Annotated in this window: 52 protein-coding genes (2 of these 52 only partly in view); 12 read left to right on the top strand and 40 right to left on the bottom strand. The window is 67.4% G+C overall.

What is annotated here, in order from left to right; all coding sequences use genetic code 11:
* The 11 genes in view from yjfF to chvE are tightly spaced (at most 58 nt apart) and all read right to left on the bottom strand, a layout consistent with a single transcriptional unit that may run on beyond the window.
* Positions 1-545 carry the 5' portion of a galactofuranose ABC transporter, permease protein YjfF gene (gene yjfF, locus OU682_RS01380; protein WP_268940261.1) on the bottom strand. Its footprint begins 427 nt before the window's first position, so the window shows 545 of its 972 coding nt (coding positions 1-545); the start codon lies at positions 543-545; its stop codon lies beyond the left edge, outside the window.
* Positions 542-1,555 carry an ABC transporter permease gene (locus OU682_RS01375; protein ID WP_268940387.1) on the bottom strand — a complete coding sequence of 338 codons (1,014 nt, stop codon included), beginning with the start codon at positions 1,553-1,555 and terminating at the stop codon, positions 542-544. The genes yjfF and OU682_RS01375 overlap by 4 nt, the downstream gene beginning before the upstream one ends.
* Positions 1,555-3,048, bottom strand: a complete 1,494-nt coding sequence (locus OU682_RS01370; protein ID WP_268940260.1) for a sugar ABC transporter ATP-binding protein — start codon at positions 3,046-3,048, stop codon at positions 1,555-1,557. Before OU682_RS01370 ends, OU682_RS01375 begins: the two co-directional genes overlap by 1 nt.
* A 58-nt stretch (positions 3,049-3,106) precedes the next feature.
* Positions 3,107-4,066: a galactofuranose ABC transporter, galactofuranose-binding protein YtfQ gene (ytfQ, locus tag OU682_RS01365; protein ID WP_268940259.1), complete on the bottom strand. Its 960-nt coding sequence runs from the start codon at positions 4,064-4,066 to the stop codon at positions 3,107-3,109.
* 57 nt (positions 4,067-4,123) lie between these two features.
* Positions 4,124-5,638: an aldehyde dehydrogenase (NADP(+)) gene (locus tag OU682_RS01360; protein WP_268940258.1), complete on the bottom strand. Its 1,515-nt coding sequence runs from the start codon at positions 5,636-5,638 to the stop codon at positions 4,124-4,126.
* Positions 5,639-5,648: 10 nt separating this feature from the next.
* Positions 5,649-6,560: a Gfo/Idh/MocA family protein gene (locus tag OU682_RS01355; protein ID WP_268940257.1), complete on the bottom strand. Its 912-nt coding sequence runs from the start codon at positions 6,558-6,560 to the stop codon at positions 5,649-5,651.
* On the bottom strand, positions 6,560-8,302 hold the full coding sequence (araD, locus tag OU682_RS01350) for an L-arabinonate dehydratase (RefSeq protein WP_268940256.1): 1,743 nt from the start codon (positions 8,300-8,302) through the stop codon (positions 6,560-6,562). Before araD ends, OU682_RS01355 begins: the two co-directional genes overlap by 1 nt.
* 7 nt (positions 8,303-8,309) lie before the next feature.
* On the bottom strand, positions 8,310-9,299 hold the full coding sequence (gene araD1, locus OU682_RS01345) for an AraD1 family protein (protein WP_268940255.1): 990 nt from the start codon (positions 9,297-9,299) through the stop codon (positions 8,310-8,312).
* Between the two features lie 4 nt (positions 9,300-9,303).
* Positions 9,304-10,506 (bottom strand): multiple monosaccharide ABC transporter permease, encoded by a 1,203-nt coding sequence (gene mmsB / locus OU682_RS01340; protein WP_268940254.1) that lies wholly within the window; start codon positions 10,504-10,506, stop codon positions 9,304-9,306.
* Complete coding sequence (gene mmsA / locus OU682_RS01335) at positions 10,503-12,035, bottom strand: multiple monosaccharide ABC transporter ATP-binding protein (protein ID WP_268940253.1); 1,533 nt, start codon at positions 12,033-12,035, stop codon at positions 10,503-10,505. The genes mmsB and mmsA overlap by 4 nt, the downstream gene beginning before the upstream one ends.
* Positions 12,036-12,087: 52 nt before the next feature.
* Positions 12,088-13,143: a multiple monosaccharide ABC transporter substrate-binding protein gene (gene chvE, locus OU682_RS01330; RefSeq protein ID WP_329609764.1), complete on the bottom strand. Its 1,056-nt coding sequence runs from the start codon at positions 13,141-13,143 to the stop codon at positions 12,088-12,090.
* 135 nt (positions 13,144-13,278) lie between these two features.
* Between chvE and OU682_RS01325 the strand changes: the two genes are divergently transcribed.
* The gene (locus tag OU682_RS01325) at positions 13,279-14,208 is read left to right on the top strand and encodes a LysR family transcriptional regulator (RefSeq protein WP_268940252.1); all 930 of its coding nucleotides are present in this window, start codon (positions 13,279-13,281) and stop codon (positions 14,206-14,208) included.
* Here OU682_RS01325 and OU682_RS01320 read toward each other — a convergent pair.
* The 10 genes from OU682_RS01320 to fliF form a co-directional block, all read right to left on the bottom strand.
* Entirely contained in the window at positions 14,186-14,989 is an 804-nt protein-coding gene (locus OU682_RS01320; RefSeq protein WP_268940251.1) for an ABC transporter permease, read from the bottom strand. The genes OU682_RS01325 and OU682_RS01320 overlap by 23 nt on opposite strands.
* Positions 14,986-15,867, bottom strand: a complete 882-nt coding sequence (locus OU682_RS01315) for an ABC transporter permease (protein WP_268940250.1) — start codon at positions 15,865-15,867, stop codon at positions 14,986-14,988. Before OU682_RS01315 ends, OU682_RS01320 begins: the two co-directional genes overlap by 4 nt.
* Positions 15,860-16,924, bottom strand: a complete 1,065-nt coding sequence (locus OU682_RS01310; protein WP_268940249.1) for an ABC transporter ATP-binding protein — start codon at positions 16,922-16,924, stop codon at positions 15,860-15,862. The genes OU682_RS01315 and OU682_RS01310 overlap by 8 nt, the downstream gene beginning before the upstream one ends.
* A 52-nt stretch (positions 16,925-16,976) precedes the next feature.
* A complete protein-coding gene (locus tag OU682_RS01305; RefSeq protein WP_268940248.1) occupies positions 16,977-18,101 on the bottom strand; it encodes an extracellular solute-binding protein in 1,125 nt (374 codons plus the stop codon).
* 158 nt (positions 18,102-18,259) lie between these two features.
* Positions 18,260-18,805: a biotin transporter BioY gene (locus OU682_RS01300; protein WP_268940247.1), complete on the bottom strand. Its 546-nt coding sequence runs from the start codon at positions 18,803-18,805 to the stop codon at positions 18,260-18,262.
* A 3-nt stretch (positions 18,806-18,808) separates the two neighbouring features.
* Complete coding sequence (locus OU682_RS01295) at positions 18,809-19,432, bottom strand: CbiQ family ECF transporter T component (RefSeq protein WP_268940246.1); 624 nt, start codon at positions 19,430-19,432, stop codon at positions 18,809-18,811.
* Positions 19,407-20,123, bottom strand: a complete 717-nt coding sequence (locus tag OU682_RS01290) for an energy-coupling factor ABC transporter ATP-binding protein (RefSeq protein ID WP_268940245.1) — start codon at positions 20,121-20,123, stop codon at positions 19,407-19,409. Before OU682_RS01290 ends, OU682_RS01295 begins: the two co-directional genes overlap by 26 nt.
* Before the next feature lie 114 nt (positions 20,124-20,237).
* Complete coding sequence (fliP, locus tag OU682_RS01285) at positions 20,238-20,969, bottom strand: flagellar type III secretion system pore protein FliP (RefSeq protein WP_268940244.1); 732 nt, start codon at positions 20,967-20,969, stop codon at positions 20,238-20,240.
* On the bottom strand, positions 20,966-21,802 hold the full coding sequence (locus OU682_RS01280; RefSeq protein ID WP_268940243.1) for a FliM/FliN family flagellar motor switch protein: 837 nt from the start codon (positions 21,800-21,802) through the stop codon (positions 20,966-20,968). Before OU682_RS01280 ends, fliP begins: the two co-directional genes overlap by 4 nt.
* The gene (fliF, locus tag OU682_RS01275; RefSeq protein WP_268940385.1) at positions 21,799-23,358 is read right to left on the bottom strand and encodes a flagellar basal-body MS-ring/collar protein FliF; all 1,560 of its coding nucleotides are present in this window, start codon (positions 23,356-23,358) and stop codon (positions 21,799-21,801) included. Before fliF ends, OU682_RS01280 begins: the two co-directional genes overlap by 4 nt.
* 127 nt (positions 23,359-23,485) lie before the next feature.
* Between fliF and OU682_RS01270 the strand changes: the two genes are divergently transcribed.
* From OU682_RS01270 to OU682_RS01230, 9 genes are read left to right on the top strand one after another with little or no spacing between them, the layout of a single operon-like run.
* Positions 23,486-23,950, top strand: a complete 465-nt coding sequence (locus OU682_RS01270; protein ID WP_268940242.1) for a flagellar basal body-associated FliL family protein — start codon at positions 23,486-23,488, stop codon at positions 23,948-23,950.
* Complete coding sequence (locus OU682_RS01265; RefSeq protein ID WP_268940241.1) at positions 23,947-24,306, top strand: hypothetical protein; 360 nt, start codon at positions 23,947-23,949, stop codon at positions 24,304-24,306. The genes OU682_RS01270 and OU682_RS01265 overlap by 4 nt, the downstream gene beginning before the upstream one ends.
* On the top strand, positions 24,299-24,841 hold the full coding sequence (locus tag OU682_RS01260) for a MotE family protein (RefSeq protein WP_268940240.1): 543 nt from the start codon (positions 24,299-24,301) through the stop codon (positions 24,839-24,841). The genes OU682_RS01265 and OU682_RS01260 overlap by 8 nt, the downstream gene beginning before the upstream one ends.
* A gap of 12 nt (positions 24,842-24,853) precedes the next feature.
* Positions 24,854-25,720: a flagellar motor stator protein MotA gene (gene motA, locus OU682_RS01255; RefSeq protein ID WP_268940239.1), complete on the top strand. Its 867-nt coding sequence runs from the start codon at positions 24,854-24,856 to the stop codon at positions 25,718-25,720.
* Positions 25,720-25,998, top strand: a complete 279-nt coding sequence (locus OU682_RS01250) for a hypothetical protein (RefSeq protein ID WP_268940238.1) — start codon at positions 25,720-25,722, stop codon at positions 25,996-25,998. Before motA ends, OU682_RS01250 begins: the two co-directional genes overlap by 1 nt.
* Positions 25,995-28,082: a flagellar biosynthesis protein FlhA gene (locus OU682_RS01245; protein WP_268940237.1), complete on the top strand. Its 2,088-nt coding sequence runs from the start codon at positions 25,995-25,997 to the stop codon at positions 28,080-28,082. The genes OU682_RS01250 and OU682_RS01245 overlap by 4 nt, the downstream gene beginning before the upstream one ends.
* Positions 28,082-28,837 carry a flagellar biosynthetic protein FliR gene (locus OU682_RS01240; RefSeq protein ID WP_268940236.1) on the top strand — a complete coding sequence of 252 codons (756 nt, stop codon included), beginning with the start codon at positions 28,082-28,084 and terminating at the stop codon, positions 28,835-28,837. Before OU682_RS01245 ends, OU682_RS01240 begins: the two co-directional genes overlap by 1 nt.
* Positions 28,834-29,895, top strand: a complete 1,062-nt coding sequence (gene flhB, locus OU682_RS01235; RefSeq protein ID WP_268940235.1) for a flagellar type III secretion system protein FlhB — start codon at positions 28,834-28,836, stop codon at positions 29,893-29,895. The genes OU682_RS01240 and flhB overlap by 4 nt, the downstream gene beginning before the upstream one ends.
* Positions 29,896-29,916: 21 nt before the next feature.
* A complete protein-coding gene (locus OU682_RS01230) occupies positions 29,917-30,285 on the top strand; it encodes a hypothetical protein (protein ID WP_268940234.1) in 369 nt (122 codons plus the stop codon).
* 309 nt (positions 30,286-30,594) lie between these two features.
* On the opposite strand, the gene OU682_RS01225 is transcribed toward OU682_RS01230, so the two are convergent.
* Positions 30,595-31,749, bottom strand: a complete 1,155-nt coding sequence (locus OU682_RS01225) for an endonuclease/exonuclease/phosphatase family protein (RefSeq protein ID WP_329609763.1) — start codon at positions 31,747-31,749, stop codon at positions 30,595-30,597.
* Between the two features lie 133 nt (positions 31,750-31,882).
* Here OU682_RS01225 and OU682_RS01220 point away from each other — a divergent pair, with 133 nt between their 5' ends.
* On the top strand, positions 31,883-33,469 hold the full coding sequence (locus OU682_RS01220) for an OpgD/OpgG family glucan biosynthesis protein (RefSeq protein ID WP_268940233.1): 1,587 nt from the start codon (positions 31,883-31,885) through the stop codon (positions 33,467-33,469).
* An 86-nt stretch (positions 33,470-33,555) separates the two neighbouring features.
* On the opposite strand, the gene OU682_RS01215 is transcribed toward OU682_RS01220, so the two are convergent.
* The 4 genes from OU682_RS01215 to OU682_RS01200 all read right to left on the bottom strand — a co-directional run bounded on the left by OU682_RS01215 (position 33,556) and on the right by OU682_RS01200 (position 38,650).
* Positions 33,556-34,212 carry a metal-binding protein ZinT gene (locus OU682_RS01215; RefSeq protein WP_371832191.1) on the bottom strand — a complete coding sequence of 219 codons (657 nt, stop codon included), beginning with the start codon at positions 34,210-34,212 and terminating at the stop codon, positions 33,556-33,558.
* 139 nt (positions 34,213-34,351) lie between these two features.
* Positions 34,352-35,863 carry a malonate--CoA ligase gene (locus OU682_RS01210; protein ID WP_268940232.1) on the bottom strand — a complete coding sequence of 504 codons (1,512 nt, stop codon included), beginning with the start codon at positions 35,861-35,863 and terminating at the stop codon, positions 34,352-34,354.
* The gene (locus OU682_RS01205) at positions 35,860-37,239 is read right to left on the bottom strand and encodes a malonyl-CoA decarboxylase (protein WP_268940231.1); all 1,380 of its coding nucleotides are present in this window, start codon (positions 37,237-37,239) and stop codon (positions 35,860-35,862) included. The genes OU682_RS01210 and OU682_RS01205 overlap by 4 nt, the downstream gene beginning before the upstream one ends.
* A gap of 31 nt (positions 37,240-37,270) precedes the next feature.
* A complete protein-coding gene (locus OU682_RS01200; protein ID WP_268940230.1) occupies positions 37,271-38,650 on the bottom strand; it encodes an SLC13 family permease in 1,380 nt (459 codons plus the stop codon).
* Between the two features lie 159 nt (positions 38,651-38,809).
* Here OU682_RS01200 and OU682_RS01195 point away from each other — a divergent pair, with 159 nt between their 5' ends.
* Positions 38,810-39,478: a GntR family transcriptional regulator gene (locus OU682_RS01195; protein ID WP_268940229.1), complete on the top strand. Its 669-nt coding sequence runs from the start codon at positions 38,810-38,812 to the stop codon at positions 39,476-39,478.
* On the opposite strand, the gene OU682_RS01190 is transcribed toward OU682_RS01195, so the two are convergent.
* The 14 genes from OU682_RS01190 to OU682_RS01125 form a co-directional block, all read right to left on the bottom strand.
* Positions 39,466-40,524: an AbrB family transcriptional regulator gene (locus tag OU682_RS01190; protein ID WP_268940228.1), complete on the bottom strand. Its 1,059-nt coding sequence runs from the start codon at positions 40,522-40,524 to the stop codon at positions 39,466-39,468. The two genes, OU682_RS01195 and OU682_RS01190, sit on opposite strands and share 13 nt — an antisense overlap.
* Positions 40,525-40,557: 33 nt before the next feature.
* On the bottom strand, positions 40,558-41,856 hold the full coding sequence (locus OU682_RS01185; RefSeq protein ID WP_268940227.1) for an MFS transporter: 1,299 nt from the start codon (positions 41,854-41,856) through the stop codon (positions 40,558-40,560).
* Between the two features lie 173 nt (positions 41,857-42,029).
* The gene (locus OU682_RS01180) at positions 42,030-44,597 is read right to left on the bottom strand and encodes an HWE histidine kinase domain-containing protein (protein WP_268940226.1); all 2,568 of its coding nucleotides are present in this window, start codon (positions 44,595-44,597) and stop codon (positions 42,030-42,032) included.
* Positions 44,594-45,124, bottom strand: coding sequence for a biliverdin-producing heme oxygenase (locus OU682_RS01175; protein ID WP_268940225.1), 531 nt, complete (start codon positions 45,122-45,124; stop codon positions 44,594-44,596). The genes OU682_RS01180 and OU682_RS01175 overlap by 4 nt, the downstream gene beginning before the upstream one ends.
* Before the next feature lie 107 nt (positions 45,125-45,231).
* Positions 45,232-46,158: a 2-hydroxyacid dehydrogenase gene (locus OU682_RS01170; RefSeq protein WP_268940224.1), complete on the bottom strand. Its 927-nt coding sequence runs from the start codon at positions 46,156-46,158 to the stop codon at positions 45,232-45,234.
* Positions 46,155-47,294: a rod shape-determining protein RodA gene (rodA, locus tag OU682_RS01165; protein ID WP_268940223.1), complete on the bottom strand. Its 1,140-nt coding sequence runs from the start codon at positions 47,292-47,294 to the stop codon at positions 46,155-46,157. Before rodA ends, OU682_RS01170 begins: the two co-directional genes overlap by 4 nt.
* Before the next feature lie 4 nt (positions 47,295-47,298).
* The gene (gene mrdA, locus OU682_RS01160) at positions 47,299-49,230 is read right to left on the bottom strand and encodes a penicillin-binding protein 2 (protein WP_371832185.1); all 1,932 of its coding nucleotides are present in this window, start codon (positions 49,228-49,230) and stop codon (positions 47,299-47,301) included.
* A complete protein-coding gene (locus OU682_RS01155) occupies positions 49,227-49,754 on the bottom strand; it encodes a rod shape-determining protein MreD (RefSeq protein WP_268940222.1) in 528 nt (175 codons plus the stop codon). Before OU682_RS01155 ends, mrdA begins: the two co-directional genes overlap by 4 nt.
* Positions 49,754-50,692 carry a rod shape-determining protein MreC gene (gene mreC, locus OU682_RS01150; RefSeq protein ID WP_268940221.1) on the bottom strand — a complete coding sequence of 313 codons (939 nt, stop codon included), beginning with the start codon at positions 50,690-50,692 and terminating at the stop codon, positions 49,754-49,756. The genes OU682_RS01155 and mreC overlap by 1 nt, the downstream gene beginning before the upstream one ends.
* A gap of 39 nt (positions 50,693-50,731) precedes the next feature.
* Entirely contained in the window at positions 50,732-51,766 is a 1,035-nt protein-coding gene (locus tag OU682_RS01145; protein WP_207469703.1) for a rod shape-determining protein, read from the bottom strand.
* A 240-nt stretch (positions 51,767-52,006) separates the two neighbouring features.
* The gene (locus tag OU682_RS01140) at positions 52,007-52,564 is read right to left on the bottom strand and encodes a VPLPA-CTERM sorting domain-containing protein (RefSeq protein WP_268940220.1); all 558 of its coding nucleotides are present in this window, start codon (positions 52,562-52,564) and stop codon (positions 52,007-52,009) included.
* A gap of 282 nt (positions 52,565-52,846) precedes the next feature.
* Positions 52,847-54,403, bottom strand: a complete 1,557-nt coding sequence (locus OU682_RS01135) for a 2-isopropylmalate synthase (protein WP_268940219.1) — start codon at positions 54,401-54,403, stop codon at positions 52,847-52,849.
* A gap of 238 nt (positions 54,404-54,641) precedes the next feature.
* On the bottom strand, positions 54,642-55,910 hold the full coding sequence (locus OU682_RS01130; protein ID WP_268940218.1) for a DUF2254 domain-containing protein: 1,269 nt from the start codon (positions 55,908-55,910) through the stop codon (positions 54,642-54,644).
* Positions 55,911-55,913: 3 nt separating this feature from the next.
* On the bottom strand, positions 55,914-56,974 hold the 3' portion of the coding sequence (locus OU682_RS01125; RefSeq protein WP_268940217.1) for an ABC transporter substrate-binding protein. It continues 406 nt past the right edge of the window; the window shows 1,061 of its 1,467 coding nt (coding positions 407-1,467); the start codon falls outside the window, past its right edge; it ends in the stop codon at positions 55,914-55,916.

The following is a 56,974-nucleotide window of genomic DNA, read 5'->3' as shown; positions in this document are numbered from 1 at the left end:
TTGTGGGCGATGATCATGCCCCCAACGAAGGTCAGGACCATCAGCACGCCGATCAGCGTCAGCCGCCCCTTGCCGGGCATCAGCCAATAGGCCTTCTGCAAGGTGTCGTAGAAGGGGTGCTGGATCGGGACGGAATCGATCGACAGGATATAGGCCGCGCCCCGTGCCAGGAACATGCCCGCCAGCGTGACGATGAAGGCGGGCATCGCCAGCCGGTCTATCAGAAAGCCCATGCCCGCGCCGAAGGCGGTGGTCAGTGCCAGCAGCATGGCGAAGACCAGCAGCGGATGCAGCGAGGTGTCGCGCAACAGGATCGCGATGAAGACGCCGGAAAAGGCGATGACCGACCCCACCGACAGGTCGATGCCGCCCGACAGGATCACCAGCGTCATGCCGACCGCGACAATGCCCAGATAGGCGTTGTCGGTCAGCAGGTTGCCGACGACGCGCGTGGACAGGATGTTCGGGAATTGCAGCCAGAAGACCAGATAGGCCAGCAGGAAGATCCCGATGGTGACGTAAAGGGGCAGCGCGCGGGTGTTCATGCCTGCCTCCGCTGCGTGGCTTCGCGGCTTGCGCGGTGGCTGTCGCGCCACAGCCGCCATTCGGCGCTGATGCGCGGCGATTGCAGGACCAGGATCACCAGCACCAGCCCGGCCTTGATGATCAGGTTGTATTCCGACGGAAAGCCGATCAGGCGGATGCCGATGCTGATGGTGGTAATGATCAGCGCCCCGATCACCGATGCGGCGATGGAGAAACGCCCGCCCAGCAGCGAATTGCCCCCGATCACCACGGCCAGGATCGCGTCCAGCTCCAGCCACAGCCCGGCGTTGTTGGCGTCCGCCCCGCGAATGTCGGCGGTGACGATCAGCCCGGCCAGAGCGGCGCACAATCCGGATGCCACATAGACCGCGATCAGCAGCACGGTGGCGTTGACGCCGGCCAGCGCGCTGGCGCGGCGGTTGATGCCGATGGCCTCGACCAGAAGGCCAAGCGCGGTGCGGCGCATCAGAAGCGCCGTGGCGATGGCGGTGGCGATCCAGATCCAGGTGGGCACCGGCAGGCCCAGCACCACCCCCGAACCGATCCAGCCGAAGCCGGGATCGGTGAAGGTCAGGATCCGCCCCTCGGTGATCAGTTGCGCGACGCCCCGGCCCATGGTCATCAGGATCAGCGTGGCGACAAAGGGCTGGATGCCGACAATGGCGACCAGCGTGCCGTTCCACAGCCCCGCCAGGGCGCCCGCGCCAAGCGCAAGGACCAGCGCGGCGGGCAGCCCCCAGCCGGCGGCGACAGTGGATGCCGCGACCGCGCCACAGATCGCCATGATCGTGCCGACCGACAGGTCGATGCCGCGCGTGGCGATGACCAGCGTCATGCCGACCGCCAGCAGGGCCACGGGCGCCGCGCGCTTCAGCACGTCGATGACCGGCCCGACCAGCCGCCCGTCGTTCATCTGGACGTCGAGAAAGGCCGGATACAGGGCCGTCACCACGGCGACCAGGGCGGCCAGGGCGATCAGCTGGGGGGCAAGGCGCTTGAGCATCTCCATCACGCGGCGCTTCCGGTGGCGGCGATGGCCTGCATGATGCGGTGGGGCGCGATCTCCTCGCCCGTCAGTTCCGCGACATGGCGGCGGTCGCGCAGCACGATCACCCGGTCGGACACGGCGATCAGTTCGTCGATTTCGGAACTGATGACCAGCAGCGACATGCCCGTTTCGGTCAACTGGTGGATCAGCCGGACGATCTCGGCATGCGCGCCCACGTCGATGCCGCGCGTGGGTTCGTCCAGGATCAGGAAGCGCGGGTTCATCGCCAGCCAGCGGGCCAGCACCACCTTCTGCTGGTTGCCGCCGGACAGCTCGCCGATGCGCTTTTCCCGGCCCGAGGTGCGGATGTCCAGCCGCCCGATATAGTCGTCGGCCAGCCGGTTCTGTTCCGCGCGCGGAATGGGCCGCGCCCAGCCGGCCTTGGCCTGCAGGCCCAGGATGATGTTCTCGCGGATCGACAGGTCGGCGATGATGCCGTCGGTCTTGCGCTCCTCGGGGACGAAGCCGAAGCCTGCCGCGATGGCCGCGCGGGGGCTGCGCAGGTCCAGCGGACCCTTCCGGTCGCGCGCCTCGCCGGAATGGGCATTGCGCAGGCCGAACAGCAGTTCCGCGCTTTCGGTGCGGCCCGACCCCAACAGGCCGGCGAGGCCCACGACCTCTCCCTGTCCCACGGCCAGGTCGAAAGGCTCGACGGTGCCGCGCCGGCCCATGCCCCGAAACTCCAGCATCGGCGGGCGCGATCCCCGGGCCACCGGCTGGTGGCTGGTGGCGGCCTCCAGCTCGCGGCCCAGCATGTGCTCGATCAGGCGGACGCGGTCCAGGCTGGCGGTCTCGGTGGTCACGATCTTGCGGCCGTTCCTCAGCACCGTCACCCGGTCAGTCAGATCGAAGACCTGGTCCAGGAAATGCGACACGAAGACGATGCCGAGGCCGCGTTCCCGCAGGCCCCGCACCACGTCGAAGACCATGCGCACCTCGGCCGCGTCCAGCGATGCGGTCGGCTCGTCCAGGATCAGCACCTTGCCCGACAGGGCGACCGCGCGGGCGATCGCGATGATCTGCTGGATGGCCACGGAACAGGTGCAAAGGTCGCGGTCCACGTCCAGATCCAGCCCGTATTCGGCCAGTGTCGCGCGGGCCTGCGCGCGCATGGCGCGGGTCTGGATCAGGCCCCACCGGCGCGGTTCGCGCCCGAACATCAGGTTCTGCGCGACGGTCAGGTTCGGCAGCAGGTTCACCTCCTGATAGACCGTGCCGATGCCAAGGTCCTGCGCCTCGACCGTGGAATGGGGGTCGATAGGGGCGCCATCAAGGGTCATGGTGCCGCCGTCGCGGCGATAGGCGCCGGTCAGGCACTTGATCAGCGTGGACTTGCCCGCGCCGTTTTCGCCCAGAAGCGCATGGACTTCGCCGGCACGCAGGTCGAAATCGACGCTGTCCAGCGCGCGCGTGCCCGGAAATGTCTTGGTCAGCGACCGGATGGACAGCAGCATGACGCCTTCCCCTTGGTCATGGATGCCGGGCCGCGCGGCGGCGGCCCGGCAAGGGCGATCAATAGCCCAAGCCCTTGCGGCGCTCGTATTCGCCCGCCGGATCGTCGGCCTGCGTGTAAAGCTTGGATTCCGTCTGGATGAACTTCGGCGGCATCGTGCCGTCCTTCCAGTATGCCGCCAGCGCATCGAAGGCGGGTCCGGCCATGTTGGGCGTCAGTTCCACCGTGGCATTCGCCTCTCCGTCCGCCATGGCCTTGAAGATGTCCGGCACGGCGTCGATGGAGACGACCAGGATGTCGCTGCCAGGCTTCAGCCCGGCCTCCTTGATGGCCTGGATGGCGCCCACGGCCATGTCGTCGTTATGGGCGTAAAGCGCGCAGATGTCCTTGCCGCCGTTTTCCGCCTGGAGGAAGCTTTCCATCACTTCCTTGCCCAGGGCGCGGGTGAAATCGCCGGTCTGGCTGCGCACAATGGTCAGGTTCGGGTGATCCTTGATGGCGTTCTCGAAGCCGGTCTTGCGGTCGATGGCGGGGCTCGATCCGGTCGTGCCCTGCAATTCGACGATGCGGCATTCCTTGTCGCCGACCTCCTTGGCCAGCCATTCGCCCGCGACCTCGCCCTCATGGACCAGGTTCGACCCCACGGCGGTCAGGTACAGGTCTTCGCTGCTGTCCACCTGCCGGTCCAGCAGGACGACCGGGATCTCGGCCTCTTTCGCTTCCTGCAGCACCGAATCCCAGCCGGTTGCCACGACCGGGGCCAGCAGGATGGCGTCCACGCCCTGGGCGACGAAGGATCGGATCGCGGCGATCTGGTTCTCCTGCTTCTGCTGCGCGTCCGAGAATTGCAGCTGGATGCCGCGTTCCTCGGCCTGCTGCTTGGTCAGCGTGGTTTCCGCCGCGCGCCAGCCGGACTCGGATCCGATCTGCGAAAAGCCGACGGTCTCGCCCTCGGCAAGCGCGCCTCCGGCAGTGACGGCCAGAAGCGCGGCAGTGCCGAGCAGGGTCTTGATGGTCATGGTGTCCTCCCTCGTGAAAAACGCGCCGGTCCTCCACCGGCAGTTTGCTGCGGGGCTTCAGAAGCCCCGCAAATCCTCGGGCAACAGCGCCTCGGGAATGTTCTGGTAGCTGACCGGGCGCAGGAAGCGGCGGATCGCCATGGTTCCCACGCTGGTCGCGCCGAAATTCGTGGATGCCGGATAAGGGCCGCCATGGACCATGGCGTCGGCCACCTCGACGCCGGTGGGCCAGCCGTTGGCCAGGATCCGGCCCGCCTTCTGTTCCAGCACCGGCATCAAGCGCCGCGCCAGTTCCATGTCGCCGTCGTCCAGATGCAGCGTGGCGGTCAACTGGCCCTCCATCGCCTCGGCCACGTCCAGCATCTGATCCTCGCTCGAGACGGTGACGATCAGGCCCAGCGGGCCGAACACCTCCTCAGCCAGGCTGTGGTCGCGCAGGAACTCATCGGCCGTGGTCTTGTAGACCGAGGGAAGCGCATTGCGGCCCTCGCTGACGCCCTCGAAGATCGGGGTGGCGATGCCCGCCGCGCGGGTGGCGCCCGCGCGATAGGCCTCGGCGATGCCGTCGGTCAGCATGACCTGCGGCGCGACCTTGGCCAGCATGTCGCCCGCGGTCTTGGCAAAGGCATCGGCAAGGACCCCCTTGGGCATCACGACCAGGCCCGGATTGGTGCAGAACTGGCCCGCCCCCATGGTCAGGCTGCCCGCCCAGCCTTCGGCGATCCTGGCTCCGCGCGCCGCAAGCGCCTGCGGCAGGACGAAGCCGGGGTTGATGCTGCCAAGCTCGCCAAAGAAGGGGATCGGCTCGGGCCGCGCGGCGCAAAGGTCGAACAGCGCCCGCCCCCCGCGCAGGCTGCCCGTGAAGCCCACCGCCTTGATCAGCGGATGCTGGACCAAGGCCGCGCCGACCGCATGGCTGTCGCCATGGATGAAGCCGAAGACGCCCGCGGGCATTCCGGTGTCCCGGATCGCGGCATGGATCGCCTCGGCCACGATCTCTCCGGTGCCGGGATGGGCGGGGTGGCCCTTGACGACGACCGGGCAACCCGCCGCCAGCGCCGAGGCCGTGTCACCCCCGGCGGTCGAGAAGGCGAGGGGGAAGTTCGACGCGCCGAAGACCGCGACCGGGCCGATGGGCCGCTGCATCAGCCGCAGGTTGGGGCGCGGCAGGGGCTGGCGGTCGGGCAGCGCGACATCAACGCGGCGGTCCAGGTAATCGCCCTTGCGGATATGGTCGGCGAACAGCCGCAACTGGCCGGTGGTGCGGCCGCGCTCGCCCTGCAGCCGCGCCTCGGGCAGGCCGGTTTCCGCCGTGCCGATGGTAGTGATCGCCTCGGCCCGCGCCTCGATCTGGTCGGCGATGGCCTCCAGGAAGCGGGCGCGGTCCTCGCGGCTGGTGGCGGCATAGGCCGCAAAGGCGTCCTCGGCGGCTTCGCAGGCGCGGTTGACCAGATCCACGGTCCCGGCGCTGAACTCATGCGGCGTGCCATGGGCGGGGGCGGATCGGAACGTCCCTTCGCCTGCCAGCCATTCGCCTGCGATCAGATGTTTGCCATGGGGGGTGAAGGTCATTGCTTTGTCCTCAGAATTGGAAGTCCGCGACGGTGTTGCGCCGCCCGAGGGTGAAGGCATCGGCCACAAGCACCATGGGCGCAAGGTCCGTTTCCGATTGCCCGCCGCGGACAAGCTCGGCCATGCGGGCATAGAGCGCCGGGTATTCGCCCATGATGTCGTCGGCGCCCTGGACGTGGCGGCCGTCGATTTCCAGCCGGTTGCCGCCCATGCGCAGCGCCATCGGGCCGGCGTCGGTCTGGAATTCCATGTCCCAGGTCTGCGGGCCTTCCTGGCGGAAGTCGAAATCGGCGCTGATCCGCTGGCTGAACTGCAGCCGCGCGGCAATCGGCGCCTGGCGGTTCGCCGGAAAATCCAGGTCCGCGGACAGAAGGCGCAAGGGTTCTGGCAGGAGTTCGGTCAGAATCGACAGGGCATTGATGCCCGGATCGAAGACGCCCATGCCGCCGGCCTCGAAGATCCAGTCCTGGCCGGGATGCCATTTGCGCACGTCCTCGCGCCAGGTGATGCGGCCTTCATGGATGGTCTTGCCGGCCAGCCAGTCGCGCGCGGCACCCACCGCCATCGCCATGCGCGAATGCCAGGTGGCATAGATCGTGACGCCCTGCCGTTCCGCCAGGTCCGCCAGCGCATGAACTTCGGCCAGGGTCGCACCGGGGGGCTTTTCCAGCATCAGGTGCCGGCCCGCGCGCAGCACGGCTTCGGCGGCGGCGTAACGCGGCACCGGCGGCAGGCAAAGGCTGACCGTGCCAATATCGGGCCGCGCGTCCAGCATGGCGTTGATGTCGGTGAAGGGCTCGACGCCTTCCACCGCGCCGTGGCGGCTGACGGTCGCGGCCAGTTCCCAGTCCGGGCTGGCTTCCAGCGCAGGCACATGCTGGTCAAGCGCGATCTTCCCGATGCCGGCTAACGCGATCTTCATCAATGGCTGTCCCTTCCGACGGCATTGCCCCGGCAGCCCTTCAGGAAGTCCAGGTCGGCGCCGGTATCCGCCCCTTCCACATGCGCCTGGTGCAGCCAGGCATAGCCACTGGCCGGAACCTCGTGCGTGGGGCGCCATTCGGCCAGGCGCAGGGCCAGTTCCGCCTCGGGGATGTCCAGGTGCAGGCGGCGGTTCGGCACGTCCAGTTCGATCATGTCGCCGTCGCGGACCACGGCCAGCGGCCCGCCTGCCGCCGCTTCGGGGCTGGTATGCAGGACCACCGTGCCATAGGCGGTGCCCGACATGCGCGCGTCGGAAATCCGCACCATGTCGGTGATGCCCTTGCGCAGGACCTTGGGCGGCAGGCCCATGTTGCCCACCTCGGCCATGCCGGGATAGCCCTTGGGGCCGCAGTTCTTCATCACCATCACGCAGGTCTCGTCGATATCCAGCGCCTCGTCGTTGATGCGCGCCTTGTAGTCATCGATATCGTCGAACACGACCGCGCGGCCGCGATGAACCAGCAGGTGCGGGCTGGCGGCCGAGGGCTTCAGCACTGCCCCCTTGGGGGCAAGGTTGCCGCGCAGCACCGCGATGCCGCCCTGGGCCATCAGCGGGCGGTCGGCGGGCAGGATCACGTCCTCGTTCCAGTTGACGACATCCTTGACCTCGCCCCAGATCGTGCTGCCGCTGACGGTCAGCGCGTCCTTGTGCAGCAACCCGGCCTCGCCCAGGCGTTTCAGCACCACGGGCAGGCCGCCTGCATAGAAGAACTCCTCCATCAGGTATTGCCCCGACGGCATCAGGTTCACGATGGTCGCCACGTCGCGGCCGCAGCGGTCCCAGTCATCCAGCGTGACATCGACGCCCACCCGGCCCGCGATGGCCAGCAGGTGGATGACGGCGTTGGTGGACCCGCCGATGGCGCCATTGGTGCGGATGGCGTTCTCAAACGCAGCCCGTGTCATGATGTCGCTTGGCTTCAGGTCGTCCTTGACCATCTGCACGATCCGGCGGCCCGACAGTTGCGCCATCACCCGGCGGCGGCTGTCGACAGCCGGGATCGCGGCATTACCCGACAGCGCCATGCCAAGCGCCTCGGCCATCGATGCCATGGTTGAGGCCGTGCCCATGGTGTTGCAGGTGCCCGAGGACCGGGACATGCTGGCCTCGGCCTCCAGGAATTCCTCCTGCGTCATCTCGCCGGCCTTCACGGCTTCCGAGAACTTCCACAAATGCGTGCCGGACCCGACACGCTCGCCCCGGAAATAGCCGTTCAGCATCGGCCCGCCGGTCACGACGATGGACGGGATGTCGCAGGACGCGGCCCCCATCAGCAGGGACGGCGTGGTCTTGTCGCAGCCGACCAGCAGCACCGCGCCGTCCATCGGCTGGCCGCGGATGGTTTCCTCGACCGCAAGTGCCGCGAGGTTGCGGAACATCATCGCGGTCGGGCGGAAGGTGTTTTCCGATGCGGAAAAGACCGGCACCTCGACGGGGAAACCGCCCGCCTCCCAGACGCCCGCCTTCACCTTTTCGGCCAATTCGCGCAGATGGCCGTTGCAGGGCGTCAGGTCGGCCCAGGTGTTCAGGATGCCGATCACCGGGCGGCCGTCGAACAGGTCGTGGGGCCAGCCCTGGTTCTTCATCCAGCCGCGATGATAGATCGTGTCGCGCGAGGTGCCGCCATACCAGTGCTGGGAACGAAGCTGGCGCGGCCAAGGGGCGGGTTTGAACGTCATGATAGCCTCAGAGAGTGGCAACGGCGACAGGGGCTTCGCCGTTTTGCTGCTGGTCCAGCGGGTTCGAGAGCGGAAGCCCGAAGGCAGGCGATTCGATCTGGAAGACATCGCCGCCACGCGCCTTGATGCCGTCGGCAAAGGACAGGGTGGCGGTGCCGAAGAAATGCACATGCACATCGCCCGGCTGGCGGAACAGCGCGTATTTGAAGTGGTGGTGTTCCAGGTTCGCCAGCGAATGCGACATGTTGGATTCGCCCGACAGGAAGGGCTTTTCCCAGATCACCCGGCCATTGCGCAGGATGCGGCTGGTGCCCTCGACATGATCGGGCAGGTTGCCCACCAGCATCTCGGGGCCATAGCTCGCCGGCCGCAGCTTGGAATGGGCAAGCCACAGATAGTTGCCGCGCTCGGTCACGTGATCGGAAAACTCGTTGGCCAGGGCAAAGCCCAGGCGGAAGGGCGTGCCGTCCGGACCGATCAGGTAAAGGCCCGCGACCTCGGGCTCCTCGCCCGCGTCCAGCGCGAAGCCGGGCGAAACCAGCGCCGCGCCGGGGGCGACCGCATTGACGCCGTTGCCCTTGTAGAACCATTCGGGCTGCACGCCGACAGCATGGCCCTGGGGCTTGCCGCCTTCCAGGCCCATGCGGAACATCTTCATGCTGTCGGTCAGCGCCTCGGCGTCCGCCTTGGCGTGCATAGAATTGCGCGTGGCCGCGCTGCCCAGATGGGTCAGGCCGGTGCCGGTCAGATGCAGATGCGCCGGGTCGTCGTGATCCAGCGGCAGCAGCACCCGGCCCTCGGCCAGGGCGGCGGCCAGATCGACGGGTTCGCCCTGCCCGCGCGCCGTGACCTCGGCCTCCAGCCCATGTCCGGCAGCGATGGCCGCCAGCGCCAGATCGCGGGTGGACCCCGCACCGGGCACGATCCAGGCCTTGTCATCGACCCGTGCGGCGACAACCCGGTCGCCGCCGGGGCTTTTCAGTTGCGACAGAAACATGGCTCTAGCCTTGCTTGTTCTTGTTGTAGACGTCGAAGATCACGGCGGCGAGCAGCACCAGGCCCTTGATGACCTGCTGGTAGTCGATGCCGATGCCCATGATCGACATGCCGTTGTTCATCACCCCCATGATGAGGGCGCCGACCACGACCCCGATGATCCGTCCCGATCCCCCCGTCATCGAGGCGCCGCCGATGAACACGGCCGCGATCACGTCCAGCTCGAACCCCACCCCCGCCTTGGGCGTGGCGCTGTTCAGGCGCGCCGTGACGATCATCCCCGCCAGGGACGCCAGAACCCCCATGTTGACGAAGGTGAAGAAGACCAGCCGCTCGGTCTTGATGCCCGAAAGCTTTGCCGCCTTCTCGTTCCCGCCAAGGGCATAGATGCGCCGCCCGGTGGTCGTGGACTCGGTGAAGAAGGCATAAAGGACGATCAGCACCGACATGACCAGCAGCACGTTCGGCAAGCCCCGGAAGCTGGCCAGCTTCCAGCCGACGAACAGCAGCGCGATCACGACCACGGCGTTGCGCGCCCAGAAGAAGCCCGCGGGCTCGGGGGCGATGCCGAACTCGGCCTCGCGCGCGCGGCCCCGGATGCCCGCCCAGACGATGGCGGCGGCGGCCAGGGCGACCAGCAGCATGGCGGTCACGTTGGGCTTGTCCGGGCCGAACAGGTCGGGGATGAAGCCGGTGGACAGCGCCTGGAACGACCGCTCGAACGGGCCGATGTTCTGCCCGCCCAGCAGCCACAGGGTGAGGCCCCGGAAGACCAGCATCCCCGCCAGCGTCACGATGAAGGACGGGATGCGCCAATAGGCGATCCAGTATCCCTGCGCAGCCCCGATCAGCCCGCCCACGACCAGCACCATGGGGATCACCAGCAGCACCGGCAGATCCATCCTGACCAGCAGCATGGATGCCACTGCCCCGGTGAAGGCCGCGACGGATCCGACCGACAGGTCGATATGCCCGGCGACGATCACCAGCAGCATCCCCAGTGCCATGATGATGACATAACTGTTTTGCAGGAACAGGTTGGTGATGTTCTGCGCCGACAGGAAGTCCACGCCCTGGACGGCGCGCACGATGATGAAGAAGAACAGGACGATGGCGATCAACGCCAGCATCATCCCGTTCTCGCGCAGGTGGCTGCCCAGATGGGCGCCGATGCCCGTGGCAGGCTTGTTGGTCTCGGCGGTGCTCATGCGGCGTCCCCCTTCATTCCGTCTTGCAGGATCAGGGCCATGATCCGTTCCTGGCTGGCCTCTTCGCGGGTCAGCTCACCGGCGATCCGGCCCTCGTTCATGACATAGATGCGGTCGCACATGCCCAGAAGCTCGGGCATTTCCGAGCTGATCATGATGACGCCGTGGCCCTGGGCCGCCAGGTCGTTCATGATGTTGTAGATCTCGAACTTGGCGCCCACGTCGATGCCGCGCGTCGGTTCGTCCAGGATCAGCACCTGCGGATCGGTGAACAGCCACTTGGACAGGACCACCTTCTGCTGGTTGCCGCCCGACAGGTTCATCACCCGCTGGAACACGCTTGGCGTGCGGATGTTCATGGCGCTGCGGTATTTCTCGGCCACCTGCTGTTCGCGGCCCCGCGACAGGACGAAGCCCTTGGCGATGCCTTCCAGGTTCGCCAGCGAGACATTGCGCAGGATCGGCTCTTCCAGGATCAGGCCCAGGGCCTTGCGATCCTCGGTGACATAGGCCAGCCCGGCGTCGATCGCCCTGGACACGGTGGAGAGATCCGGCTTCGCCCCACCCAGCGTCACCTCGCCCTGGATGTCGCGGCCATAGCTGCGGCCGAACAGGCTCATGGCGAATTCGGTGCGCCCCGACCCCATCAGGCCCGCGATGCCGACGATCTCGCCCTTGCGGACATCGATGGACACGTCTCGGATCACCTGGCGGGGCTGGTCGGGGTGCATGACCGACCAGTTCCTGACCTCCATCAGCATCTCGCCGATCCTGGGCGTGCGCTCGGGGTAGCGGTGGGCCATGTCGCGGCCGACCATGTCGCGGATGATCCGGTCCTCGGTGATCTCGGCCCGCGTCAGCGTGGACACGGTGGATCCGTCGCGGATCACGGTCACACGGTCGGCGACGCGGCGGATCTCGTTCAGCTTGTGGCTGATGATGATCTGGGTGACGCCCTGGCCCTTCAGCTCCAGCATGAGGTCCAGCAGCTTCTGGCTGTCGTTTTCCTGCAGCGCGGCGGTCGGCTCGTCCAGGATCAGCAGCCGCACGTTCTTGGCCAGCGCCTTGGCGATTTCCACCAGCTGCTGCTTGCCGACGCCCAGCTTTTCGACCTTGGTGGTCGGCGCCTCGGTCAGGCCGACCTTTTTCAGCAGCGCCTCGGTCTTCTGGTAGGCAAGCGGCCAGTTGATGATGCCGCCGGTCGCGACCTCATTGCCCAGGAACAGGTTCTCGGCCACCGACAGCAGCGGCACCAGCGCCAGTTCCTGGTGGATGATGACGATGCCGGCATGTTCGCTGTCGCGGATGTCACGAAAGCGGGCGGGCTTGCCGTCATACAGGATTTCGCCCTCGTAGCTGCCATGGGGATAGACGCCCGACAGCACCTTCATCAGCGTGGACTTGCCGGCGCCGTTCTCGCCGCAGATGGCGTGGATCTCGCCCGGCTCGACCGACAGGTTGACGTTGCTCAGCGCCTTGACGCCGGGAAAGGTCTTGGTGATGCCCTGCATCTCAAGGATGGCCGTCATCGCGTTCCTCCCTTCGGGATGCGGCCCCGATCCGGCCGGGGCCGCGGGATCGTCACTTCAGCTGGTCTTCGGTGTAATAGCCCGAGTCGACCAGAACCTCTTTCCAGTTCGCCTTGGTCACCGGCACCGGCTCCAGCAGATAGGAGGGCACGACCTTGACGCCGTTGTCATAGGTCTCGGTGTCGTTGATCTGCGGCTCGCTCCCCTTCAGGACGGCGTCCACCATGCCCACGGTGACCTTGGCCAGTTCGCGGGTGTCCTTGAAGATGGTCGAATACTGCTCGTCCGCCTCGATCGACTTGACCGACTGCACCTCGGCGTCCTGGCCCGTCACGATCGGCATCTTCATGTCGCCCGAGCCGTAGCCGACGCCCTTCAGCGACGACAGGATCCCGATCGACAGCCCGTCATAGGGCGACAGGACGCCATGGACCTGCTTGTCGCCGTAGTTCGAGGACAGCAGGTTGTCCATCCGCGCCTGCGCGACCGCCGGATCCCAGCGCAGCGTGCCCACCGTTTCCATGCCGGTCTGGCCCGAGCCGATCACGATCGTGCCGTCGTCGATCAGCGGCTGCAGGACCGACATTGCCCCGTCATAGAAGAAGAAGGCATTGTTGTCGTCGGGGCTGCCGCCGAACAGTTCCACGTTCCAGGGCTTCACGTCCGGAAAGCGTTCCTTCAGCCCCTCGACCAAGGTGGTGGCCTGCTGGACGCCGACCTTGAAGTTGTCGAAGGTCGCGTAATAGTCCACATGCTCGGACCCGCGGATCAGGCGGTCATAGGCGATCACCTTGATGTCGGCGGCGGCCGCGTTTTCCAGCGCGTTCGACAGGGTGGTGCCGTCAATGGCGGCGATCACCAGAACGTCCACGCCCTTGGTGATCATGTTCTCGACCTGGGCCAGCTGGTTCGGGATGTCATCCTCGGCATATTGCAGGTCGGTCTCGTACCCGGCTTCCTGCAACTGCTTGACCATGTTGTTGCCGTCGTCGATCCAGCGGGCCGACGATTTCGTCGGCATGGCGATGCCGATGGTTTCGGCCATGGCGCCGGTAGCCAGCCACGAGACACCGATCGCCAGCGCGACTGCGGCGGTTCTGAACTTCATGTGTATCCTCCCCTGGCGCGGCCAAGGGCCACGCATCCTCCAAACAGGTGAGAAAGGTGTAGCGCAGGCTTTTCATGCCGGTAAAATGATAAAATAGACAATCTGCATACCGAGTTTGTTATGTTGCTTCATGCCTTGAAACCGGCCCAGCTTCGGCTGATCCACGAAGTCGCTCTGCACGGACAGTTGCAGCTTGCGGCCGAGTCGCTTGCGATGACCCAACCCGCCGCATCGCGCATGCTGGCCGAGGCGGAACGCCAGATCGGCGCGCCGCTGTTCATCCGCCAGCCCAAGGGAATGGAGCCGACTGAGATCGGCACCACGGTGCTGCGCCGCGCCCGCGTCATCTTGCGCGAAATGGCCAGCATCGAGGCCGATGTGCGCGCCCTGCGCGGCGGCTATGCGGGATCGGTCCGCGTGGGGGCGGTGACCGGCCCGGCGATCAGCTATCTTGTCAGCGCGATCCGCCAGATCAAGGAGGAAAGCCCCCAGGCCGACATCACCGTGGACGTGATGCCCTCGCGCGATCTGCTGATGCAGCTTGCCGCCGGAGAGATGGATTTCGTCCTGGGCCGGATCCTGCCGGAATTCGACAGCGACAGCTTCAACATCCTGCCGATGTCGGATGAAAAGGTGGCGCTGATGGCGCGGGCCGACCATCCGCTGGCCCGCGCCCGGCTGGTCACGCTGACGGAACTGGTGGGGCAGGAATGGATCATGCAGCAGCGCGGATCCCCTATCCGGGAAGCGACGCTGGCCGCCTTTGCCAGCGTCGGCCTGTCGGAACCCGACAATATCCTCAACAGTCCCTCGCTGCTTCTGACCATCGCCTATCTGGCCCAGTCGAATGCCATCACGCCGGTGTCCCGCGAGGTGGCAGAACTGCTGATCCAGCCCCCCGTCAGGGCCGCCTTCACCATCGTCCCGACCCCGCAGCCGATCCGCGTGTCGCCCTATTTCCTGCTGGATTTGAAGCGCCGCCCGCTGTCGCCGCTGGCGAAGCGCCTGCGGGACGCGGTGGCGCAGATGTCGGGCAGCCCGATCAGGAACGCGGCTGCCTTGTGAGTTGCCTGCGCCGCGCGACCTCATAGGCGACGGCGCCGATGACGGTCGCCGCGATGATGACCAGCGCCAGCGCGTTGACGGCGGGGGTCAGGCCGGTGCGGACCTTGGTGGCGATGAAGACGGTCAGCGGCGTTTCAAAGCCGCGCACGAACAGCGTGGTGTTGTAGTTTTCCACCGATTGCAGGATCGCGAGCCCGCCCGATGCCAGCAGCGCGGGCCGCAGGAAGGGCAGCAGCACCCGGCGAAACACCATCAGCTTCGACGCGCCCAGACCAAGGGCCGCTTCCTCTTGCGTGCGGTCGAAGCGTTGCAGCCGCGCCATGACCATCAGCATGACATAGCAGATGATGAAGGTCGTCTGCGCCACCACGATCAGCGCGATGCCTCCGCCCACCCCCACCTGGCGCCACAGGATCAGCGTTGAAATGCCGATCACCACCCCGGGCGTCAGCAGGGGGGACACCATCACGGCATAGGCAAAGCTGCGCGCCCGCGCGTGCAGCGTGGTCAGAACCAGGGCCGCCGCCGTTCCCACCGGCAGCGCCACCAGCACCACCAGCACCGCGACGATGGCCGAGGTTCCCAGCGCCTTCCACATCGCCGCATCGGCCCACATGGCGGAAAACCATTGCAGCGTCGTGCCCTGCCAGGGGATCACCGTGGGAAAGCGGCTTTCGTTGAAAGCCGCCACCGACATGATCAGCAGGGGCGCGAACAGATAGGCCACGAAGGCCAGCAGATACAGGACGAACAGCCCGCGAAAGATCCGGTCGGGGGTCATTTTGCCACATCCGTCAGGTTGACCCGCGCGATGCGCAGCGTGGCCAGAACGACCGCCAGGCACAGGACCAGCAGCGTCAGCGCATAGGCCGCGCCGCGATTCCAGTCGCCGCCCTCGAAGAACCAGTTGTAGATGATCTCGGTGAACCAGCGGCTTCCGGGGCTGCCCAGCAGAGCGGGCGCGACATAGGAGCCGGCGGCCAGCATGAAGGTGAAGACGCAGCCCGTGGCGATGCCCGCCTTGGCATGCGGAATGACCACCCGCCGGTGGATGCGCACGGTCGAGGCGCCAAGATCCCGCGCCGCCTCGACCTGGGATTTGTCCAGGCTCTCGATGGCGTTGTAGATCGGCAGCAGCATGAACAGGATATAGGCATAGACCATCCCCGCCAGCACGCCGCCATTGCCTTGCCAGCGGATCGGCGTGTCGATCAGCTCGATGCCCTGCAGGACCGCGTTCAGCGGCCCACGATAGGCCAGCAGGATGAACCAGGCCAGCGTCCGCAACACCTCGTTGATGAAGAAGGGGATGATGACCAGCATCAGGGCGACGGCAAGCTGGCCGGGCGTGGCGCGTTGTGCCATCCAGAAGGCGATCGGATAGCAGACGACCAGCGTCAGGGCCGCCACAAGCGCACTGGCCCAGATGGTCTTGAGGAAGATCGCCCGGTGCACGCCCTCGTTGGCAAGATAAAGGAAATTGTCCAGCGACCGGACATCCTGCGGCCCGCCGATCTGCGCGGGGGGCAGGTTCGGGCGCAGGGCATAGTCGATCATCATCAGGTTCGGCGCCAGCACCATCGCCGCCAGCCAGACCAGCACCAGCGACAGGAAGATCGTCGCCAGCCCCCCGCCGAAACGCCCGTAAAGATCACGCATCGGCCAGCACCACGGCATGATCCGGCGCAAAGGAAAAGCGGGCATCCGTGCCCGGCGCGGGCGCATCGGCCAGCCGGGTCGAGGGGACCGAGGCCGCCAGCGCCGCCCCATCGGCAAATCGGCCGTGGACCAGGGCAAAGGCACCCTCGAAATCCACGCGCTCGACCGTGGCGGGCAGGGTGTTGGCGCCTGCGCCGGGGATCAGCGCCTCGGGCCGGATATAGACGGTCGCGGCCTGGCCCGGGGCGACGCCATGGCGCGCGCGGCCCTGCAGGGCGCCCATCTGCGTCTCAACGGTGGCCATCGCACCGTCCACGGCGCTGACCCGGCCCGTGATCGCATTGGTCTCGCCCACAAAGCGCGCGACGAACGGGGTCGCGGGATTGTCGTAAAGCTCGCGCGGGGTGGCGACCTGTTGCAGCAGGCCCGCCGACATGACCGCGACGCGGTCGGACATGGCCAGCGCCTCGGACTGGTCATGCGTGATGTAGATGAAGGTGACGCCCGTACGTTTCTGAAGCGCCCGCAGTTCCGCCCGCATGTGCTGGCGCAGCTTCAGATCCAGCGCCGACAGCGGCTCGTCCAGCAGCAGCACGCCAGGTTCCACCGCCAGGGCGCGCGCGATGGCGACACGCTGGCGCTGCCCGCCCGAAAGCTCGCCCGGCATCCGGTCGCCGTATCCTTCCAGCGCGATCAGGCGCAGCAACTCGTCCGCCCGCTTGCGGCGTTCGGCCTTGCCCATGCCGCGCGCCTCCAGCCCGAAGGCGATGTTTTCCCAGACCGGCATCAGCGGAAACAGCGCCAGCGACTGGAAGATCATCGCGGTCGGCCGCTGGTTCGGACCAAGCCCGCGCATGTCGCGCCCGCCGATCAGAACCCGCCCTTCGGTCGGTTCCAGAAAGCCCGCGACCATGCGCAGGATGGTGGTCTTGCCGCAGCCCGAGGGCCCCAGGATCGAGAAGAACTCGCCCGCCTGGACCGTGAAGGACACGTCGCTGACCGCGCGCGTCGTCCCGAAGGTCATCCCGATCCCGTCAAGCTCTACCGAATGCGACATCCGTCCCCCGTTTCTTGGTGGGGACAGGGGCGGTCCCCTGTCCCATGCGTCATCAGGCCGACAGGAAGCGGTCCTGGTATTCGTTGCGCTTGGTCACATACCAGCTTTCCTGGATCGGCCACCACCACAGCTTGTCCAGGGCATCGCCCGGATAGGCGGCGGCGAAGAAGGCCTTGGCCTCGTCCGACAGCAGGTCGGCCGAGCCGACGGCGGTCGAGTTGATCGAGGTGGCGTTCGTGTACATCGCCCCCGCTTCCGGCGTCAGGAACCAGTTGATGAAGGCATAGGCCGCATCCAGGTTCTCGGCCCCCGACGGGATCGACAGCCCCTCCATCCAGGCCAGCGCGCCTTCCTTGGGCGCGATGAAACCCACCGGCAGCCCTTCCTTGGATAAGGCGGCGGCGGTCGAATCCCAGGTCTGGCCGATGGCCGCGCCATTGACGCGGAAAGCGCCCTGGGCCTCGTTCTCGTTGTTCCAGAACTGGATGATGTTGCCCTTGCGGGCGACGGCCTCGGCCAGGATCACGTCGAAGATCTCGACCTGCGCCTCGGGCGTCTTGAAGGCATCCAGCAGCGGGCGGGGCAGCTTGCCCTCGGCCTCCAGCCACAGGCCGAGGCCCACCAGGGCGGAATGGGCGCGCACGGTGGCCTTGCCCGCGGCTGCTTCACCCCAGATGTCGCCATAAGAGGCCTTGCCGTATTCCAGCGGCATCTGCTCCTTGTCGAAGGCCACCGCCTCGGTGCCCCAGTCGGTCGGCACTTGGTAGCGCTTGCCATCAACCACCGCGCCGAGGTTGGTCGAGTTTTCCCAGGCCGAGGGCAGCACCTTCGCCACCTCGATCTTCGCTTCGTCCAGGGGCTGGACCAGGCCGAATTCGACATAGTTCGGCACCCGGTCCACGGTCGGCCAGATCAGGTCGAAGCCTGCGCCGTTGTTGGCGCGCAACTGGTTCAGCAGTTCGTCATTGGTGCCATAGGGCGTATAGTTCGGCGTGATCCCCGTCGCTTCCTTGAAGGCGCCCAGGATCTCGTCGTTCAGATAGCCCGCCCAGGCAAAGATGTTCAGCGTGCCGGAGCCCTGCGCGAATCCCGGCCGCGCGACAAGCGGTGCGGCCAGCGCCAGGCCAGCGGCCGCGCCCGCGCCCTTCAGAAGTCCGCGGCGATGAAGTCTGCTCATGTGTCGTCCCCCGATGGGCCGCCCCGCCGGGTCCTGCCCGCGGAACGGCATGGTCCATGGCGACCGCCCGGAAGGGCGGCGGCCAATCGGAAAGAGCATATCCGCGCCCTGTGACAGGTCAAAGACTCTTTGATCTTCCACCCAAAAAGCTGTTTTACCTATTGTCGCGACAGGATGCTGGCCGGACGCGACCGCGCCAGCGCCTGGGTGATCAGCCCCGTCAGGACGGCCTTGATGATGTCGCCGGGGATGAAGGCCGCCATCAGCAGCGTGCATTCCACCAGGGTCTTGTCCAGCACGATCGACATGCCGACGATGCCAAAGCCATACATGACGGCGATGCCGCCGATGATCGAGGCCAGCGTCACCGAAACCGCCAGCGGTCCCGTGCGCAGGCGCTCGACGATCAAGCCCGTGACAAAGGCCGCGACAGGCCAGCCCACCAGGAAGCCCGAGGTCGGGCCGACAAAGGCGCCCAGTCCGCCGCGCCCGCCGGCCAGCAGCGGCAGGCCCAGCGCCACCAGCGCCAGGAACAGCAGAACCGCCAGCGCGCCGCGCCGCGCGCCAAGGATCGCCCCCGCCAGCATGATGCCCATGCTTTGCGCCGTAATCGGCACGCCAAAGGCCAGCGTCAGGCTGGGGATCAGCCCCAGGGCTGCGATCAGCGCCGCGAACAGCGCGATCTGGGTCATGTTGCGTTCCATCGTCTAGTCCTTCCTGTCATGGGTTTCGGTCATGATGCCGCCCCGCGCGCGCAGGGCTTCGGCCACGTGGTCGGCGTCGTCAAGCGCCAGCGCCGCCATCGGCATGACGATCCGCCAGCCGGGCCGCCGGGGCGAACGCGCCCGCCAGGACATGGCCAGCCTCCGGCCGTTGTCCACCAGCATCGGGGTAAAGCGCAGGACCATGGCGATGGCAAGCTCGACCGCGCGGGTGGGCAGGCCGATGCGGCGCAGGGGCGCCAGCAGCCTTGTCAACACCGCGATCATGTCGGTCAGCCGGGTGGTCATGGTCACGAAGTTCGCCAAGGCCAGCGCGGCCAGCAGGCGCAGGGCAATGGCCAGGCCCGCCTGCGCCTGGCCGGTCAGCCCGTGCCACAGCGCGATCAGCAGAAGAAAGGGCCAGAGCATCCGCAGATGCGCGGCCCCCTGCCGCAGGAAGGTCGCGCCCGCCGACAGATACAGCGCCAGAACCGCCAGCAGGGCTGCGGCCAAGACCTCGGGACGGTCGGTCAGGAACAGCGCAACGGTCAGAAGCGACAGCGCCAGCAGCTTGGCGCCGGCCGGCAGCCGATGCGCCCAGGTTTCAACCGGCGAGGTGAGCGAGATCATCGAGGCCCCCCCAGTCGTGCATCTGCGTCTCGAAATCGGGCAGCACCCTGTCCGCCGGGCCGTCGGCAATCAGCCGGCCCCCTTCCAGCCACAGGATCCGGTCGAAACCGCAAAGCTGGTGCGGATCATGGGTGACCATCACCACCTGCGCGGCGATCCCGTCCAGATAGCGCATCAGCTGCAGCCGCGTCGGGATGTCGAGACCCGAGAACGGTTCATCCATGACGATCACCCCGGGCTGCATCGCCAGCACCGCCATGAGGCAGAGAAGCTGCTTCTGCCCTTGTGACAGGCTGTGGGTGGCCGCCATCGCCCAATGCGCCTTGCCAAAGCGGTCCAGCATGGCCCGCGCCTCGGCTTCGGCATCCTTCGCGCGCCGGCCCTGCTGGGCCAGACCAAAGGCGATTTCCTCGAGAACAGTGGGAAAGATGATCTGGTGGTCGGGGTTCTGGAAAATGATTCCCACATTATGCAGGGCCGCGCGGCGGTCCCCGGCCATGTCGGTCCCCCCGATCCGCGCCTGCCCCGCGTCCGGCGTGATCAGGCCGGCGATCACCCGCGCCAAGGTCGTCTTGCCCGAGCCGTTGCGCCCGACAATGCCCACCCGCGGCTCCGTCAACCGGGCCGAGACGCCCGCCAGCACCGCCCGCCCGCCCAGCGTCACGCCGATGTCGCGCAGATCGACGCTCATCGCCCGCGGGTCCAAACCGGTTGTTTCTGGAGTCGTGATGCCATCCTCGGGCTTCCGCTGCATGTGCAGCACGCATCTGCGCCGGAATGGCCTCGCGGCGCAAGCCCGGCCCGCTTACTGATAGCTGCGCACCAAGGCCCCCGCGATCATCGACCAGCCATCCACCGCGACAAAGAAGGCCAGCTTGAAGGGCAACGAGACAACCACCGGCGGCACCATCATCATGCCCATTGCCATCAGCACGGCCGAAACCACCAGGTCGATGATCAGGAAGGGAAGCGCCACCAGAAAGCCGATCTCGAAGGCCCGCTGGATTTCGGACAGCATGAAGGACGGGATCAGGACCGAAAGCTGCCCGCTGCGGTCGCCGCTGCCGGGCGCGATTTCGGCCAGGCCCGCCAGGGTGTCGGGATCGGTGCGCGCCGCCATGAAGTCCTGGAAGGGCACGATGCCGCGGCGGATCGCCTCGCCCAGGGTGATGGTTCCGTCCTGCAGGGGGGCCCCGGCCATGGCCCAGGCCTCGCGCAGGACAGGGTCCATGATGAACCAGGTCAGGAACATCGCCAGCGCGACGATCAGCATGTTCGGGGGCGAGGATTGCAGCCCGATCGACTGGCGCAGGATCGACAGCACGGTGACGATGAAGGGAAAGCAGGTGATGGTGATGGCAATGCCGGGCGCCAGAGACAGCGCCGTCAGCGCCGCCACCAGCAGCACCGCGTTCTGGCCCAGGCCCTGACCAAGCCCCTGGCCCACCTGCCCCGCGATTTGGCCCAGACCATCCTGTGCCAGGACCGCGGCGGGCAGGACCGCCAGCGCCGCCGCCAGGGCGATGCTGCGGATCATGCCGCGCCGGGGGCGGGCAGGATGCGCACGCAAAGCCGATCCTCGGCCGAGCCGTCCGAGGTCAGCTCGCCCCGCGCAATGACCTTGTCGCCCACGCAGATCTCGACCCCCTCGTCGATGGACTGGTCCAGCAGAAGGATGTCGTCGGGCCGCAGCGCCGACAGCTGCGCGACGGTCTGGCGGGTGCGGCCAAGCCGCACGGTCACCTCGACCTGGATGGCGTCGGTGTCGATCAGGTGGCTCAATGCGTCCATGATGTCTCGTCCCCGTTTCGGTTTGGGCCCGCTGATCTCGGCAATCAGCGCGCGGATGGTGTCGGCCACGCGGGCCGGTTCAAGCTCGATCCGCCCGCCTGCCAGCGACAGCGCGATGCGATCGCAGTCCGATTCGGTCACCTCGATGCCCTCCAGACCGCAATCGGCCAGGCAGCGGTCCACCATGTCGCGCAGCGAGGGGCCGCAGGTGACGCGGGCCCGCAGGGACGGGGCCGCGCGCGAAAGGCGCAGCAGTTCGGCGGTCAGTGCCTCCTCCAGCCGGCGCGACTGGGCGGCGGGCGCCAGGCAGTCGAGGATCTGCGCCAGGACCGGGGCCAAGCCCTCGACCGCCTCGCGGCGCAACTCGGCCCGGCGCGCCTCGTCATCGGCCAGGGCGCGGGCCAGGCGTTCCAGCCCGGCATTCAGAGTGCGGGCCTGTTCGTCCTGCTGGCGGGCGATCCCTTCGGCCAGCCCGTCGGCATAGGCCTGGTCCAGCGCCTCGCGGCCGAAGGTCGGCTGTGCCCCCTGCGCCGCCGCTGCCGCGCTGAAGGATTCAAGCTTGAAGACGGCAAGGGTCACAGCGCGTTCTCCTTGTTGTCGATCCAGCCTGTCAGGATCTTGGCGCTTTCGTCATGGCGTTCCTTCATCATGTTGCGCAGCCGGGCCACCGGATCGCCGGGCGGAAGGGCCAGCTGTTCGGGCGCGCGGGGGCCGGGCTGCGGGACCACGGGCTCGGCCACGACCTCGGTTGCCGGGATGACGGTGCCGGTCAGCGCCGGCGCATCGGCAGGCGGGCGGCTGTCGTCCAGCGCGGGCCGGGGCGCGCGGCCCTTCAGGACCGGGCGCAGGACCAGGAAGACCAGCGCCAGCGCGAACAGGCCGATCATCAGGATCCGCGCCAGGCCGTTCAGCTCCAGCCGGTCCATCCAGCCGGGGGCGGCGGCGGTCCCCTGCTGGCCCAGGCCAGCGAAGGGCAGCGATTTCACGGTGATCTGGTCGCCCCGCGTCTCGTCATAGCCGACGGCGGACGCAACCAGCTCTCGCAGCACGTCCAGTTCCGCCTGCTGGCGCGGGACCATCTGCGTCTCGCCCTGGGCGTTCTCCTCGGGGACGCCATTGACCAGCACCGCGACCGTCAGCCGCCGGGTCGATCCGGGCTGGCGAGACACCTCGCGGGTCAGGCGCGTCACCTCGTAATTGGCCTGCTGGCGGGTTTCCTGGCGGTTCGCCTCGGACCGGTCGCCCTGCGCCTCCTCGGCATCGGGCAGGTTCGAGGCCGCCGTCACCGCGCCGGACCCGGTGCTGTTGCTCTGGTCCGTCGTTTCCTCGGTGACTTGGGAGATCATCGCCCGCTGCTCGGGATCGAAGCGCTGTTCGGTCAGCATCTCGGTCTCGGTCACCAGATCCAGGTTCAGCTCGACAATGGCATTGCCGATGCCGACATGGGGTTCCAGGATGCGCTCGACATTGCGCTTCATCTCGGCCGCGCGGTCGGCGCCGGCCTCGTCCTCTCCGGCGGCGATGATGCCGTTCCTGGTGTCGATCACCGTCACCGCGTCGGGGGCCATGCCCGGCACACCCGAGGAAATCAGGTATTTCAGCGCCGCTGCCTGCTCGCGGCTGATCGCCTGGCCGTTCGTGCCGATGGTGACCGAGGCAGTGCCCTGACTGTCCCGGCGGTATCCGCGCCCGGTTTCGATCGCCAGGTGCACGCGCGCGGTCCTGACATTGGGCAGGGCCAGGATGGTGCGGGCGAGTTCCCCTTCCTTCGCGCGCCAGTAGGCGGCGTCGAACATCTGCGAGGTCGTTCCAAACCCCGACATGCCGTCCAGCAGCTCGTAACCGGCCCCGCCTGCCGCCGGCAGCCCTTGGGCCGCCAGATCCATCCGCAGCTTGTCGCGGCTGGCGGCATCGACCCAGATCGAATCGCCGCGCACCTCATGGGCCACGCCCGCGCGCTCGATGCCGGCGACGACCTCGCCCGCCTGCGCCGGGTCCAGCCCGCCGTAAAGCAGGCTCATCGAGGGCCGGTTCGCCAGCCAGGCAAAGCCCGCGACGGCCAGAAATGTTGTCAGAAAGGCCGCCACAAGGACGGCTTTCTGTTGTGAGCTTCGCTCGTTCCAATAGTCCTGCAATTTTTGCAAAACCGGCCCCTCTCGAATCAGCGTCGGGTTCCTTGTCCCGCTGTTGATGCCATGGGCGGCGTTAAGATTTGGTTAGTCGCGGGGTGCTAAATCCGTCTTGTCACGACGGAGAATCACCATGACCGATGCGACCCTGGATCCGCCCTCGCAACCATCCGGCAAGAAGAAGCTGATGCCCCTGCTGGCCGCCGTGCTGCTGGCCGGAGGAGGCTTTGCCTCCACCTACCTGGGGCTGTGGTCGCCCGCCGCGATGCTGGCCCCGAAGGAGGACGCGCCGGCCGCCCCCGCCGTGATCTTCGTGGAGGTCCCCACCATCGAGTTGATCATTCCCGGCGGGTCGGGCCGCAGCCTGGTCCTGTCGGCCAGCATCGAAACCGACAGCGCCCATCAGGCCGACGTGACCCACCTGATGCCGCGCGTTCTGGACACCTTCACCGGCTTCCTGTCCGGCATCGACCCGGCGGCTTACGACAAGCGCGGCGTGCTGGAAATCATCCGGGCCGAGCTGGTCACGCGGAGCCGCTATGTGCTGGGCAACGAGGCCATCAAGGATTTGCTGATCACGGAGTTTCGCTTCAAATGATACTGGACCACGCCTTCCAGGCCGCGCTTCTCGCGGCATCGCTGGGCCTTGGCGCCTTCTGCCTGATCCTGTCGCGCAGGCTGCGGCGGCTGAACAACCTGGAAACCGGCCTTGGCGGCGCCATTGCCGTCATGGCGGCCGAGGTCGATCGCCTGGACCACGCCATCCGCAACGCCAGGGCCGAGGCGACCGAGGCCGGCGAGGCGCTGTCGCGCGAGATCGCCGCCGCCCGCAAGGAACGCGCCCTGTGGGATCTGCGCCAGAAGATCACCCAGGCCCAGGCGACCGCTGCTCCGCCTGCCCCCGTGGCGCCGATGCGGCGGCTGCGCAAGCGCGTGGTGGCCGCCGATGCGTAGATCGGCGCTGATGATGCTGACGCTGGCCTTCGGCCTGCCGGCGGGCGCCGCGATCTGGCAGGGCGCGGATCTGTCGCGCTTCTTCGCGGCCTCCGCCAGTTCCGGCGACCTGCTGTCCGGCTGCAGCGATGTCCCCGAGGCGGTGGCGCTTGCGACCGAACTGCGGGACCGCGCCCTGCGCATCGAGCGCTACATGGAGGTGCTCGACACCCGCAAGGCCGAGATCGCCAAGGCCGAGGCGGCCTTGAGGGCGCGGGCCACCGAGTTGAGCCAGCAGAAATCCGGCATCCAGTCGCGCCGCACCGGCGCATCCCAGGCCGTGCGCGAGGATATCGACCGCCTGGTCGCCGTCTATGACCAGATGAAGCCCGCGGAGGCCGCAGCCGTCCTGACCAACCTGCCCCCCGATTTCGCCGCCGAGATCCTGATGCGGGTCCAGCCCGAAACCGGCGCGCGCATCATCGCCTCGGTCGAGCCGCGCCAGGCCGCGCTGCTGACCGCCCAGATGGGCGCGCGCAGCGTCCGCAAAGACTAGGAGAGAACGCCCATGTTCGGCATCGTTGGCATCGTCGTCACCTTCGCGATGGTCTTTGGCGGCTACATTCTGGCAGGAGGCAAGATGGGGGTGATCACCCATTCGCTGCCCTTCGAGATGATGATGATCGGCGGCGCGGCCGTCGGATCCTATCTGCTGACCAATGACAGCCACACGCTGAAACAGACGCCGAAGGGGATCATCCAGGCCTTCAAGGGACCGAAATGGAAGGAATCCGACCATCAGGACGTGCTGTGCCTGATGTTCCAGTTGCTGAAGATCGCGCGCGAGAACCCCGTGGCGCTGGAACAGCATATCGAGAACCCCGGGGAATCTGCGATCTTCGCCGCCTATCCCCGGCTTCTGGCCGATCACGAGGTCGTCTCGCTGACCGCGGACACGCTGCGGTCGGCCAGCCTGAACTATGACGATCCCTACCAGGTCGAGGACATGCTGTCCCGCCGCCTGGCCGGCCTGCGGGAGGACGCGATGCACGTCCCCCATGCGCTGCAAAGCATGGCCGACGCGCTTCCCGCGCTTGGCATCGTCGCCGCCGTCCTGGGCGTCATCAAGACCATGAGCGCCATCGACCAGCCCCCCGCCGTCCTGGGCGGCATGATCGGCGGCGCCCTGGTCGGCACCTTCCTGGGGGTGTTCCTGGCCTACGGCTTCGTGGCGCCCCTGGCGGGCAGGCTGGGCGGCGTCATCAAGCAGGACCTGGCCTTCTTCGACGTGATCAAGTCGGTGCTGATCGCGGGCCTGCACCAGCACGCCACGAACCTGTGCGTCGAGGTCGGCCGCCAGGCCGTGCCCGACCATGTCCGCCCCAGCTTCGACACGCTGGAAGCCGCGCTGCGCGACCTGAAGAAGGCGGCGTGATGATCGGGGCGCTGGTGATGGTGATCGGGCTTGCGGGCACGGCCGCGGCCGATCCTGCCCTGCTGCCCGATGCCGCGGCCCTGGCCGATGACGCGACGGGCTGGCTGCTGGAGGGTGAGTCCCTGCCCCCGGACTATCGCGCCCGGCTGATGCGGATGCCGCCCGAGGCACGCCTGCAGGCCCTTGTCTTCCTGCGCCGGGCGGGGCTGCTGACGGCGGATTCCTGGGCGCTGTCCGACATCTTGGCCCCGGCGCCAACCAGGGCAGGTGACAAATGAGCGCCTCGGCCGCCACCCGGTTGAAATCGCTCGACGCCTCGGTTCTGGTGACCGGCGGGCTGGTGCTGATCGTCATCTCGATGGTGATCCCGCTGCCGCCCGCGATCCTCGATTTCGGCTTTGCGCTGTCGATCGCGGCGGCGACGCTGATCCTGGTCATGGCCTCGCTGGTGGAACGCCCCACCGATTTCCAGGCCTTTCCGATGCTGCTCCTGGTGACGCTGGTGATCCGGCTGTCGCTGAACGTGTCCTCGACCCGGCTGATCCTGACCCAGGGCCATACCGGCACCGATGCGGCGGGCCATATCATCAACGGTTTCGCCAGCTTCGTTGCCGGCGGCTCGCTGATGGTCGGCCTGACGGTCTTTGCCGTCATCTCCATCGTCAACTTCGTCGTCATCACCAAGGGCTCGGGCCGCATGGCCGAGGTCGCGGCCCGCTTCGCGCTCGATTCGCTGCCGGGCAAGCAGCTGGCCATCGACGCGGATCTCAATGCCGGCGCCATCGACCACCAGGAGGCCAAGAACCGCCGCCTGCGCGACCAGCAGGAGATCAACTTCTTCGGCTCCCTGGACGGGGCGTCGAAGTTCGTCAAGGGCGACGCGGTGGCGGGCATCGTCATCACCCTGGTCAACCTGCTGGTGGGCCTGGGGATCGGCATCGTGGCCCACGGCATGCCGGTGGGCGAGGCGATGGCCACCTATTCCCACCTGACCATCGGCGACGGGCTGGTGGGCCAGATCCCCGCCGTCATCACCTCGATGGCGGCGGCGCTGCTGCTGTCGCGCGGCGGGGCGACGGACACGACCGCGCGGCTTCTCTCCAGCCAGCTGATCCGCGGCTGGCAGCCTGCCGCGGTCGTCGCGGCGGCGATGCTGCTGATGTCCTTCGTCCCCGGCATGCCGCGGCTGCTGTTCCTGGGCATCGCCGGCGCCCTGGCCTTCGGCGCCTGGCAGCTTTACCGGCGCGGCGCGACCGCCCCCGCCCTGCCCGAACCCAAGGCCGAGGCTGCGTCACCCCGCCCCGCCGCCCGCATCGGCGACGTGCTGGACACCGACGAGATCAGCGTCGAGATCGGCACGGACCTGGTGCTGATCGCGCTGGACCAGGCGCGGGGCCTGGGCAGCCGGATCACCAACCTGCGCATCCACATCGCCCGCGCCTATGGCCTGATCCTGCCCGACGTGCGCATCACCGACACGGACGAGCTGCATCCCGGCGACTACCAGATCCGCGTCCATGGTGTCGTGCGCGGCCGCGGCAGCCTGCGTCCGGGCGGGATCCTGGCGCTTGGTCCCGACCATGTGCTGCAGGGCCTTTCGGGCGATGCCGTGCGCGAACCCGTCTATCTCAGCCCCGCGCGCTGGATCGACCGCAACGCCCAGGAGGACGCCGCGACCCGGGGCGCGACGGTTGTCACCCCGATGGAGGTGCTGTCCACCCATCTGATGGAGGTCGTGAAGGCGAATCTCTCGGCGCTTTTGACCCTTGGCGCCATGCAGCGCCAGATCGAGGAGCTGAAGACCCTGTCCGACGGCGCGCGGGCCGAACGCAACCGGCGTTATTTCGACGGCATGATCCCCGACAAGGTCTCGCCCGAGATGCTTCTGGCGCTGCTGCGTGCGCTGCTGGACGAAAAGGTCTCGATCCGCAACCTGCCCCTGATCGTCGACGCGATGGCCGAATTCCGCGGCATCGATCAGATCGAAACGGTCTATGAACTGGTGCGCAAGCGCCTGCGCGGCCAGATCACCCAGCAATACAGCGATCCCGCGGGCGGCATCTCGGCCCTGCAGCTGCACCCGGCATGGGAGGCCGAATTCGTCCGCGCCGATGCTGAAACAGGCCGGGCGGGCGGCGGGGCAATGACGCCTGCCCTGTCGCGCAAGCTGCTGGAGGCCGCACGGCGCGCGATGGCGGCTGTCGAGCCCGCCCTGCAGACCGTCCTGGTCGCGCCGGATCACCGGCGGCGGATGCTGCGCGCAGTGCTTGGCTCGAACGGGATCGCGATCCCGGTGCTTGGGCTGGAAGAAATCGACCCAGCCGCCGACTTGCGGCTGGTCGGCACCATCGAGGTCGGCTGATGTGGGACGGGCTTGCCCAGCTGCTGCCGGGGCTTAGTTGGACCTGGGTGCTGGTCTATCTGCGCGTCCAGGCGCTGGTCCTGGTCCTGCCGGGCCTCGGCGAACGCGTCGTCTCGGTCCGTGTGCGCGCGGCCGCCGCGCTGGCCGTCACGCCGATGCTGGCGGGACTGGTGCCGCCCGCGGCAGCGCCCGGTGACGTGCTGGCGACGCTGGGTCAGGCCGCGGGGGAAACGCTGATCGGGCTTGCCGCCGGCATGGGTCTGCGGCTGCTGGCGCTTTCGCTGGATATCGCGACCTCGGCCATCGCGGCCACCACCTCGCTGTCCCAACTGGTCGGCGGCCAGAACGAGGCCGCGCCCCATCCCATCGGCAACCTGTTCCACCTGGCGGGGCTTGCCGCGCTGATGGCGCTTGGCCTGCCGGTAATGATCGTGCAGCTGATGGCCGACAGCCTCGCGATCTGGCCCCCGGGCGGTTGGCCCGATGCGGATGGCCTTGCGACCGAGGCGATCCGCCTTGTCGCCCGCAGCTTCTGGGTCGCCATGCTGCTGGCCGCGCCCTTCACGCTTGGCGGCTTCATGTTCCAGGCGCTGACGGGCGTCATCAACCGCGTCATGCCCGCGCTGCCGGTGATCTTCATCGGCTCGCCCGCCGCGATCATGCTGGCCCTGGCGGCGCTGGCGCTGCTGGCGCCGGTGCTGATCGGGCTCTGGGCCGATGCGATCCTTGGCCATGTCCTGCCGGGGGCGCCATGAGCGAGGAAAACGACGACAAGCCCTTCGAGGCCTCGGACCAGAAGCTGCGCAAGGCCCGCGAGGAAGGGGACATCCCCCGCTCGGCCGAACTGAACGCCGCGGCGGTGTACCTGGGTGCCTTTCTGGCCCTTGCGGTCGGCGCGGGCTTTGCGGTCAAGGCCTGGCTGTCGATGGCGACGCGCGCGCTCGGAGCCGAGGGCTGGGCGCCCGGCACCACGGGCGCCATCGCTGTCGCGCTTGGGCGATATGCGGGCTGGGCGGTGCTGGGGCTGGCGGCTGTGCCCGCGTTGGCGATCGTTGTCGCGCTGATCGCGGGGCGCGGGCTGGTCTTTGCGCCGCAGAAGCTGGGCTTCGACGTGAACCGGATCAACCCGATGAAGACGGCGGCGCAGAAATTCGGCAAGTCGGGGCTGGTCAATTTCGGCATATCGCTGGCCAAGGTGGCGCTGGTCTGCGCGGGCGGCTGGTTCATGTTTCAAGGCTTGCTGGGCCATCTGGCCGCAAGCGCGCTGGCCGGCGACCGCTGGATCCCGGATCTGGGCGTCCTGCTGCGGTGGGTGCTGGCCCTGGCTTTGGCGGTCTCGATCCTGTTCGCGGGGCTGGACATGGGCTGGCAGTGGTTCGACCACCGCCGCAGGAACCGCATGAGCCGGAAGGAGATGGAGGACGAATACAAGGATTCCGAGGGCGATCCGCATTTCAAGGCCGCCCGCCGCCAGCGCGCCGTTGACATCGCCACGAAGCAGATGCTGGCCGATGTCGCCAAAGCCGACGTGGTGATCGTGAACCCGACCCATTACGCCGTGGCGCTGGAATGGAAGCGCGGCAGCGGGCGCGCGCCCGTCTGCCTGGCCAAGGGTACGGACGAGGTCGCGGCCCGGATCCGCGAGCGCGCCCGGGAAAGCCGGGTGCCGATCTTCTCGGACCCGCCAAGCGCCCGCGCGATCCATGCCACGGTCGAGATCGGCCAGGAAATCCGCCGCGAACAATTCGCCGCGGTCGCCGCCGCGATCCGGCTTGCCGAAAAGATGCGGGAAAAGGCGCGCGCCGGATGGTAAGGACCCGATGGTGAGGGCCAAATGAAGAACAGCGACAAGCTGGCGCAACTGGAGCGCATCGCCCGGATCAAGGCCGAACGGGAACTCAAGCGTTTCGCGGCCTTCAGCCTGCACATGGCGCAGGCCCAGAACAATGCCGCCGCAATGCGCACGGCGCTGGATCAAAGCTATCGCAGCACCGCGCCCCTGACGGTGGCCGAGGCGCGCATCGCCAATGCCCAGGCAGGCCGCAGCGCGCGCGACTTGCGCCAGGCCGAGGCCGAGGTCGCGCGGATGCAGCCGCGCTTTGACGCCGCACGCCGCGATGCCGCCCGCGAATTCGGCCGGGCCGAGGTGCTGCTGAACCTGTCGGCCGCCAGCCGCGACAAGGAAAAGACGCCGCGATATTGAAAAGCCGCCCCTTGCAAGCAGCCTGCTGCCTGGGTTTCAGCCCCGCTGTTCCGGGCACACGATCTCCTTCGCACTTCGCAAGAAGGCCTGATCCATGAGCAATCCGATTTGGCTGAGCGGCTCAGCGAGCGCCTGCAGCCCTCCTTGCCAATGGCCACGGCAAGCCTCGCGTCGATGAGCCGCGCAGGCAAGCATGTTTCCCCGGACCTCTTCAACGGCCTGTCAGCGGAACCCTGCCCTGCGGATGGCGCAAGGGCAGCGTGGCGGGGTCAACGGCAATGCGTGGCGAAAGCGAAGACGCCACCACGATCATCGATCCCCCTGACCAGCCTCCAAAGAGCCCAGGTCGATGTCTACCCAGACCAGCCGGTGATCGGAGGCGGCCTCGACCGCAGCGGCCAGCGGATCGCCCGGCGCGGGCCAGATCACGCCGCTGCCGGTGATGCGCAATCCCTTGGCGGGCAGCAGGTAATCGACGCGCAGGTTTCCCGGCCCGGCGGGATCGAAGGCACCCGTGTCCAGCGCCGGATCGCCGCGATGCCCGGCGTTGGCGCCCGCTTGCTCCGGCTGGAACGCCCCCTTGGGCTGCGGGTCCTGCGCGTGCTCCAGCAGCGCCGCCATCGCCTGCGGCCTCCCCTCGCCATCCGCCAGGTCGAGGTTCGGATTGCCCGCCAGCACAAAGGGCGCGGGGGGCAGATGATGCAGCCAGAAGGCGGCCTCGTCATGGTTGCGGCGGCCGTTCCGGTCCTCGGGGCCGTCGAAAACGGGTGGCGTCGCCGACCAGGCCAGCAGATGCAGCCGTCCGGCGTCGGTCAGCACCGGCACGTCCCAATGCGCGGTCGATGACAGGCGCTGGACCTCGGCCGCCTCGGGCGGCAGGGGCGGCATCAGGTTGCCCGGCAGGTCGCGCCACAGCACCGCCGAATGATCAATGACCACCCCCAGGGGCAGCCGCGACAGGATCGCCATGCCGTTCTGGCCGGAAAACTGTCCGAAACCCTGCGCGTCATCGGCCCCGCCGGCCCGCCCATCGCCATCCAGATCCAGCCCGGTCGGCATGCCGCTGTTCGGTCGCCGGGAAAAATGGTGCGGCATGGCGTGGCCCGCCTGTTCCAGCACCCCCGCGAAAGCCGCCAGCGCCTGGCCATCGCCATCCCAGTCCAGGCCCGTCAGTACGATCACGTCGGGCGCGGCAGCCGCGATCACCCGGGCCGCCGCCAGCACCTGCGGGTCAGAGCGGCGGATGTCGCGCAGCAGCAGCCCCGGCCCCTTGCGCGTCAGGCCGGGGTCATAGGTCGCCACCCGCAGATCCTGCGCCGTGGCGGCCGTGGCAAGAAGGGCCGATATGATCCAGACAAAAATCCGCATCCGGCAGGTGTCGCACGGGCCGCGCATCCTGCCAAGCATCGTGGCAAGCGGGCGTCGGGATGACCGATCCGGCCCCAAGGTCGCGGTTTCGGCCATTTCCTTGGCAATTCTGCGTCGGAAAGGCACCATCAGACGGCAAGACACCGCCGAGACACGCGCACGGCCTTGCATTTGCGCCCGATGCCTACATCTGATGGCGCGCAATTCCCGTGCCATCACCAGAGCCTCCATGTCCACCGACCATCTGTCCCGCCGCCACATCCTGCAAGCCGCCCTGGGCAGCGGTGCGTTCTTCCTGTTGCCGCATCTGGCGCGGGCGCAGGGGCCGGCTGCCGGAGAAAGCCAGCCCTTTTCCCTTGATTGGCTGCGCGGCGTGGCCCGCGACCTGGCCGCAAGACCCTATGTCGCCCCCGAGATCGCCGATCCCGAGATCCTCGACCAGGTGGATTACGACCGCCACAACCAAGTCCGCTTCCGGCCCGAACGCAGCCTGTGGCATGGCCAAGGCGATGTCTCGCCCGTGCAGGGCTTCTTCCCCGGCATGTATTTCCGCAACCCCGTGCGGATCCACACGGTCGAGAACGGAATGGCGACCGAAGTCCCGTTTTCGCTGGATCTGTTCGACATCCCCGAGGGCAACCCCGCCCGCAAGCTGACCCGGACCAAGGGCTTTGCGGGCTTTCGCGTCCAGGACGCGCGCACGAATATCGACTGGATGGCGTTCCTGGGGGCGTCCTACTGGCGGACCTCGGGATACAGTGGTCAGTTCGGCCTGTCGGCACGCGGCCTTGCCATCAATACCGCGATCCCGGACGGCCCCGAGGAGTTTCCCCTGTTCACCCAGTTTTGGCTGGAACCGGCCGCGAATGGCGACCTGACCGCCTATGCGCTGCTGGACAGCCCGCGCGCGACCGGCGCCTATCGCATCGAATCGCGGCGCGGCAACGGGGTGGCGCAGGACATCACCGCCACGGTCTTTCTGCGCGATGCGGTGGAACGGCTGGGGATCGCGCCGCTGACCTCGATGTTCTGGTTCGGCAAGAACACGCCCCATGTCTCGCCCGACTGGCGGCCCGAGGTGCATGATTCCGACGGGCTGGAGATCCTTGCCGGCAACGGCGAACGCATCTGGCGGCCGCTGAACAACCCGCCGGGAACCATGGTCAACAGCTTTGCCGCGCCCTCGGTCAGGGGATTCGGGCTGATGCAGCGCGAACGCGATTTCGCGCAGTATCAGGATGACGGAGTCTTCTACGACAAGCGCGCCAGCGCCTGGATCACGCCCCGGGGCGATTGGGGCGATGGGGCGGTGGTGCTGTCGGAACTGCGCACGGATGACGAGATCCACGACAACATCGTGGCCTTCTGGCAGCCCGCCGGGCCGACGGCCAAGGGCCAGAGCCACGATTTCGCCTATCGGCTGGACTGGGTCCGCGACAATCCCGCCGTCAGCGAGATTGCCCATTTCACCGCCACCCGCCTTGGCGCGGGCGGCGTGCCGGGCCAGCCGCGTCCCAAGGGCGTGGTCAAGGTCGTCTGCGATTTCGAAGGGCCGAACCTGAAGGGCCTGACCCGAGAGGACAGCCTGACGCTGTCGGTCTCGACCACGGAGGCGCAGGTGTCGAACGTGGCGGTCTATCCGGTGGTCGGCACCGATTACTGGCGCGCGATCTTCGATCTGTCATTCGATCAGGCGGGCGAGGACCCGATCGACCTGCGCGCCTATGTCGACCAGGGCGGCACCGCGATGACGGAAACGCTGATCCTGCAACTGTTCCCGTCCCAGCTTCGCGCCCTGCTGGCCCGCACCCCCTGACCGGCTATCCCGTAGGGTGCGTGCCTGCACGCACCTTTCCAAACGCAAGGCAGGTGCGTGCAGGCACGCACCCTACACGCCGGCCCTCAATGCGCCATCATCTCGGCCACGATGCCCTCCGCGTCCAGCGAGGCGGGGTAATAGGTCGGCCAGTTCGTCACCTCGGCCAGCAGGACGGCGCGGTCGTCGCCCCAGTAGAGGTGATAGTGGTCCGACTTTTCCGGCGCGATGCGGTGGTCGCTGAACTGGATGAACCGCGGCGCGGCCTCGTCGCCCCCGACCTTCTCGAAGATGAAGCGGACGCCGCGATTGCCCTTGGCATAGGTCAGGATTTCGTGCCCGTCGCCTTCGTATCGGCCCTGCACTGACCGGTCGCCCCGGTGGAACGTCACCCTGTCGCCGTCGATGGCGATGCGATCCACGTCGGTCTTGTAGCCGGTTTCGTAATGGGCGCGATACTCCTCGGCCGTCTTGTCGCCATGGTCCGCCTTGTGCGCCATGACCGGATCCAGCGTGCCATCGGCCAGCAGCGGATAAACCGACTGCCAGTCGCCCTGCCAGTCGGACAAGGGCCGGGGCTGGACTTGGGAATCATCGAAATAGCCGTCCTGAACCGATTCCCCGGCATGCGAATGGCCATGGTCGTGCCCATGGTCGTGCCCATGGTCGTGGTCGTGTTTGTGGTCATGGGCGAATGCCTGAGATCCCAGCATCATTGCCGCACCCAGCATTACTGCCGCCATTGTCCCGAACCGCGTCATCCTGATCTCCAATATGATATGTTATTACGTATCACTATCTTTCAGGCACTCGGCTGGCAAGGACGGAAACGCGAAACGGGGCGAGCCATGCCCGCCCCGCTCCCAGCCCGTCGGACCCAGGTCAGCGGTAAAGGTCGCCGAACTGGTCGCGCAGCAGGTTCTTCTGCACCTTGCCCATGGTGTTGCGCGGCAGTTCGTCCACAAACAGCACGCGCTTGGGCTGCTTGAATTTCGCCAGCCGCCCTTCCAGCGCGGCCAGGACATCCGTTTCCGAGATCGCGTGGGCGCCAGCGGGCACGATCACCGCCGTCACCCCCTCGCCAAAGTCGCGATGCGGCAGGCCGATCACGGCGGATTCGACCACGCCGGGAAGGGCGTCGATCTCGGATTCGATCTCCTTGGGATAAACGTTGTAGCCGCCCGTGATGATCAGGTCCTTGCCGCGCCCGACGATGTGCAGATAGCCGCGCTCGTCGAACTTGCCCAGATCGCCGGTGATGAAGAACCCGTTCTCGCGCAGCTCGGCCGCCGTCTTTTCGGGCATCTGCCAATAGCCCTTGAAGACGTTGGGGCCGCGCACCTCGATCATCCCGATCTCTCCCCGCGGCAGCTCGGCGCCGGTCTCGGGGTCGGTCACGACGATCTCGGTCCCCGGCAGGGGCATGCCCACGGTGCCGGCGATCCGGTCGCCCTCATAGGGGTTCGAGGCGTTCATGTTCGTCTCGGTCATGCCATAGCGTTCCAGGATCGCATGGCCGGTGCGGGCCTGCCATTCGCGATGCGTTTCCGCCAGAAGCGGGGCCGAACCCGAGATGAACAGCCGCATATGCGCCGTCGTGTCGCGGTTCAGCCGGTCGTCCCCCAGAAGCCGGACATAGAAGGTCGGCACGCCCATCAGAACGGTGGCGCGGTCCATCAGGCCGATGATCCGCTCGGGATCGAACTTCGGCAGGAAGATCATCGAGGCGCCGGAAAACAGCGTCACATTGGTCGCCACGAACAAGCCATGCGTGTGAAAGATCGGCAGCGCATGGATCAGCACGTCATCCGGCGTGTAATGCCAGGCCTCGCGCAGCGCGGTGGTGTTCGACACCAGGTTGCCATGGGTCAGCATCGCGCCCTTGCTGCGCCCCGTGGTTCCCGAGGTGTAGAGCAGCGCGGCCAGATCATCCTTGTCGCGCGGCACGGTCGCGAAATCGGCGGGCGCATCGGCGGCGGCATCCGTCAGGCTGCCCTGCCCGCCTGCGTCCAGCGTGACGACCTGCGCGCCCGCCTGGTTCGCGGCGTCCTTCAGGGCATCGGCCTTGGCCGGGTCGCAGACAAAGACCGCAGGCGTGGCGTCGCCGATGAAATAGTCGATCTCGGCCGGCGTATAGCCCGTGTTCAGCGGCAGGAAGACCGCGCCGGCGCGGACGGTCGCCAGGTAGAGGATGATCGCCTCGACCGACTTTTCCACCTGGGCCGCCACCCGGTCGCCGGGCCTGACCCCCAGGGACACAAGCGCATTCGCCATGCGGCCGGTGCGTCCTGCCAGGTCGCCATAGCTGATCCGCTCGCCCGCGGCAGTCTCGATGGCGGTGGCTTCAGGATCGGCGATGCCGCTTTCCAGGATGTCGAACAGGTTGGCGTTCATGGCTTCTCTTTCTTGGTCGTGGTTTGTGCATCGGGCAGGTGGCGGCGCACCGCCTCCGACGCGGCAATTTCCGCGCGCTCGGCAAAGGCCTCGTGGTTGGCCTCGATCCGGTTCGGGTCGTAGAGGTAATTGACCATCAGCCCGTGCGATTGCTTCAAGCCATTGGCCGAGACATCGCCCAGGAAGTTCAGCCGCTCCAGGCAGGCGCCGTTGCCCAGGTGGAAGCGCGCGACAGGATCGACCGCCCGGCCCTTGTTGTCGCGGGCGCGAAGGAAATAGATCGCGGCCGCCGTCAGCAGCGGCTCGCGCAGCGCCCCGGCCCTGTCGGGATCGGCGTGCCAGCCCGGCTGGTCCAGCGGAGCCAGCGCCGCGCGCAGATTGTCGTCCAGCAACTCGCCCCCTTCGCGCGCGCGGGCCAGCCAGGCGGCAAAGCCCGGCACCGGCGACAGGGTGACAAAGGTCTGGATGTTGGGCAGTTCGGCCTTCAGCTCCTCGACCACCTGCTTGATCAGGAAGTTGCCGAAGGACACGCCAGCCAGACCGCGCTGCGTGTTGGAAATCGAATAGAACACCGCCGTGCTGGCCCGTTCCGCCTCGATCGGCTTGCGGTTCAGGTCCAGCAGCGGCGCCACCGTGTCGGGGATGGCCTTGGTAAGCGCCACCTCGACGAAGATCAGCGGCTCGTCCACCAGTTGCGGGTGGAAGAAGCCATAGCAGCGCCGGTCGGTGGGCTGCAGGCGGTTCCTCAGGTCGTCCCAGTTCTGGATCGCATGGACTGCCTCGTAGCGGATGATCTTTTCCAGAATCGCGGCGGGGGTGTTCCAGTCGATATGGCGCAGCACCAGGAAGCCCCGGTTGAACCAGGACGCAAAGAGATGCGCGAAATCGCTGTCCACCCGGCGCAGGGCGGGATTGTCCTTCAGGTGGCGCAGCAGTTCCTCTCGCATCCGGACCAGGGCGGCGGTGCCGCCCGGGGCCAGGTTCAGGCGGCGGAACAGTTCCTGTCGGCGGGGTTCGGCGGCGGTATGCAGCGCCTCGATCGCCTCGACCGATCCGGCGTCCTGCTGGACGGCGGCCAGCGCCCTTTCCACCGCCTTGGGGTCGGGGCCGAAGCGGTCGCCCAGCGTTTCCAGGAACTCCAGGCGCTTCGGCTCGTCCGCTTCCTCGAAGGCGGCGACCAGGGCGCGTGCCAGGGCCACGCCCGAAGCCTCGCCCCGGCGTGACAACAGAAGCTCGCCCATGTCGGACAGGCCGGGGGGCGCGGTCACCTGCCCCGCCGGGTCGCGCCAGCGCAACAAGGCGCGGCCCCGGTCGGTCAGCATCTCGAACAGGTCGCCGAAGCGGTTCGGACGGGAAGTCTGCACGATCTTGGTCACGCGTTTCTCCTTAGGAAAAGCGCCGCCCGGCTCAGCCCGGCAGCACGACAAAGATCAGCCACAGCACCACGGGCGCGACAACGGTCACCAGCGCGCCATAGCTGAGCAGCTTGCGGAAGAAGGCCTGCCGGTCCACCCCATGGGCATTGGCCAGGACCAGCGCGCCGTTGGTCGAGAACGGGCTGACATCCACGATGGTCGAGGCGACGGCCATCCCGGCGATGAAGCCGATGGCGCCGACGCTGTTCTCGCCCTGCAGGAAGGGCACGGCCAGGGGGATCAGCGACCCCAGAACGGCGGTCGACGAGGCAAAGGCCGACACCACCGCGCCGATGAAGAACAGCATCAGCGCCGCCAGCATGGGCGAGGCCATCCCCGCCACCGATTCGCCCACGAAGTCGATGGTGCCCATGTGATCCAGCACCGCGACATAGGTGGACACGCCGGTGATCAGCATGATTTCCGGCCAGGCGACCTGCGCCATGGCGCGCTTCTGCATGGTCGGGTTCCACAAGGCCAGCGCCAGCCCGATGGTCAGGGCGACAAAGCCGATGTCCAGGTTGAAGGCCAGCACCAGCACCGCCAGCAGGACCAGCCCGGCCAGCGTGAAGATCTGATAGGGCGTGCCGTCGGGCTGGTTGCCCTCCTCGACCTCGGCCACCAGGCGGTTCGAATCGCCGCCGGCTTCCTCGCTGATGCGGCGGCTCAGGGCCTCGGCCTCGCTGTCGCCGAAGATCTGCGGGCCGGTGGCGGCGCGAGCGATCTCGACATGGGGAACGCGGACGGGCTCGACCGCGTCGCGGGCCGACATCAGGCGCCGCCCGCCAAGGACCATGAACAGGATCAGCGCGACCGCCGCGTTCACGAAGAAGCTGGCCGCGAAGGTGGTCATGGCCGACAGGGGCAGCCCGGCTTCCTGAACCACGCCATTGGTGATGCCGCCATAGATGCTGATCGGGGAAAAGCCCCCGGCCTGCGCGCCATGGACGACCATCAGGCCCATCAGCAGCGGGCTGATGTGATAGCGGAAGGCAAAGCCAAGCGCGATCGGCGCCACGATGGCGACCGCGCCGGGGCTGACGGCGCCGACAGAGGTCAGCAAGGCCGAGATGCCGAACATGATCCAGGGGATCGCCCCGATGCGCCCCTTGACCGCGCGCACGGCCATGCGCACCAGCCAGTCGATGGTGCCGTTGTTCTGGGCCAGCGCGAACAGCCAGGTGATGCCGACCAGCGTCAGGAACAGCCCGCCCGGAAAGCCCGCGATGATGTCCTTGGTGGTCTGCGCCGCCAGCAGCGTGCCTACCAGAAAGGCCCCGACAAAGGCCAAAACGCCCATGTTGATCGGCCAGATGGTGGCCACGATGAACATCAGCACCAGGGCATAGATGGATATCAGATGTGGTGTCACGCGGCTCTCCCTTTCCTGCATGATCGTCGGCGGATCCGCCTCCACACGAATCCTCCTCCCACCATCGTTATAGACTGCATGGAGCATGATGTATATATCATAGTCGATGATGGATGTTTCCCTGCCCATCGACTAGGCTGCGGTGGAGGAGAATCAGGCGTGGCAAGCGTTCCGAACACCCTGCGGATCCGGCGCGCGTTGGAGGACGCGATCGTCGAGGGCCGCTTCCTGCCCGGCACGCGCCTGGACCCCGAGGCGCTGGAGGCGGAATTCGACTGTTCCCGCACCCCGATCCGCGAAGCCTTCCAGCAGCTCGAGGCTTCGGGCCTTGTGCGCGTGATGCCCAAGCGCGGCACCTTCGTCACCCAATGGTCCCCCGAGGAACTGGCCGAGCGCTTCGAGGTCATGGCCGAGATCGAGGCAAGCTGCGGCCGCCTGGCTGCCCGCCGGATCAGCGAAGTCGAACTGGACGCCTTTCGTCAGGTCCATGAGGACTGCCGCCGCCTGGCCGAGGCGGGCGAGGTCGAGGCCTATTACGCCCGCAACTCGGAATTCCACCATTGCATCTACCGCGCGACGCACAACGTCTTCCTGATGCAGGAAGCCGCCCGGCTGCATGCGATGCTGCAGCCTTACCGGCGGATGCAACTGCAGGTCAGGAACCGCATGGGCCGGTCATTTTCCGAACATGACGCCATCGTCGCGGCCATCGCGGCGGGCGACGGCGATGCAGCGGCCCAAGCCCTGCGCGATCATGTGATCGTCCAGGGCGACCGCTTCCACGACCTGATCGCGGTCCTGCGCCAGACGCTGCCTCAGCGATCCTGATTCTTGTGGGCCTGACGGCGGCGGAACAGCCGGAACAGGATCGGCGCGCCCGTCAGCACCAGGACGACCCGCGTGATGTGGTGGACGACCACGAAGCTGAGATCGGCCCCTGCGATCAGCGCCAGCATCGACATTTCCGCCTGCCCGCCCGGCATGAAGGCCAGGAAACCCTCGACCGGCGGGGCAAGGCCGGTCAGGGTCACGAATTCGGTCACCGCGCCCGCCAGGACGGCCAGGATCAGCACGAAGACCGCGCCGCCCATGACGGTTTCGCGCAATTCGCGCAGCGTCACGCCGACGTAACTCACGCCGATGCTGATGCCGATCAGGAATTGCGCGGCCAGCAGCGCCTCTTGTGGCGGGCGCATGTGCAGCACGCCAGCCAGCGACAGGATGGCGGCGACGACCAGCGGCCCCAGGATCGCCGCCCCGAACAGGCCGATACGCTCCGCCCCTTTCCAGCCCAGCAGGGCGGCCACGACCATGATCGCCAGTTCGGACAGGGGGATGTCGGCGGCGGGTTGGCCCACGGGATGGGTCAGTTCCACGCCATAGACCGACACCAGCAGCAGCGGGCCGACCACCATGATGACCAGCAGCCGGGTCACATGGACCAGCGAGACCTGGCGGACATTCGCCCCAGCCTCGGCCCCGAAGATGGTCATGTCGGCGGCACCCCCCGGCATGGCGGCATAGAAGGCCGTGACCAGGTCGAAGCCCAAGACGCGGCGGAAGAAGGGCACGCCGACAAGGCCGATGGCCGCGACGTAGAAGGGGATGATCGCGACCGAGGCCAGCATCGAGGGCAGTTCGGCCACAAGCGCGGGCGTCACCGCCGCGCCGATGGCCACGCCCAGCACGGACCGAGCCGCGACCGAGACCTGGCCCAAGCCCATCAGCCGAACGCCTGCCAGCGCCGCCACCAGCGAGGCCATCATGGGGCCGAACAGGAAGGGCAGCGGCAGGTGAAGCAGCCAGAACAGCACGACGCCGATGAGGCCGACCATCACCGTCATCGCCTGCCGCACCCGGAGGCCGCTTGCCATTCCCGCCCGTTCCCTATGGCCGGTTCTGACCGGTCAAACCTCGTCCCGGCCCGAGGCCAGGATGCAGAGCAGGGTGATCACCGCGGCGGCGCCCATGTAATAGCCCACATGCGTCAGGCCATAGGTCTGCTGCAGCCAGGTCGCGGCATAGGGTGCAAGCGACGCGCCGAAGATGCCCGCGAAGTTGAAGGTGATCGAGGCGCCGGTATAGCGCACCCGCGTCGGGAAGGGTGCGGCAAGCGCTGCCCCGATGACGCCATAGGTCAGGCCCATCAGGAACATGCCCAGGGTCACGAACAGGTAAAGACTGCCCTGCCCCCCGCCCATCAGCGGCGCCAGGAAGAACGAGAACGCCCCGATCAGGACCGTGACCACCATCAGGAAGGGACGGCGTCCGACCGCATCCGCGACCTTGCCCGCGATCGGGATCGCCACGCCAAAGACCACCGCGCCATAGATCTGCATCAGCAGCGCGTCCATGAAGGCAATCTGGCGGACCTTGACGTTGTAGGACAGAAGCCAGGCCGAGCAGATGTAGAACAGCACGAATGTCACAAGCGCGACAAAGGTGCCCAGGAACAGGCTGCGCTTGTGGTTGCGGAACAGTTCGACGACGGGGACCGACACGCGCTGGTCGCGCTTCACCGCTTCGGCGAACTCGGGTGTCTCGGTGATCGACAGGCGGACCCAGAGGCCCAGCACGATCAGGATGATCGAGGCCAGGAAGGGCAGCCGCCAGCCCCAGGCCAGAAGGTCGTCCTGCGACATGAAATGCAGCAGCACCCAGAAGAAGCCCGAGGACAGGAACAGCCCGACCGGCGCGCCCAGCTGGGGGAACATGCCATACCAGCTGCGCTTGCCCTCGGGGGCGTTTTCGGTCGCCAGCAGGACCGCGCCGCCCCATTCGCCGCCTAGGCCGAAGCCCTGGCCAAACCGGCACAACGCCAGAAGCGCGGGCGCCGCGACGCCGATCTGCGCATAGGTCGGCAACAGGCCGATGATCACGGTGGAAATCCCCATGGTCAGCAGCGCCGCGACAAGCGTGGCCTTGCGCCCGACCCGGTCGCCGAAATGGCCGAACACGATGGCGCCGAAGGGCCGTGCGAAGAACGCGATCGAGAAGGTGGCGAAGGACGCCAGCAGGGCGGTGGTCGCATCCTCGGCCGGGAAGAACAGGGTCGGAAAGACCAGCACGGCGGCAGTCGCATAGACGTAGAAGTCGAAGAACTCGATCGTCGTGCCAATCAGGCTTGCCAGCAGCACCCGGGCCGGAGAGTTGACAGGGGTGCCGGCGCGCGCCTTGGCGGCGCGGGATATCGTCTGATCAGTCATCGTTCATTGATCCGCTTGTCAAAGGGGTGCGGGGCATCGCGGAAGATGCCGGGCGCGGCCCCCGCTAGCGCAAACCGTGCGCAAGGGAAATGCCAACATGTCAAAAATTGCGCAGATGCCGCTGATTTTCAGCAAGAGGTTACCCGAGGAAGGGCCGAGGCACGGGCTTGCGCCTATGTCAGGCCCGCTTCGGCCTCGGCCAGCTTCTGCAGGATCTCGCGCAGTTGATAGGGCTTGGTAACGACCGGGACCCGGGAAAATTGCGCCGGGGCGCCGAAATCGGCGCCATAGCCGGTCGCAAAGACGAAGGGGATGCGCCGTCCCTGCAGGCATTCGGCGACGGGCAGCGAATCTTCCTGCGCCAGGTTCACGTCCAGGACGGCCAGGTCGGGCGGATCCTGGTCGATCATCGCCAGCGCGGCCTCAACCGTGGCGGCGCGGCCGGTCACCTGCAGCCCGTGGTCCTGCAACTCGGCCTCCAGGGACATGGCGATCAGGGTCTGATCCTCGACCAGCAGGACGCGGCGGCCGGCAAGGCGCGCGGCGGGAGCCGTTCCCTCGGCCACGGCGGAACGGGGGCGCGGCCCGGCCGTCTCCGTGTCGTCGGCGACAAAGCGCGCGGGCAGCATGAACTGCGCCACAAGCCCGGTCGGGCGGAACTCGATCCGGCTTGTCCCGTCCAGGTCGAAGGGCAACGAGTGCTCGACCAAGGCCGAGCCGAAGCCCGTCCGGGTCGGCGGGACCAGCCCCTCCATCCCCTCCTCGGTCCAGTCGATGCGGCAATCGCCGGAAGCCTCGATGTGCCAGGTGACCGACAAACGGCCGCCGGGCCGCGACAGCGCGCCGTATTTCGCGGCATTCGTCGCCATCTCGTGCAGGATCAGCGCCATGACGGAAAAGGCCCGACCGTCCAGGGACAGGGCCGGGCCCTCCATGTGGATCGGCCGCCCCTCGCCCGCATAGGGGCCAAGCTCGGCCTCCAGAAGATCGGACAGCAGCCCGCCCTGCTCGTCGCGGATTACCTGGTCATGGGCATAGGCCAGGGCCTTGATGCGTCCCCGCAGCGCATTGGCATAGCCTTCCAGCGTTTCGCCGTCCTCGGGCTTGCGGCTGACCAGCGACTGGATCACGGCCAGGATGTTCTTGACGCGGTGGTTCAACTCGCGGTTCAGCACGCGCTGGCGGATTTCGGCGCGGGTGCGCTCCTCGGCCAGCATCTCGTTGTTGAACAGCAGGACCTCGACCACGGCCAGGCGCAGCGCCTCGGCGAAGCGGCGGTCGGATTCGGTCCAGGGCTGGCACTTGTCGCGGACGGTTTCCTTCCAGACCGCGAAACTGCCGCGCGGGGTCAGGCGGGTGCCGAACTTGCCGGTTTCATAGGTCTTGTTGGGATCTCCGCCCCAGTCCAGCGTGTGGATCGCTTCCTTGCGGAAATAGAACATGAAGTCGCGCGACCGCTTGGACAGCGGGATGATCATCACGCCTGCAACCATGGCCGTCAGGTCGGACGCATCGGGCAGGACCTCCGACAGGAAATCGGTGTGGAACACATGGCCTTCAGACAGCCCCCGGGCCAAGGCCAGCAGGGGGGCGGCCTGCGCCCCGGTAGGCGCGTGGCCCGCCGTGGTCCAGCTCCCGTCGAACCACAGCGCGATCCCGTCGGCCGGGATAAGGTCGGCCAGCTGCGGCAGCCGGCTGTGCAAGGCGGGGCCCGCATCCTCGTAGCGGATGGCATTGACCAGCAACTCGTCCAGGGCGGCGCGGGCGGCCAGCTCCGCCTCGCGCGCGTGGCGGCGCTTCAGCGCGTCCAGATGCATCGAGAAGAACTCGCCCACCATTTCGGCCGCCGCGCGACCGGCCATCGTGAGGATCATGGGCGAATAATGGTGGCAGGCGATCAGCCCCCACAGCATCCCGTCGATGATGATCGACACCGACATGGATGCCGCGACCCCCATGTTGCGCAGGTATTCGCAATGGATGGGCGAAACGCTGCGCAGATGGGCATAGGACAGATCCAGCGGTTCCGCCTGCGGGTCGCGGGACAGGATCGGGACGGGCGCATAGGAGGCGTCGCCGATGACCCGGATGGGGTTCTGCACGTAAAGGGCACGGGCCTGCCTGGGAATGTCGCTGGCCGGGAAATACTGGCCGCGAAAGCTTTCGTGGCCGTCCAGCTTGGCTTCGGCCACCACCTTGCCCGCACCATCCTCGCCCAGCTGATAGATCATCACCCGGTCATAGCCCAGCTGCGCCTGCATCAGCATCGCGGCCTGCTGGACCAGACGGTCCGCATCCCGGGTGGTGCGCAGCCGTTCGACCACGGTGCGCGACACGCTGATCAGCTGCCCGAGCCGCTGCGAGACCGGCTCGAACTCGATGATCGTGCGGTTGTCGTAACGGTGGATGGTGGCGTCGAACTGGCTGCCATTGACCGCCAGCCCGAAGACAAGCGCCGGGCGTGGCCTGCTGCCCGACACGGCCACGGCGTTCAGAAGCGTGTGCGTGGCCTCGGATCCGATCACGTCGGCCAGCCGCTGGTCCAGCGGATCGCCCGGCAGCTTCAGCATGGAAGGCGCGTTCTTCGAACAGAACTGCACCACCCGCGCCGCGTTGTCGCAGGCCAGCAGGCAGCCATGCGGCTGGATGCTGCCGGGGATATGGATCGGCTCGCGGTCGCAATTCGTCAGGTCGATGGGCCTGCCGGCAAGCGAGATGTCCGAAGGGGTATTGTCGTTCATGCCGCGGCTTTCGCGCCATAAGCGCGCAGCGCCAGGCCAAAGACGTCGCGGGCGGCGGCACTGGCCTCGGGCACGGAAAAACCACCCGCCTCGAGCCAGGCCAGGAACTGCTTCCAGCGCACGGGGGAGGCCGTCTGTTCCGCCAGATGCCGCGCACCGTGCCCCGCGGCGAAGCCAAGGCCCGCCGCGCGCCGCGCCAGCAGCCGCGCGCCAAGGGCCGAGCCCTCCAGCACATAGCAGGCAGCGGCCCGGGCCGCGGGGGTCGGCAAGGGCAGCGTCTTGCACGATGCGGCGACGGGCAGGCCCAGATCGGCCAGATCCTGCGCGATCAGGGGCGCAAGGGTCTGGATCCGCCAGCCCGCGGAATGCGCAAGCTGCGGCTCGATGGCGGCGCGAAAGGCATGGCTTCCCGACAGGAAGGCGCCATAGGCGGCGACATCGCCAAAGGCACCGATCTCTCGGTCCAGCGTTTCGTGCAGGTCACGCGTGGCCGCTGCCAGAACGCGACGGAGTGTGCCGTCTTGCATCGATCCCGTGCCCTGTTGCGGAAAGGCTGCACCAGACATAGCGGGCATTGCGGAATGGCCGCAATGGCATTTTCAAAAAGTCTTAACAAATCTCGGCCGTTTGGCGGTCAATATCCCTTGTGCCGGTCCACCAGGTGCAAGACCGGCCGGCCCGCCATGGCGCGGCGCAGGTTCTCGACTGCGACGGGGGCAGCGGTCTCGGGTCGGGTTTCGGCGGCAATGTGCGGGGTCACGGTGATGCGGGGATGGGTCCAGAAGGGATGATCCCGGGGCAGAGGCTCGGTCCGGAACACGTCCAGCACGGCATGGGCCAGGGGACCGCGTTCCAGGGCGGCCAGCAGGGCGTCGTCGTCCAGCACGGTGCCGCGGCCGGGGTTGATCAGCCAGGCGCCTTGCGGCAGCAGCGCCAGCCGGGCGCGATCCAGCAGGCCGCGCGTCCGGGGGGTGTCGGGTAGAAGGTTGATCAGGATCTCGGCGCGCGACAGGGCCTGGTCGAGACCGGCAGGCCCCATCACCTCGACCCCCTCGACCGCGCGTCCCGAGGCGCTGAAGCCCGCCAGCCGGAAGCCGATGCCGCGCAGCATGGCCGCCACGCTGCGGCCCAGTTCGCCCATCCCGAGGATCGTCACCGTCCGCCGGTCGGCCAGGGGCGGGGTCAGGTCGTGGCGCCACATGCCGTCCTGGGCATAGGCGTCCATGCCCAGATGGGCGCGCAGCGTCCAGCCGGTGCAATATTCCGCCATCCCGCGCGCCAGTCCCGGATCGACCATGCGCGCCAGGGGCTGCGTCAGGGTCGGGTTGGTCACGATGCGCTCGACCCCCGCCCACAGGCTTTGCACCAGCCGCGCGATCACGAAAGGCGACAGATCCTCGACCGGGCCTCCAGGAGCATAGATGATCGCGTCGATGGAGGCGGGATCGACTGCGGCATCATCGGCGCGGACCAGCTCCATGTCCGGGGCAAGGCGGGCCAGGACGGGCGACCATTCCGGCCACAGCCCGTCGCGGGCGGCAAAAAGGACGCGCATCGTCATCGCGGCCGGTGGACATGGGCGGCCTGCACCAGCCCGAAGCCCAGCATCAGGATCATCAGCGAGGTGCCGCCATAGCTGACCAGCGGCAGGGGCGATCCCTTGGCCGGCAGCATTCCCATCACGGTCGCCATGTTGATCGAGAAATACAGGAAGAACGTGCCGCTGATGCCCACGGTGATCAGCGCGGCGAAGCGGTCGCGGTTCGACAGCGCCGAATACAGGCAGAAGCCGATGATCAGCGTATAAAGCCCCAAGAGCGACATGGCCCCCACGAAGCCGAATTCCTCGGCCAGCACGGTGAAGATGAAGTCGGTGTGCTTTTCGGGCAGGAAGTTCAGCCGCGACTGCGTGCCCTGCATGAAGCCCCGCCCCGACCAGCCGCCCGAACCCAGGGCGATCTGGCTCTGGATGATGTTGTAGCCCGCGCCCAGCGGATCGGCGGTCGGATCCAGGAAGGTATCGATGCGGCGGAACTGGTAGTCCTTCAGAAGCTGCCAGTCGGTGCCCCGGCTTTCCAGCACGGTGGCGACCAGCCCCACGGCCGCCGCGATCACCAGGCCGAAATACCACAAGGACACGCCGGCCGCGAACATCAGGATCCCGCCCCCCGCGACCAGCATGATCGAGGTGCCCAGATCCGGCTGGATCAGCACCAGCCCCGTGGGCGCCACGATCAGGACGACCGGGATCAGCACCCACAAGGGACGCGACACCCGCCGTTGCGGCAGCCAGTCATAGTAAGCGGCCAGCAGCAGGACCAGCGAGATCTTCATCAGTTCCGACGGCTGCAGGCGGATCGGGCCGATGTCGATCCAGCGCTGCGCGCCCATCCCGATCTCGCCCACCAGTTCCACCGCGACCAGCAGCAGGAAGCAGCAGACATAGGCGGGAATGGAGATACCCCGCCAGAACCACATCGGCACGAAGGCCAGCGCGATCATGATGACCATGCCCGCGGCAAAGCGGTACATCTGCGGCTCGGCCCAGGTGTCCACGCGGCCCCCGGCGACCGAAACCAGCATCAGAAAGCCGATCGAGGCGACGGCGGCGATCAGGAAAACCAGCGGCCAGTTCAGATACAGGATCTTGCGGATGCCGGTCGGGGTCTGGGCGACCTTGTAGTCGAGATAGGACATGGCGTCAGGCCCGCGTCAGGCGGGGCGCGTCCGGCGGAAACAGGCGCATGGCGTTGTGGCGTTCCTCCATGGGACCCCGCTGCTCCTCGGGCACGGCGTCCAGGGGCGGCAAGCCGTTGTTCAGCGCAAACAGCAGGATGTCGCGCGCGACCGGGGCGGCCACCGCCGACCCGCCGCCGCCATGTTCCACCACGACCGAGACCGCATAGCGCGGCGCGTCATAAGGCGCATAGCAGACGAACAGCGCGTGATCCCGCCGGTTCCAGGGCAGCTGGTCGTTCGACACCACGCCCCGGGCGCGTTCGGCGGCGGTGATGTTGCGGACCTGGCTGGTGCCGGTCTTGCCGGCCATGCGCCAGTCCTCGCGGATGATGCGCGACCGCCGCGCGGTTCCGCTGTCGCTGTTCATGACTGCGTCCATGCCCGTGCGCGCCACCCGCAGGAAGGCGGGGTTCACGTCCAGGGCCGGAAAGTCGGGGACCGGCTGGGCCACCCCTCCGATGGCCCGGACCAGCCGCGGCTTGACTTCGAGCCCCGATGCGATGCGCGCGGTCATCACCGCCAGCTGCAGGGGCGAGGCCAGCACATAGCCCTGCCCGATCGAGGCGTTGAGGCTGTCGCCCACCTGCCAGGCCTGTCCATGCCGCGCCTGCTTCCAGGCCCGGTCCGGCGCGATCCCCTCGGCCACGGCGGACATCGGCAGGTCGTGGCGCTGCCCCAGGCCCAGCTTGCGGGCCATGGCGGCGATGCGGTCGATGCCGACCTTTTGCGCCAGTTCGTAGTAATAAACGTCGCAGCTGTGCGACAGGCTGGTCACGGCATCGACGGTGCCATGCCCCCCCTTGCGCCAGCAATGGAAGCGGCGCCCCCCGGCGGTCGTGTAGCCGGGACAGTAGAAGCGCGAGCCCGCATTGATGACGCCCGATTCCAGCCCGGCCAGCAGCGTGACCATCTTGAAGGTCGAACCCGGCGGATAGACACCCTGCACCGTCTTGTCCGCCAGGGGACGGTGGTCGTGGTTCATCAGCGCCTTGTAGTCGGGCGAGGAAATCCCGCGCACGAACTTGTTGGGATCGAAGCTGGGCGAGGAACAGATCGTCAGGACGTCGCCCGTCTGCACGTCGATGACCACGGCGGCCGCGCTTTCGACGCCCATGCGCTGCGCGGCATAGTTCTGCAACTGCGCGTCGATGGTCATCTGAACGGTCGCGCCCTGATCGCCTTCCTGCCGGGACAGCTGGCGCATCTCGCGGCCCGCGCTGTTCACCTCGACCCGGCGCTGGCCGGCCTTGCCGCGCAGGTGATCCTCCATCCGCGCCTCGAAGCCGACCTTGCCCAGCTGGAACTCGGGCAGCATCAGGACGGGGTCGGGATCCTCGATCTTGGACAGGTCATAGTCCGAGACGGGACCGACATAGCCCAGGACATGCGCCAGGTCGCCCGCGCGGGGATAAACGCGCGACAGCCCGGATTCGGGCGTGACGCCTGCCAGCGAGGGCGCGTTGACCGCGATGGAGCTGAACTGTTCCCAGGTCAGGCGGTCGGCCAGCACGATGGGCGTGATCGCGCTGCGCCTGGAAAACTCGTTCAGAAGCTCGGCCATGCGGGCGTCGCTGATGGGGATCAGTTGCGCAAGCCGCCGCAGCACGGGCTCGACATCGCCGCCCGCTTCCTCGCGCGTGAGCGTCACGCGGTAGTTCTGCTCGTTTCCCGCGATCACGATGCCGTTGCGGTCGTGGATCAGCCCGCGCGCGGGCACCAGCAGGCGGATCTTGATCGAGTTGCCGTCGGCCAGCATCCGGTACTGCTCGGCATGCTCGACCTGCATCGAGCGCAGCTTCAAGGCCAGGGTCGTGACCACGCCCAGCTGGATGCCCGCAAGCATCATCCCCCGGCGGGTGATGCTGCGGCCGTTCGCGTCGTTCTGCCCGCTCATTGCGCGACCCTCATCTGTTCGGCCTGGGCGGGGTTGATGCGGCGCAGGCCGATCAGCGCCCGCGCCGCCAGGACGACCAGCGGATAGGCGGCGACGGTTGCGACGAACAGCAGGATCACCTGACCCAGGGCCGGAACCGGCATCATGAACAGCACCTGTATGACACGATAGCCCAGCATCATCATGCCGATCAGCACCGCGACGCGCAGCCATTCAACCATGAACGGCCCGTCGCGCCAACGGGCCTCACGCAAGCGTGCGGCCTCGGTCCCTATCAGGACGATGGCTGGCCAGAGGCCAAGGGGCTGGAACAGGATGATGTCCTGAAGGGTGAAGACAAGTGCGATGACCGGCGCCGCAAGCTGGTCGGGACGGCGCAGCACCCAGGCCAGCGCTAGGCATAGCCCCAGATCCGGGCCGGGCAGCCGCGCGGTCCCCGCCGACAAGGGCAGCAGGCGCAGAAACAGCAGCACCGCCATCGCCGCGCAGAACAGCACCGTGCCGATCACCAGCTGCCGGTTCATCACTCGGTTCCCGTGGCCAGGGGGTCCGATGTCGCCGCGGCCTCGACCGGCGAGGTGGGCATCTGCGGGCCGATGAAGCCCAGGTTACCCGGCGTGATGACCGCGCCCGAATCCACGACGGTTTCCGCCGGATGGGACCGCAGCACGCGCAGGAATTCCAGCCGCCCGTAATCGGCGGCCATGCGCAGCCGCATCCGCCCGTCGCTGCCCTGAACCACTTGCCCCGCCAGCAGCCCCGGCGGAAACACCCCGCCATCGCCCGAGGTCACGACCCGGTCGCCGGGGCGGACATTGTCCGGCGTCTCGATGAAGTCCAGGAAGGGCAGTTGCGTGTTGTCGCCCGTCAGCAGCGCCCGTTCGCCCGAGGGCTGGACGGACACCGGAATGCGCGAGGAAGGATCGGTCAGCAGCACCACCCGGCTGGTCCGCTTGCCCACCCCGGAAATGCGGCCGACCAGCCCAAGCCCGTCCATCGTGGCCCAGCCTTCGACGATGCCGTCGTCGGTGCCGACGTTCAGCAAGACCGACTGGCGGAAGGCCGATCCGCTGTCCACCATCACCATCCCGGTGACGCTGGTCAGCGCCGGGTCGATGCGGACGTTGTTCAGCGCCATCAGCTTGGAGTTTTCCTGTTCCAGCTGGACGGCGGCTTCCTTCCAGGCCTGCATCTTCTGCAACTCGCGCCGCAGTTCTTCGTTCTGTTCATAGATCCGGGCATAGGATCGAAAGCCGCCGATCATCTCGCTGACCTGCGTGACCGGGGCCAGCGCCCATTCGAAGCTGGGCACCACCCGGTCGATGATTGCGATGCGCATCCGTTCGGCCCGCGGGCTGTCGATGCGCCAGAACAGGAACAGCGCGATCAGCACAAGCGCCATCAGCGCGATCAGCACGCGCCGGACGGGGGTGGCGAAATCTGGTCCCTTGTCGCGTGCCATTCAGGCAGCCCCTGGCTGGACGGTTGCCGGGCCGCGCCCTCAACTGTCGTAATCGATGACGTGGCGCAGCTGCTTTTCATATTCAAGCGCCTTGCCCGTGCCCAGGGCCACGCAGTTCATCGGCTGGTCGGCCAGCGTGATCGACAGGCCGGTCTGCTCGCGCAGCGCCAGATCCAGATCGCCCAGCATCGCGCCGCCGCCGGTCAGGATCACGCCGCGGTCCACGATATCGGCGGCCAGGTCGGGCGGAGTGGCCTCCAGCGCGACCATCACGGCCTCGCAGATGGCCTGCATGGGTTCGGCCAGCGCTTCGGCGACCATGGCCTGGCTGATCTCGATTTCCTTGGGGATCCCGTTCAGCAGGTCGCGGCCGCGCACCATGATCGTGGCGCCGCGCCCGTCATCGGGCATCCGGGCGGTGCCGATGGCGGTCTTGACGCGCTCGGCGGTGGATTCGCCGATCAGCATGTTCTGGTTGCGGCGCAGATAGTTGATGATCGCCTCGTCCATGCGGTCGCCGCCGATGCGGACGGACCGGGCATAGACCACGTCGCCCAGCGACAGGACCGCGACCTCGGTGGTGCCGCCGCCGATGTCCACCACCATGCTGCCGGTGGGCTCAGTGATGGGCATGCCCGCGCCGATCGCGGCCGCGATGGGTTCGGCGATCAGGCCTGCCTTGCGGGCGCCGGCGGACAGAACGGACTGGCGGATGGCGCGCTTTTCGACAGGGGTCGCGCCATGCGGCACGCAGACGATGACCTTGGGCTTGGAAAAGCCGCTGCGTTTGAAGACCTTCTTGATGAAATGCTTGATCATCTGCTCGGCGCTGTCGAAATCGGCGATGACGCCTTCGCGCATCGGCCGGATCGCCTCGATGCTGCCGGGGGTGCGGCCCAGCATCAGCTTGGCGTCCTCGCCCACGGCCAGAACCTGCCGCTTGCCGTCCTTGACGTGATAGGCGACCACCGAGGGCTCGTTCAGGATGATGCCCTTGCCCTTGACATAGATCAGCGTGTTCGCCGTCCCGAGGTCGATTGCAATGTCGGTCGAAAACAAACCGCCGAATGCCATGCCCGTGTTCCTTTCGCGCCGGTTTCACCGGCTGTCCCCATTCCTGCCCGTGCGCCAAGCGCCGTCGCCGCGCGGAATCGCCGGCGCGGCGGTGCCCTCATATAGAAGCCTGGGGCGCGACGGGAAAGCCCCGTTCCCCGCAATGGGCGAATGCCGGTGCGGCACAGGGAGCCAAAGGAAAGCAGGCATGAAAAAAGCGCCCATGACCAGCATGGGCGCTTTTCGGACGGTGGGATCGGATCAGCGCTTCTTGCGGCGACGCATGATTGCCAGGGCCGCCAGGCCGGCCGGCAGCAGGGCCGCGCCCGCGGGCAGCGGAACCGGGGCGGGGGCGGGTTCGCCCGCAAAGTAAACCGAGGCGTGCGACAGGCCGCCGACGGACTTGCCCGGGCCTTCCGTCCACCAGGTACCACTGAGCACGGCCTTGGCGTCCAGCAGGAAGGCCGCGAAGGAATCGGACTGCTTCAGCGTGACCAGGACGCTCTGGTAGCCCAACGGGTTCAGGATCGACCAAGTGCTGGCGCCGAACTGGTCGAAGCCGCCATCCAGGTAATCGCTGCCGTCGTCGGTCTTGTCGGCCAGCTTCCAGCCGGTGACACCGCCCAGCACCAGACCGGACATGTCCTTTTCCTTGTCAGTGCCGGAATAGCAGGCCGACGCCACGACCGCGTCCGGGTTGCCTTGCGTCAGCGTATAGGTGACTTCCTGGTCGGACTTCTTGCCCGACTGCGTGCAGGTCGCCGCCTGGGCCGCACCGCATGTCAGCGCCAGAACCGACGCCGCGATAACCATCTTCATCGTTAAGTTCCTCTCAACTCAGGTCACATGCCCATGGACCCAATGCGTTCATAATCGGCGCCGACCCTTTGACAAACAGGGTTTTCAACTTTGCCAGGAAAATTGACCTTTTATACAGCCCCTTGGCCGGTTCTTACCTGTTCCAGCCGAAAAGCCAGGGACGTCCACTGGCACAAACGGGAATCACTCAGACAGGGAAAGGCATCGCTGCGGGGCAGCGATGCCTCTGCGGACCAGATGCCGATGAGCAGGATGTATCCGCCCCGACCGGGCGGATCGGCGTCAGTGCGAATACATGCTGATTTCCTTGCCGTCCTTGCCGGCGCGGGCGCGGCGGACGATCAGGTGGTTCAGCGCGCCGACATAGGCCTTGACCGAGGCCAGGATCGTGTCGGTGTCGGCGGCTTGGCCGTTCACGATGCGGCCCTCCTCCTCCATCCGAACGCTGACGGTGGCCTGGGCGTCGGTCCCTTCGGTCACGGCATGGACCTGGTACAGCTTCAGCGTGGCGTTGTGCGGGAAGATCTGCTTGACCGCGTTGAAGCAGGCATCGACCGGGCCGTCGCCGGTGGCGTGGACGGTCTTTTCCTGTCCGTCCACGATCATCGTCAGGTCCGCCGACTGCCCGTCGCTGCCGCAGACGACGCGCAGGTGCTTGACCTGCAGGTGATCGTCCCCGGTATTGGCGGATGCGTCCTGCACCAGCGCCACGATGTCGTCGTCGTAAACCTCTTTCTTGCGGTCCGCCAAGGCCTTGAAGCGGACAAAGATGTCCTTCAACTGGTTGTCGCCCACATCGTATCCCAGATCGGCCAGCTTGGCGCGCAACGCGGCGCGGCCCGAATGCTTGCCCATGGCGATGTTGGTTTCATTGAGCCCGATATCGGCCGGGCGCATGATCTCGAAGGTCTCGACGTTCTTCAGCACGCCGTCCTGGTGGATGCCGGATTCGTGCAGGAAGGCGTTCTTGCCGACGATGGCCTTGTTGAACTGGACCGGGAAGCCCGACACCTGCGCCACCCGGCGCGAGATGCCGATGATCTTCGTGGTGTCGATGCCGGTGTCGAAGGGCATAATGTCGTGGCGCACCTTCATGGCCATCACGACCTCTTCCAGCGCGGTGTTGCCCGCGCGCTCGCCCAGGCCGTTGATGGTGCATTCGATCTGGCGCGCGCCGGCTTCCACGGCGGCCAGGGCGTTGGCGGTGGCCATGCCCAGGTCGTTGTGGCAGTGGGTCGCGAAGACCACGTTCTCCGATCCCGGCACGCGCTCCAGCAACATGCGGATGAGGTCGGCCGATTCGCGCGGCGCGGTATAGCCCACGGTGTCGGGAATGTTGATCGTGGTGGCGCCCGCCTTGATGGCGATTTCCACGACCCGGCACAGGTAGTCGTGTTCGGTGCGCGTGGCGTCCATGGGCGACCATTGCACGTTGTCGCACAGGTTGCGGGCATGGGTCACCGTCTGCTCGATCCGTTCGGCCATCTGGTCCATGTCCAGGTTCGGGATCGCGCGGTGCAGCGGCGAGGTGCCGATGAAGGTGTGGATGCGCGGGCGGCGGGCGTGCTTCACGGCCTCCCAGCAGCGGTCGATGTCGGGCAATTGCGCGCGGGCCAGGCCGCAGATCACGGCGTTCTTCGCCTGCTTCGCGATGGCGCTGACGGCGGCGAAATCGCCTTCCGAGGCGATGGGGAAGCCCGCCTCGATGATGTCCACGCCCATCTCGTCCAGCATCTGGGCGATTTCCAGCTTTTCCTCGTGGGACATGGTGGCGCCGGGCGACTGTTCGCCGTCGCGGAGGGTGGTGTCGAAGATGACGACGCGGTTCTTGTCGGTCATGGGAGATGCTTTCTTACAGGTCTGTCGCGGAAGGATGACCGGGCACTTCCTGGCTGAGCGGCGGCCCGGAGACCCGCTCAGCGCAGCGTAAGAAGCAGCAGACCGCGGAGGTTCACGGCGAGCCGCGCGCCAAATGGCGCGGTCGGGGCGGCGGGAATGTCCAGCATCCGGGTCATGGCAGGGACTATGCCGGCGGGGACGGCATTTGAAAAGGGGGAACCGTGTTTCGTCCCAAAGTCTATTCCGGCCTGGGCGGATGACTGGTGCCTTCCAGGCCTTCGACCAGGTGCCGAAGCCGGGGCCGGTCATGACTGGGCAGGCTTTCCGCACCCCGCGCGCAGGCGATGCGCAATTGCGCCGCCGCAGCCTTGCGCGCGGCATGGGATCCGGTGCGGGTCAGCGCATCCAGGGCCTTGACCAGCCGGGTCAGCACGTCGATCTGGCCCGCCGCCTCGCGTCCAATCAGGTGGAAGGCGTCTTCATGGATGTCGTCGTCAAGCAACGGCGGGACGCGCAGCCGGGGATATTTCGCCTTGTGCAGTTCGGCCCTGTGCCAGCCCTCGCCCCACAGGGTCAGCAGCCGCGCCTGCCGGCCGATCACGTCGATGGCCGTGCCGGGGTCGTTGACGGCGGGGGACAGGGCGCGCAGGGCGACCTCGGTCAGGGTGATGATGCCGAAGCGGGGATCCTGGTCGAACGAGCGGGCGCTGGAGACCGTAAAGGCGCGGCGCACCCGGGCCGCCAGATCCTCACCCAGGGGTTCGCCCTGCACGACGGCCAGAGGAGTGCCGTGATACAGGAAGGCGCCCGGCAGGACCCGGATGTCCAGGTGGATGGACCGGTCCTCGCACAGGTCGGACAGGGCGGCGGTATCGATGAATTCGACATAGCCCACCTCGTCCGACAGGATCGCGGGCCCCGCCGGCGCGTCACCGGGCAGCGGGCGCCCGCCCAGGAAGGGCAGGTCCAGCCGCGCCTGCATGGACCGGCGGGTGGCGTCCTCCAGCCGGTCGATGGTGTCGCCGACCCTGCCCAGCTTGGTCAGTTGGTGGATCCAGCGCAGCAGCGCCAGCACGATCAGGATGATGACCAGAACCGTGGTCACGAACAGCAGAGCGCGCCCCTGCGGGCCATAGACGCTGACCCGCAGCGCCACGAGGCCCACGATGCTGAACAGGAAGGACCCGATGAAGGTCGCCAGCACCGACTGGATGAAGTCGTCCTCGGTCAGCAGGCGGGTGGCCCGCGGCGTGGCGTTCGAGGTGGCCGAGCCGTAAGCCGAGGTCAGCGCCGTCACCGAAAAGGTCGTGACCGCCAGCATGGACGAGGCGATGACGTTCAGCAGGCTGTCGATCGCCTCGGCGCTGATGTCGATGGGCAGGGGCCAGGGCAGATAGATGGCAAGCGTGGCGGCGATGGCCGCCAGCACGCCCAGCACTGCGTAAAGCGAGACGCGGATCCACAATGTCCGGCGCAGGCGCGACAGGATCCAGCGCAGGCGCGACATGGCTCAGGGCACCCACCGCACCCTGGTCAGGTCGTTGGCCTGCGTCGGCGCGTTTTCCCACAAGCCTTCGATGCGGGCATCGGCCACGCCGGTCTTGGCCAGCTGGAACAGGAAGGCGTTGACGTAATCGCCCGCGATCATTTCCTGCGCCTGCTTCAGCAGATCGCTGCGCTGCTGCGGCGTGACCGCTGCCTGCAGCTTGTCCATCAGCGCGATGAAATCCGGCCGGGCATAATGGAAATAGTAATCCGGCCGGGCATAGATATCGATGTCCACGGGCTCGGTATGGCTGATGACGGTCAGGTCGAAATCGCCGCCCTTGAAGACGGTCTCCAGCCATTGCGCCCATTCCATGTTGATGATCTGCGTCTGGATACCCACGGCGGCAAGCTGGGCCTGCACGATCTCGCCCCCGCGCCGGGCATAGGGGGTGGGCGGCAGGGCCAGGCGCAAGGTGATCGGGCCGGTGCCTGCCTCGGCCAGAAGCGCCCTGGCCTTGTCCGGGTCATGGTCCGACAGGCCGGTCAGATCGACATAGTCCGGGTGATGCGGCGCGAAATGGCTGCCGATGGGGGTGCCGTATCCGAACATCGCGCCGTCGATGATGTCCTGCCGGTTGATCGCATGGGCGATGGCCTGGCGGACCTTGATGTTGTCCAGCGGCGCGCGGGTGTTGTTCATCGCCAGGATCGTCTCGCCCTCGGTCGTGCCGACCATCACCTTGAAGCGGGGATCGGACTGGAACTGCGCCAGTGTCTCGGGGGCGGGGAAGTTCGGGAAGGCGTCCACGTCGCCCGCCATCACCGCCGCGAAGGCCGCCGAGGGGTCGGGGATGAACCGGAAGGTCGCCGTCCTCAGGGGGGGCTTCTCGCCCCAATAGCCGTCAAAGGCGGACAGCACGACCCGGTCGCCCTGCACCCATTGGTCGAAGCGGAACGGGCCGGTGCCGACGGGCCGGGTGGCAAGGCCGTCCGCGCTGGCCGGATCCAGCATCACCGCATCGCCCCAGGCCATCTTGAAGGGAAAGTTGCCGTCCGGCGCGGCCAGGGTCACGCGGACGGTCA

The sequence above is a fragment of the Paracoccus benzoatiresistens genome (genome assembly GCF_026913015.1).
GTDB lineage: Bacteria > Pseudomonadota > Alphaproteobacteria > Rhodobacterales > Rhodobacteraceae > Paracoccus > Paracoccus benzoatiresistens.
The sequence above is the reverse complement of the archived record's forward strand: the minus strand, read 5'-3'. Positions and strand labels throughout refer to the sequence as shown.

Bases quoted from the DNA above. Each gene is read 5' to 3' on its own strand.
- OU682_RS01375 (WP_268940387.1), bottom strand. From the start codon at position 1,555: ATGGAGATGCTCAAGCGCCTTGCCCCCCAGCTGATCGCCCTGGCCGCC.
- OU682_RS01370 (WP_268940260.1), bottom strand. From the start codon at position 3,048: ATGCTGCTGTCCATCCGGTCGCTGACCAAGACATTTCCGGGCACGCGC.
- ytfQ (WP_268940259.1), bottom strand. From the start codon at position 4,066: ATGACCATCAAGACCCTGCTCGGCACTGCCGCGCTTCTGGCCGTCACT.
- OU682_RS01360 (WP_268940258.1), bottom strand. From the start codon at position 5,638: ATGACCTTCACCCCCCATGGCAAACATCTGATCGCAGGCGAATGGCTG.
- OU682_RS01355 (WP_268940257.1), bottom strand. From the start codon at position 6,560: ATGAAGATCGCGTTAGCCGGCATCGGGAAGATCGCGCTTGACCAGCAT.
- araD (WP_268940256.1), bottom strand. From the start codon at position 8,302: ATGACGTTCAAACCCGCCCCTTGGCCGCGCCAGCTTCGTTCCCAGCAC.
- araD1 (WP_268940255.1), bottom strand. From the start codon at position 9,299: ATGTTTCTGTCGCAACTGAAAAGCCCCGGCGGCGACCGGGTTGTCGCC.
- mmsB (WP_268940254.1), bottom strand. From the start codon at position 10,506: ATGAGCACCGCCGAGACCAACAAGCCTGCCACGGGCATCGGCGCCCAT.
- mmsA (WP_268940253.1), bottom strand. From the start codon at position 12,035: ATGACGGCCATCCTTGAGATGCAGGGCATCACCAAGACCTTTCCCGGC.
- chvE (WP_329609764.1), bottom strand. From the start codon at position 13,143: ATGAAGTTCAGAACCGCCGCAGTCGCGCTGGCGATCGGTGTCTCGTGG.
- OU682_RS01320 (WP_268940251.1), bottom strand. From the start codon at position 14,989: ATGACCCCCGACCGGATCTTTCGCGGGCTGTTCGTCCTGTATCTGCTG.
- OU682_RS01315 (WP_268940250.1), bottom strand. From the start codon at position 15,867: ATGCGTGATCTTTACGGGCGTTTCGGCGGGGGGCTGGCGACGATCTTC.
- OU682_RS01310 (WP_268940249.1), bottom strand. From the start codon at position 16,924: ATGTCGCATTCGGTAGAGCTTGACGGGATCGGGATGACCTTCGGGACG.
- OU682_RS01305 (WP_268940248.1), bottom strand. From the start codon at position 18,101: ATGAGCAGACTTCATCGCCGCGGACTTCTGAAGGGCGCGGGCGCGGCC.
- OU682_RS01300 (WP_268940247.1), bottom strand. From the start codon at position 18,805: ATGGAACGCAACATGACCCAGATCGCGCTGTTCGCGGCGCTGATCGCA.
- OU682_RS01295 (WP_268940246.1), bottom strand. From the start codon at position 19,432: ATGATCTCGCTCACCTCGCCGGTTGAAACCTGGGCGCATCGGCTGCCG.
- OU682_RS01290 (WP_268940245.1), bottom strand. From the start codon at position 20,123: ATGAGCGTCGATCTGCGCGACATCGGCGTGACGCTGGGCGGGCGGGCG.
- fliP (WP_268940244.1), bottom strand. From the start codon at position 20,969: ATGATCCGCAGCATCGCCCTGGCGGCGGCGCTGGCGGTCCTGCCCGCC.
- OU682_RS01270 (WP_268940242.1), top strand. From the start codon at position 23,486: ATGACCGATGCGACCCTGGATCCGCCCTCGCAACCATCCGGCAAGAAG.
- OU682_RS01265 (WP_268940241.1), top strand. From the start codon at position 23,947: ATGATACTGGACCACGCCTTCCAGGCCGCGCTTCTCGCGGCATCGCTG.
- OU682_RS01260 (WP_268940240.1), top strand. From the start codon at position 24,299: ATGCGTAGATCGGCGCTGATGATGCTGACGCTGGCCTTCGGCCTGCCG.
- motA (WP_268940239.1), top strand. From the start codon at position 24,854: ATGTTCGGCATCGTTGGCATCGTCGTCACCTTCGCGATGGTCTTTGGC.
- OU682_RS01250 (WP_268940238.1), top strand. From the start codon at position 25,720: ATGATCGGGGCGCTGGTGATGGTGATCGGGCTTGCGGGCACGGCCGCG.
- OU682_RS01245 (WP_268940237.1), top strand. From the start codon at position 25,995: ATGAGCGCCTCGGCCGCCACCCGGTTGAAATCGCTCGACGCCTCGGTT.
- OU682_RS01240 (WP_268940236.1), top strand. From the start codon at position 28,082: ATGTGGGACGGGCTTGCCCAGCTGCTGCCGGGGCTTAGTTGGACCTGG.
- flhB (WP_268940235.1), top strand. From the start codon at position 28,834: ATGAGCGAGGAAAACGACGACAAGCCCTTCGAGGCCTCGGACCAGAAG.
- OU682_RS01230 (WP_268940234.1), top strand. From the start codon at position 29,917: ATGAAGAACAGCGACAAGCTGGCGCAACTGGAGCGCATCGCCCGGATC.
- OU682_RS01225 (WP_329609763.1), bottom strand. From the start codon at position 31,749: ATGGCCGAAACCGCGACCTTGGGGCCGGATCGGTCATCCCGACGCCCG.
- OU682_RS01220 (WP_268940233.1), top strand. From the start codon at position 31,883: ATGTCCACCGACCATCTGTCCCGCCGCCACATCCTGCAAGCCGCCCTG.
- OU682_RS01215 (WP_371832191.1), bottom strand. From the start codon at position 34,212: ATGGCGGCAGTAATGCTGGGTGCGGCAATGATGCTGGGATCTCAGGCA.
- OU682_RS01210 (WP_268940232.1), bottom strand. From the start codon at position 35,863: ATGAACGCCAACCTGTTCGACATCCTGGAAAGCGGCATCGCCGATCCT.
- OU682_RS01190 (WP_268940228.1), bottom strand. From the start codon at position 40,524: ATGGCAAGCGGCCTCCGGGTGCGGCAGGCGATGACGGTGATGGTCGGC.
- OU682_RS01185 (WP_268940227.1), bottom strand. From the start codon at position 41,856: ATGACTGATCAGACGATATCCCGCGCCGCCAAGGCGCGCGCCGGCACC.
- OU682_RS01180 (WP_268940226.1), bottom strand. From the start codon at position 44,597: ATGAACGACAATACCCCTTCGGACATCTCGCTTGCCGGCAGGCCCATC.
- OU682_RS01175 (WP_268940225.1), bottom strand. From the start codon at position 45,124: ATGCAAGACGGCACACTCCGTCGCGTTCTGGCAGCGGCCACGCGTGAC.
- OU682_RS01170 (WP_268940224.1), bottom strand. From the start codon at position 46,158: ATGACGATGCGCGTCCTTTTTGCCGCCCGCGACGGGCTGTGGCCGGAA.
- rodA (WP_268940223.1), bottom strand. From the start codon at position 47,294: ATGTCCTATCTCGACTACAAGGTCGCCCAGACCCCGACCGGCATCCGC.
- mrdA (WP_371832185.1), bottom strand. From the start codon at position 49,230: ATGAGCGGGCAGAACGACGCGAACGGCCGCAGCATCACCCGCCGGGGG.
- OU682_RS01155 (WP_268940222.1), bottom strand. From the start codon at position 49,754: ATGAACCGGCAGCTGGTGATCGGCACGGTGCTGTTCTGCGCGGCGATG.
- mreC (WP_268940221.1), bottom strand. From the start codon at position 50,692: ATGGCACGCGACAAGGGACCAGATTTCGCCACCCCCGTCCGGCGCGTG.
- OU682_RS01145 (WP_207469703.1), bottom strand. From the start codon at position 51,766: ATGGCATTCGGCGGTTTGTTTTCGACCGACATTGCAATCGACCTCGGG.
- OU682_RS01140 (WP_268940220.1), bottom strand. From the start codon at position 52,564: ATGAAGATGGTTATCGCGGCGTCGGTTCTGGCGCTGACATGCGGTGCG.
- OU682_RS01135 (WP_268940219.1), bottom strand. From the start codon at position 54,403: ATGACCGACAAGAACCGCGTCGTCATCTTCGACACCACCCTCCGCGAC.
- OU682_RS01130 (WP_268940218.1), bottom strand. From the start codon at position 55,910: ATGTCGCGCCTGCGCTGGATCCTGTCGCGCCTGCGCCGGACATTGTGG.